Annotated in this window: 55 protein-coding genes, 1 pseudogene and 1 riboswitch (2 of these 57 running past the window's edge); of the genes and pseudogenes, 26 read left to right on the forward strand and 30 right to left on the reverse strand. The window is 53.5% G+C overall.

What is annotated here, in order from left to right:
- The 5 genes from galK to modE form a co-directional block, all read right to left on the reverse strand.
- Positions 1-102, reverse strand: the start of a protein-coding gene (gene galK / locus HV346_RS06520; RefSeq protein ID WP_181622717.1) for a galactokinase. It extends 1,047 nt beyond the left edge of the window; the window shows 102 of its 1,149 coding nt (coding positions 1-102); the start codon lies at positions 100-102; the stop codon falls past the left edge of the window.
- Positions 103-105: 3 nt separating this feature from the next.
- Complete coding sequence (galT, locus tag HV346_RS06525; protein ID WP_181622718.1) at positions 106-1,152, reverse strand: galactose-1-phosphate uridylyltransferase; 1,047 nt, start codon at positions 1,150-1,152, stop codon at positions 106-108.
- A 9-nt stretch (positions 1,153-1,161) separates the two neighbouring features.
- Complete coding sequence (gene galE / locus HV346_RS06530) at positions 1,162-2,178, reverse strand: UDP-glucose 4-epimerase GalE (protein ID WP_181622719.1); 1,017 nt, start codon at positions 2,176-2,178, stop codon at positions 1,162-1,164.
- 199 nt (positions 2,179-2,377) lie between these two features.
- Positions 2,378-3,850, reverse strand: a complete 1,473-nt coding sequence (gene modF, locus HV346_RS06535; protein ID WP_181622720.1) for a molybdate ABC transporter ATP-binding protein ModF — start codon at positions 3,848-3,850, stop codon at positions 2,378-2,380.
- A gap of 67 nt (positions 3,851-3,917) precedes the next feature.
- Entirely contained in the window at positions 3,918-4,706 is a 789-nt protein-coding gene (gene modE, locus HV346_RS06540; protein ID WP_181622721.1) for a molybdenum-dependent transcriptional regulator, read from the reverse strand.
- 127 nt (positions 4,707-4,833) lie between these two features.
- Here modE and HV346_RS06545 point away from each other — a divergent pair, with 127 nt between their 5' ends.
- From HV346_RS06545 to modC, 4 genes are all read left to right on the forward strand, one after another.
- The gene (locus tag HV346_RS06545) at positions 4,834-4,983 is read left to right on the forward strand and encodes an AcrZ family multidrug efflux pump-associated protein (protein ID WP_181622722.1); all 150 of its coding nucleotides are present in this window, start codon (positions 4,834-4,836) and stop codon (positions 4,981-4,983) included.
- Between the two features lie 178 nt (positions 4,984-5,161).
- Positions 5,162-5,935, forward strand: coding sequence for a molybdate ABC transporter substrate-binding protein (gene modA, locus HV346_RS06550; RefSeq protein ID WP_181622723.1), 774 nt, complete (start codon positions 5,162-5,164; stop codon positions 5,933-5,935).
- The gene (modB, locus tag HV346_RS06555) at positions 5,935-6,624 is read left to right on the forward strand and encodes a molybdate ABC transporter permease subunit (RefSeq protein WP_181622724.1); all 690 of its coding nucleotides are present in this window, start codon (positions 5,935-5,937) and stop codon (positions 6,622-6,624) included. The genes modA and modB overlap by 1 nt, the downstream gene beginning before the upstream one ends.
- 2 nt (positions 6,625-6,626) lie before the next feature.
- Complete coding sequence (modC, locus tag HV346_RS06560; RefSeq protein ID WP_181622725.1) at positions 6,627-7,685, forward strand: molybdenum ABC transporter ATP-binding protein ModC; 1,059 nt, start codon at positions 6,627-6,629, stop codon at positions 7,683-7,685.
- Here modC and HV346_RS06565 read toward each other — a convergent pair whose 3' ends face one another.
- Positions 7,686-8,504 carry a pyridoxal phosphatase gene (locus tag HV346_RS06565; RefSeq protein WP_181622726.1) on the reverse strand — a complete coding sequence of 273 codons (819 nt, stop codon included), beginning with the start codon at positions 8,502-8,504 and terminating at the stop codon, positions 7,686-7,688. It lies immediately after the preceding gene.
- Between the two features lie 140 nt (positions 8,505-8,644).
- On the opposite strand from HV346_RS06565, the gene pgl reads away from it, so the two are divergent.
- A complete protein-coding gene (gene pgl, locus HV346_RS06570) occupies positions 8,645-9,640 on the forward strand; it encodes a 6-phosphogluconolactonase (RefSeq protein WP_181622727.1) in 996 nt (331 codons plus the stop codon).
- A gap of 57 nt (positions 9,641-9,697) precedes the next feature.
- On the opposite strand, the gene HV346_RS06575 is transcribed toward pgl, so the two are convergent.
- Positions 9,698-10,981, reverse strand: a complete 1,284-nt coding sequence (locus HV346_RS06575; RefSeq protein WP_181622728.1) for a putative acyl-CoA thioester hydrolase — start codon at positions 10,979-10,981, stop codon at positions 9,698-9,700.
- Positions 10,982-11,205: 224 nt separating this feature from the next.
- Between HV346_RS06575 and hutI the strand changes: the two genes are divergently transcribed.
- The 5 genes from hutI to hutH all read left to right on the forward strand — a co-directional run bounded on the left by hutI (position 11,206) and on the right by hutH (position 17,452).
- The gene (hutI, locus tag HV346_RS06580; RefSeq protein ID WP_181623710.1) at positions 11,206-12,429 is read left to right on the forward strand and encodes an imidazolonepropionase; all 1,224 of its coding nucleotides are present in this window, start codon (positions 11,206-11,208) and stop codon (positions 12,427-12,429) included.
- Complete coding sequence (gene hutG / locus HV346_RS06585; protein WP_181622729.1) at positions 12,426-13,364, forward strand: formimidoylglutamase; 939 nt, start codon at positions 12,426-12,428, stop codon at positions 13,362-13,364. Before hutI ends, hutG begins: the two co-directional genes overlap by 4 nt.
- Positions 13,365-13,385: 21 nt before the next feature.
- Positions 13,386-14,120, forward strand: a complete 735-nt coding sequence (locus HV346_RS06590) for a histidine utilization repressor (RefSeq protein ID WP_181622730.1) — start codon at positions 13,386-13,388, stop codon at positions 14,118-14,120.
- A 126-nt stretch (positions 14,121-14,246) separates the two neighbouring features.
- Complete coding sequence (gene hutU / locus HV346_RS06595) at positions 14,247-15,932, forward strand: urocanate hydratase (RefSeq protein WP_181622731.1); 1,686 nt, start codon at positions 14,247-14,249, stop codon at positions 15,930-15,932.
- Positions 15,932-17,452, forward strand: coding sequence for a histidine ammonia-lyase (hutH, locus tag HV346_RS06600; protein ID WP_181622732.1), 1,521 nt, complete (start codon positions 15,932-15,934; stop codon positions 17,450-17,452). The genes hutU and hutH overlap by 1 nt, the downstream gene beginning before the upstream one ends.
- Positions 17,453-17,506: 54 nt before the next feature.
- Here hutH and HV346_RS06605 read toward each other — a convergent pair whose 3' ends face one another.
- Positions 17,507-17,983 (reverse strand): kinase inhibitor, encoded by a 477-nt coding sequence (locus HV346_RS06605; RefSeq protein ID WP_181622733.1) that lies wholly within the window; start codon positions 17,981-17,983, stop codon positions 17,507-17,509.
- A 70-nt stretch (positions 17,984-18,053) separates the two neighbouring features.
- A pseudogene (gene bioA, locus HV346_RS06610) lies at positions 18,054-19,362 on the reverse strand (adenosylmethionine--8-amino-7-oxononanoate transaminase).
- A 68-nt stretch (positions 19,363-19,430) separates the two neighbouring features.
- Here bioA and bioB point away from each other — a divergent pair.
- The 4 genes from bioB to bioD are packed head-to-tail and all read left to right on the forward strand — an operon-like array spanning position 19,431 to position 23,058.
- Positions 19,431-20,471 carry a biotin synthase BioB gene (bioB, locus tag HV346_RS06615; protein ID WP_181622735.1) on the forward strand — a complete coding sequence of 347 codons (1,041 nt, stop codon included), beginning with the start codon at positions 19,431-19,433 and terminating at the stop codon, positions 20,469-20,471.
- On the forward strand, positions 20,468-21,625 hold the full coding sequence (gene bioF / locus HV346_RS06620; RefSeq protein ID WP_181622736.1) for an 8-amino-7-oxononanoate synthase: 1,158 nt from the start codon (positions 20,468-20,470) through the stop codon (positions 21,623-21,625). Before bioB ends, bioF begins: the two co-directional genes overlap by 4 nt.
- Positions 21,609-22,364, forward strand: a complete 756-nt coding sequence (bioC, locus tag HV346_RS06625; protein ID WP_181622737.1) for a malonyl-ACP O-methyltransferase BioC — start codon at positions 21,609-21,611, stop codon at positions 22,362-22,364. The genes bioF and bioC overlap by 17 nt, the downstream gene beginning before the upstream one ends.
- A complete protein-coding gene (bioD, locus tag HV346_RS06630; protein ID WP_181622738.1) occupies positions 22,357-23,058 on the forward strand; it encodes a dethiobiotin synthase in 702 nt (233 codons plus the stop codon). Before bioC ends, bioD begins: the two co-directional genes overlap by 8 nt.
- Here bioD and HV346_RS06635 read toward each other — a convergent pair.
- Positions 23,021-23,743: an ATP-binding cassette domain-containing protein gene (locus HV346_RS06635; protein WP_181622739.1), complete on the reverse strand. Its 723-nt coding sequence runs from the start codon at positions 23,741-23,743 to the stop codon at positions 23,021-23,023. The two genes, bioD and HV346_RS06635, sit on opposite strands and share 38 nt — an antisense overlap.
- Before the next feature lie 752 nt (positions 23,744-24,495).
- Here HV346_RS06635 and uvrB point away from each other — a divergent pair.
- Positions 24,496-26,511 carry an excinuclease ABC subunit UvrB gene (uvrB, locus tag HV346_RS06640; RefSeq protein ID WP_181622740.1) on the forward strand — a complete coding sequence of 672 codons (2,016 nt, stop codon included), beginning with the start codon at positions 24,496-24,498 and terminating at the stop codon, positions 26,509-26,511.
- Between the two features lie 86 nt (positions 26,512-26,597).
- Here uvrB and yvcK read toward each other — a convergent pair whose 3' ends face one another.
- On the reverse strand, positions 26,598-27,506 hold the full coding sequence (gene yvcK / locus HV346_RS06645; RefSeq protein ID WP_181622741.1) for a uridine diphosphate-N-acetylglucosamine-binding protein YvcK: 909 nt from the start codon (positions 27,504-27,506) through the stop codon (positions 26,598-26,600).
- A 226-nt stretch (positions 27,507-27,732) separates the two neighbouring features.
- Positions 27,733-27,867, forward strand: a riboswitch (molybdenum cofactor riboswitch).
- Here yvcK and moaA point away from each other — a divergent pair.
- The 6 genes from moaA (at position 27,855) to HV346_RS06675 (ending at position 31,328) form a co-directional block, all read left to right on the forward strand.
- The gene (gene moaA / locus HV346_RS06650) at positions 27,855-28,844 is read left to right on the forward strand and encodes a GTP 3',8-cyclase MoaA (RefSeq protein ID WP_181622742.1); all 990 of its coding nucleotides are present in this window, start codon (positions 27,855-27,857) and stop codon (positions 28,842-28,844) included. (Overlaps the previous riboswitch by 13 nt.)
- A gap of 24 nt (positions 28,845-28,868) precedes the next feature.
- Positions 28,869-29,381 (forward strand): molybdenum cofactor biosynthesis protein B, encoded by a 513-nt coding sequence (moaB, locus tag HV346_RS06655; protein ID WP_181622743.1) that lies wholly within the window; start codon positions 28,869-28,871, stop codon positions 29,379-29,381.
- 3 nt (positions 29,382-29,384) lie between these two features.
- Entirely contained in the window at positions 29,385-29,870 is a 486-nt protein-coding gene (moaC, locus tag HV346_RS06660) for a cyclic pyranopterin monophosphate synthase MoaC (RefSeq protein ID WP_181622744.1), read from the forward strand.
- A complete protein-coding gene (moaD, locus tag HV346_RS06665; protein WP_181622745.1) occupies positions 29,863-30,108 on the forward strand; it encodes a molybdopterin synthase sulfur carrier subunit in 246 nt (81 codons plus the stop codon). The genes moaC and moaD overlap by 8 nt, the downstream gene beginning before the upstream one ends.
- A 1-nt stretch (position 30,109) precedes the next feature.
- Complete coding sequence (moaE, locus tag HV346_RS06670) at positions 30,110-30,562, forward strand: molybdopterin synthase catalytic subunit MoaE (RefSeq protein WP_181622746.1); 453 nt, start codon at positions 30,110-30,112, stop codon at positions 30,560-30,562.
- A gap of 58 nt (positions 30,563-30,620) precedes the next feature.
- A complete protein-coding gene (locus tag HV346_RS06675) occupies positions 30,621-31,328 on the forward strand; it encodes a Bax inhibitor-1/YccA family protein (protein WP_181622747.1) in 708 nt (235 codons plus the stop codon).
- Positions 31,329-31,385: 57 nt separating this feature from the next.
- On the opposite strand, the gene HV346_RS06680 is transcribed toward HV346_RS06675, so the two are convergent.
- From HV346_RS06680 to HV346_RS06690, 3 genes are read right to left on the reverse strand one after another with little or no spacing between them, the layout of a single operon-like run.
- Complete coding sequence (locus HV346_RS06680) at positions 31,386-32,348, reverse strand: YbhN family protein (RefSeq protein ID WP_181622748.1); 963 nt, start codon at positions 32,346-32,348, stop codon at positions 31,386-31,388.
- Positions 32,348-33,589: a cardiolipin synthase ClsB gene (clsB, locus tag HV346_RS06685; RefSeq protein WP_181622749.1), complete on the reverse strand. Its 1,242-nt coding sequence runs from the start codon at positions 33,587-33,589 to the stop codon at positions 32,348-32,350. Before clsB ends, HV346_RS06680 begins: the two co-directional genes overlap by 1 nt.
- Complete coding sequence (locus HV346_RS06690; protein WP_181622750.1) at positions 33,586-34,347, reverse strand: endonuclease/exonuclease/phosphatase family protein; 762 nt, start codon at positions 34,345-34,347, stop codon at positions 33,586-33,588. The genes clsB and HV346_RS06690 overlap by 4 nt, the downstream gene beginning before the upstream one ends.
- A 133-nt stretch (positions 34,348-34,480) precedes the next feature.
- On the opposite strand from HV346_RS06690, the gene HV346_RS06695 reads away from it, so the two are divergent.
- Positions 34,481-34,891, forward strand: a complete 411-nt coding sequence (locus HV346_RS06695; protein ID WP_181622751.1) for a YbhQ family protein — start codon at positions 34,481-34,483, stop codon at positions 34,889-34,891.
- Here HV346_RS06695 and HV346_RS06700 read toward each other — a convergent pair.
- Genes HV346_RS06700 through cecR form a run of 5 tightly spaced genes read right to left on the reverse strand, consistent with a single transcriptional unit; the run spans position 34,853 to position 40,493 of the window.
- Positions 34,853-35,959, reverse strand: coding sequence for an ABC transporter permease (locus HV346_RS06700; RefSeq protein WP_181622752.1), 1,107 nt, complete (start codon positions 35,957-35,959; stop codon positions 34,853-34,855). The genes HV346_RS06695 and HV346_RS06700 overlap by 39 nt on opposite strands.
- Before the next feature lie 9 nt (positions 35,960-35,968).
- Positions 35,969-37,102: an ABC transporter permease gene (locus HV346_RS06705; protein WP_181622753.1), complete on the reverse strand. Its 1,134-nt coding sequence runs from the start codon at positions 37,100-37,102 to the stop codon at positions 35,969-35,971.
- Positions 37,092-38,831, reverse strand: coding sequence for an ATP-binding cassette domain-containing protein (locus tag HV346_RS06710; protein ID WP_181622754.1), 1,740 nt, complete (start codon positions 38,829-38,831; stop codon positions 37,092-37,094). Before HV346_RS06710 ends, HV346_RS06705 begins: the two co-directional genes overlap by 11 nt.
- The gene (gene hlyD, locus HV346_RS06715) at positions 38,824-39,819 is read right to left on the reverse strand and encodes a secretion protein HlyD (RefSeq protein ID WP_181622755.1); all 996 of its coding nucleotides are present in this window, start codon (positions 39,817-39,819) and stop codon (positions 38,824-38,826) included. Before hlyD ends, HV346_RS06710 begins: the two co-directional genes overlap by 8 nt.
- On the reverse strand, positions 39,816-40,493 hold the full coding sequence (cecR, locus tag HV346_RS06720; protein WP_181622756.1) for a transcriptional regulator CecR: 678 nt from the start codon (positions 40,491-40,493) through the stop codon (positions 39,816-39,818). The genes hlyD and cecR overlap by 4 nt, the downstream gene beginning before the upstream one ends.
- Positions 40,494-40,742: 249 nt before the next feature.
- Between cecR and rhlE the strand changes: the two genes are divergently transcribed.
- A complete protein-coding gene (gene rhlE, locus HV346_RS06725; RefSeq protein WP_181622757.1) occupies positions 40,743-42,140 on the forward strand; it encodes an ATP-dependent RNA helicase RhlE in 1,398 nt (465 codons plus the stop codon).
- A 95-nt stretch (positions 42,141-42,235) separates the two neighbouring features.
- Positions 42,236-44,413, forward strand: a complete 2,178-nt coding sequence (gene dinG, locus HV346_RS06730; protein WP_181622758.1) for an ATP-dependent DNA helicase DinG — start codon at positions 42,236-42,238, stop codon at positions 44,411-44,413.
- Here the strand turns inward: dinG and HV346_RS06735 are convergent.
- The 5 genes from HV346_RS06735 to HV346_RS06755 all read right to left on the reverse strand — a co-directional run bounded on the left by HV346_RS06735 (position 44,400) and on the right by HV346_RS06755 (position 49,760).
- Entirely contained in the window at positions 44,400-44,900 is a 501-nt protein-coding gene (locus HV346_RS06735; protein WP_181622759.1) for a fimbrial protein, read from the reverse strand. The genes dinG and HV346_RS06735 overlap by 14 nt on opposite strands.
- A complete protein-coding gene (locus HV346_RS06740; protein ID WP_181622760.1) occupies positions 44,897-45,883 on the reverse strand; it encodes a fimbrial protein in 987 nt (328 codons plus the stop codon). The genes HV346_RS06735 and HV346_RS06740 overlap by 4 nt, the downstream gene beginning before the upstream one ends.
- A gap of 22 nt (positions 45,884-45,905) precedes the next feature.
- A complete protein-coding gene (locus tag HV346_RS06745) occupies positions 45,906-48,449 on the reverse strand; it encodes a fimbria/pilus outer membrane usher protein (protein ID WP_181622761.1) in 2,544 nt (847 codons plus the stop codon).
- Between the two features lie 30 nt (positions 48,450-48,479).
- Positions 48,480-49,154: a molecular chaperone gene (locus HV346_RS06750; RefSeq protein ID WP_181622762.1), complete on the reverse strand. Its 675-nt coding sequence runs from the start codon at positions 49,152-49,154 to the stop codon at positions 48,480-48,482.
- Positions 49,155-49,223: 69 nt separating this feature from the next.
- A complete protein-coding gene (locus HV346_RS06755; RefSeq protein WP_181622763.1) occupies positions 49,224-49,760 on the reverse strand; it encodes a fimbrial protein in 537 nt (178 codons plus the stop codon).
- A 274-nt stretch (positions 49,761-50,034) separates the two neighbouring features.
- Between HV346_RS06755 and ybiB the strand changes: the two genes are divergently transcribed.
- Positions 50,035-50,997, forward strand: a complete 963-nt coding sequence (ybiB, locus tag HV346_RS06760) for a DNA-binding protein YbiB (protein WP_181622764.1) — start codon at positions 50,035-50,037, stop codon at positions 50,995-50,997.
- A gap of 117 nt (positions 50,998-51,114) precedes the next feature.
- Here ybiB and ybiJ read toward each other — a convergent pair whose 3' ends face one another.
- From ybiJ to mcbA, 3 genes are all read right to left on the reverse strand, one after another.
- Positions 51,115-51,375, reverse strand: a complete 261-nt coding sequence (gene ybiJ, locus HV346_RS06765) for a DUF1471 family protein YbiJ (protein WP_181622765.1) — start codon at positions 51,373-51,375, stop codon at positions 51,115-51,117.
- Positions 51,376-51,660: 285 nt separating this feature from the next.
- On the reverse strand, positions 51,661-51,927 hold the full coding sequence (locus HV346_RS06770; protein ID WP_181622766.1) for a DksA/TraR family C4-type zinc finger protein: 267 nt from the start codon (positions 51,925-51,927) through the stop codon (positions 51,661-51,663).
- 130 nt (positions 51,928-52,057) lie between these two features.
- Positions 52,058-52,324, reverse strand: a complete 267-nt coding sequence (gene mcbA / locus HV346_RS06775) for a DUF1471 family periplasmic protein McbA (RefSeq protein WP_181622767.1) — start codon at positions 52,322-52,324, stop codon at positions 52,058-52,060.
- Between the two features lie 243 nt (positions 52,325-52,567).
- Between mcbA and rlmF the strand changes: the two genes are divergently transcribed.
- Positions 52,568-53,485 carry a 23S rRNA (adenine(1618)-N(6))-methyltransferase RlmF gene (rlmF, locus tag HV346_RS06780; protein WP_181622768.1) on the forward strand — a complete coding sequence of 306 codons (918 nt, stop codon included), beginning with the start codon at positions 52,568-52,570 and terminating at the stop codon, positions 53,483-53,485.
- 33 nt (positions 53,486-53,518) lie between these two features.
- On the opposite strand, the gene ybiO is transcribed toward rlmF, so the two are convergent.
- The 3 genes from ybiO to glnP all read right to left on the reverse strand — a co-directional run.
- Positions 53,519-55,732, reverse strand: a complete 2,214-nt coding sequence (gene ybiO / locus HV346_RS06785; protein WP_181622769.1) for a mechanosensitive channel protein — start codon at positions 55,730-55,732, stop codon at positions 53,519-53,521.
- A gap of 135 nt (positions 55,733-55,867) precedes the next feature.
- Positions 55,868-56,590 carry a glutamine ABC transporter ATP-binding protein GlnQ gene (gene glnQ, locus HV346_RS06790; protein ID WP_181622770.1) on the reverse strand — a complete coding sequence of 241 codons (723 nt, stop codon included), beginning with the start codon at positions 56,588-56,590 and terminating at the stop codon, positions 55,868-55,870.
- Positions 56,587-56,960: the 3' portion of a glutamine ABC transporter permease GlnP gene (gene glnP, locus HV346_RS06795; protein WP_181622771.1), read on the reverse strand. 286 nt of this gene lie beyond the right edge of the window; 374 of the gene's 660 nt are visible here — the last part of the coding sequence; its start codon lies beyond the right edge, outside the window; the stop codon is at positions 56,587-56,589. Before glnP ends, glnQ begins: the two co-directional genes overlap by 4 nt.

Consider the following 56,960-nt stretch of genomic DNA (forward strand, 5'->3'; position numbering starts at 1 on the left):
CTCGCCAATCAGATTAACGCGACCAGGCGCCTGAATAACGTGGGTGGCAGGGTAGCCGAATTTTTCAGCAAACAGGGATTGTGTTTTATCTTTCAGACTCATTTTTTAGACTCCTGATTCGCGGTAATGGACGTCGCTCACTGCGCGCAGACGCTCTGCCGCTTGTTCTGCCGTCAGATCACGCTGGGTTTCTGCCAGCATTTCATAGCCCACCATAAATTTACGCACCGTCGCGGAACGCAGCAGCGGCGGATAGAAATGGGCATGCAACTGCCAGTGTTGATTCTCTTCACCGTTGAACGGTGCACCATGCCAGCCCATCGAATACGGGAAAGAGCACTGGAACAGATTATCGTAGCGGCTGGTCAGTTTTTTCAGCGCCAGGGCAAGGTCATCCCGTTGCGCATCGCTGAGATCGGTAATGCGTTGTACGTGTGCCTTTGGCAACAGCAGCGTTTCGAACGGCCAGGCGGCCCAGTAAGGTACAACGGCCAGCCAGTGTTCAGTTTCGACCACAGTACGGCTGCCATCTGCCTGTTCACGCTGAACGTAGTCCACCAGCATTGGCGTGTGATTTTCCGCGTAATAGGCTTTTTGCAGGCGATCTTCACGCTCGGCCTCGTTCGGCAGGAAGCTGTTTGCCCACACCTGGCCATGCGGATGCGGGTTGGAACAGCCCATTGCTGCGCCTTTATTTTCAAACACCTGCACCCAGGGATAAGTTTGGCCTAACTCAGCGGTCTGTTCCTGCCAGGTACTGACGACTTCTTTTAGCGCATCCACGCTCAGCTCTGGCAGCGTCTTGCTGTGATCCGGAGAGAAGCAGATAACACGGCTTGTACCGCGTGCGCTTTCACAACGCATCAGCGGATCCTGGCTTTCAGGCGCGGCAGGGGTGTCCGTCATCAGGGCGGCAAAATCGTTCGTAAAAACGTAAGTTCCTGTGTAATCAGGGTTTTTATCCCCTGTCACACGAGTGTTGCCTGGACACAAAAAACAGTCAGGATCATGCTGTGGCAGCGTCTGTTTTGCAGGCGTTTCTTGCGCCCCCTGCCAGGGGCGCTTAGCGCGGTGCGGAGAAACCAAAATCCATTGCCCGGTTAACGGGTTAAAGCGACGATGCGGGTGATCGACGGGATTGAATTGTGTCATGACGGATCCTTAGTCCGGATAACCTTGCGGATGGCGTGACTGCCAGTGCCAGGTATCTTGTGCCATTTCGTCAAGCGTGCGGGTGACACGCCAGTTCAGCTCTTTATCAGCTTTTGTTGCATCTGCCCAGTAAGCGGGAAGATCGCCGTCACGGCGCGGTGCGAAGTGATAGCTCACCGCTTTACCACAGGCTTTACTGAAGGCATTAACCACATCCAGCACACTGCTGCCGACGCCTGCACCGAGGTTATAAATATGCACACCTTGCTTGTTTGCCAGCTGTTGCATGGCGGCAACGTGACCATCGGCCAGGTCCATGACGTGGATATAATCGCGCACGCCCGTACCGTCTTCGGTTGGATAGTCGTTACCAAAAATAGCCAGTGAGTCGCGACGGCCTACCGCGACCTGTGCAATGTACGGCATCAGGTTATTGGGAATACCTTGCGGATCTTCACCCATATCTCCTGATGGATGTGCGCCAACCGGGTTGAAATAGCGCAGCAGGGCGATGCTCCACTCTGGTTGTGCTTTTTGCAGGTCAGTCAGAATCTGTTCCACCATCAGTTTGCTTTTGCCGTAAGGGCTTTGCGGCGTACCGGTCGGGAAACTTTCTACATAAGGGATTTTGGGCTGATCGCCGTAGACGGTGGCGGAAGAGCTGAAGATGACGTTTTTCACGTTCGCCGCACGCATGGCGGAGATCAAACGCAGCGTGCCGTTGACGTTATTGTCGTAGTACTCAAGCGGTTTCGCGACGGATTCACCGACCGCTTTCAGACCCGCAAAATGGATCACGGTTTCAATGGCGTGGTCGTGAAGAATTTCAGTCATCAACGCTTCGTTACGAATGTCACCTTCCACGAAGGTTGGCTGTTTGCCGCCAAGACGCTCAATCACGGGCAGCACGCTGCGCTTACTATTGCACAGGTTGTCGAGGATGATGACATCATGACCGCTTTGTAGCAGTTGTACGCAGGTGTGACTGCCTATGTAACCGCTACCACCTGTTACCAGAACTCGCATATTTCGCTCCATTGGGCTTATGGTATGTATTAACCATAGCATAACAGAGACGCGAAAAGTGTGACATGGGATAAATTAGTGGAATCGTTTACACTGATTATCAAACCTGATTTTTACATGGCTTTGGGCATTCTAGATCAAAGAGATAGCGTTGTAATGATGCAGCTTATCCGAAAAGAGGGGGCAGCCCCCCTGCAGGTTAATCTATTTTGCTCAAAAGGTAGCGATAGCCTGTCCCATCAGGGATAAACTCCAGGCGATGAGTGATGCAGGAAGGGGCGTCTTCGGCATGGTGTGAAACAAACAGCAACTGAGTTTCACCTTCACCAATCAACACATCAACAAATCGGCGGATCAACTGGCGGTTTAACGGGTCCAGCCCCTGAAGCGGTTCGTCCAGAATCAACAGCGTAGGGTGTTTGACCAGCGCGCGGGCAATCAATGCCAGGCGCTGTTGTCCCCACGAGAGGCTGTGGAACGGCGAATCAGCAACGCGGTTGTCCATTCCCAGGATTTCCAGCCACTGCTGCGCGAGTTTGTGCTGTTTATCAGACACGGCCTGATAAATGCCAATGGAGTCGAAGTAGCCGGACAGAATCACATTACGCACCGTGGTGCTGACCCGGTAGTCCAGATGCAGGCTACTGCTGACGTAACCAATATGCTTCTTAATGTCCCAGATGGTTTCACCGCTGCCACGACGACGCCCAAACAGCGTCAGATCGTTACTGTAGCCCTGAGGGTGATCGCCGGTGATCAGGCTGAGCAGGGTCGATTTTCCCGCGCCGTTTGGGCCAGTGATTTGCCAGTGATCGCCAGGATTCACCGTCCAGCTCAGTTGATTAAGGATAGGGCGATCGTCGTAAGACACAACGCCATTATGCAGGACGATCCTTGGCTGATGAGGATCTAAACCGTGTCGAGCCGAAGGGGCATCGGGTTCCGGGAGGGTAATACCATCGAGTTTCTCGCTGTGCGCCAGTTGGGCGATAAGCGCTTGCCGGAGCAGCGCCTCTTTTGGTCCTGTTTCCATCAGGCTGCAATCCGCTAACACTCCCGCGTATTGCACAAAATCCGGGATTTCATCAAACCGGTTGAGTACCAGCACGAGGGTGTAACCCTGCTGATTGAGCGTTTCCAGAAGTGCCGCCAGTTGGGCGCGTGATTGCACATCGAGCCCATCGAAGGGTTCATCCAGAATCAGCAAGTCCGGTTCGCTCATCAGCGCCTGACACAGCAGCGTTTTGCGCGTCTCGCCGGTCGAAAGATATTTGAAGCGCCGATCCAACAGGGCGGCTATGCCAAACTGCTCTGCCAGTTGCTGGCAACGTGCGCAGTCTTTGATCTCGTCCTGGATTATCTGTGCTGTGGTACGGCCCGTATCTTCTTCACCGGGGCTGAGCAAATCGGTGTTGTTACGCTGCCACTCATCGCTCACCAGCTTTTGTAATTGCTCAAACGAGAGACGGGTCACACGCGTAAAGCGGTTCCGGCGTTCACCTTTAAGTTGGGTAAGCTCTCCCGCCAGGGCACGCGCCAGTGCGGATTTACCGCTTCCGTTTGTGCCGACAAAGGCCCAGCTTTCGCCGGCCTGCAGTGTTAAATCAGGAAGCGTCAGCGTCCGGGTATCGCTAAGACGAAACGTGCCTTGCGAAATATGCAATGATGACATGATGTATCCCATTTTTTGCAGCAACAGATGTCAGGGATACTCACAGTTGGCGCGAATGTCAACGCGCTTAGCATAACGTGGCAATAATCACCCGGTCTGCATTGAAATATGCCGTCACCTCAGCACCTTCTTCCAGATTAATGGCATCGGCGACCGGCACTGTCGCGCAGAGGATTTGTCCATCCGGCAGGCTCATCAGTACTTCGCACTGTTCCTCACCGCGTTCGATATGGCTGATTGCACCGTGTAACTGGTTGTCCGCCTCTTTTGCAAGCTCAGGATCGCGCGTCACGCTTACCCACGGTGCTTTCAGCAGGATTAATACCTCTTTGCCTTCATCCAGCCCAAGACGTTGCCCGCTTTGTGCTGTGATCGCGGCTTTCAGGCGAGTGGAGCCATCGGCGAGTAAGATCTCAATGTGCTGTTGCACCTGCGAATTGTCGCGGGCTGTCACTGTACCAAACCACTGGTTACGGGCACTGGTTTGTAATGAGAAGCGTGAGATGGCGGCCAGCAGACTGTCCAGCGGCACATTATCGTCATCGCTGAGCACATCAAAGGCTTTTTGCTGAATTTGCGCCAGCAGATCGTAAAGCTGGATCAGGCGCTGACCGTAGCGAGTCAGCACCGCGCCACCGCCGCCTTTGCCGCCTGTCGCCCGGTCGACCAGCGCCTGTTCGCTCAGGGTATTCATTTCATTGATTGCATCCCACGCACTTTTGTAGCTGATGCCTGCGTTTTTAGCTCCCTGGCTAATTGAACCTGTATGATCTATTTGTTTAAGCAGGGCGATACGTCGCGGATCGGCGAAAAGCTTCTGCTGAAGTCGTAGGGTGAGGAGAATTTCGGCCTGCATAACAGTGTCCTGGCAAAAAGTGTATTGTGACCCAAATGCCCCTGAGCGCAAAGCGCACCGCACAAAAGGGGATGTTTTTCTTACTTTTCAGGGTAGAATAAGCCGTCCACAATATCTGGAGAAAACCATGTTAGAGTTGTTGAAAAGTCTGGTATTCGCCGTGATCATGGTCCCAGTGGTGATGGCCATCATCCTCGGTGCCATCTACGGCCTGGGTGAAGTGTTCAACGTCTTTTCGAACATCGGCCATAAAGGCCAGCCTAAAAAGCAGCATTAATTCCCTTCAAAACGCCCGGCCAGTCCGGGCGTTTTGCTCTCAAGTTTCCTCTCTTTTCGCCGATAGTATCCACAGCATCGGGTTTATTTACTCATTAATCGGTACGATTTAACGCTAGGATATCCCTACAGTTGTCGTTATATTTACGCATATATAACGACACTCAAAGGAGTTACAGATGGCACGTACATGGGTACGCCTTTTCGCAGGGGCAACACTGACACTTTCTCTCACCGGGCATGCGCTGGCAGACGAAGGTAAAATCACGGTTTTTGCAGCGGCATCACTGACTAACGCGATGCAGGATATTGCAGCAGAATATAAGAAAGAGAAAAACGTCGACGTGGTCTCCTCTTTTGCGTCGTCGTCAACCCTGGCGCGTCAGATTGAAGCCGGTGCACCTGCTGATTTATTCATTTCTGCCGACCAGAAGTGGATGGATTACGCGGTTGAGAAAAAATCAATCGATACGGCCACCCGCGAAACGTTGCTGGGGAACAGCCTTGTCGTGGTTGCACCAAAATCCAGTGCGCAGGGTGATATCACTATTAATAAAGAGACCAACTGGGCCAGCCTGTTGAAAGATGGCCGTCTGGCGGTTGGCGATCCTGAGCACGTCCCGGCCGGGATTTATGCCAAAGAAGCTCTGCAAAAACTGGGTGCGTGGGAGACCTTGTCTCCGAAACTGGCCCCAGCAGAAGATGTACGCGGCGCACTGGCACTGGTTGAGCGTAGCGAAGCACCTCTGGGGATTGTCTACGGCTCTGATGCTGTTGCCAGCAAAGGCGTAAAAGTGGTTGGCACGTTCCCGGAAGACTCCCACAAGAAAGTGGAATATCCTGTGGCGATTGTTGATGGACATAAAAATGCGACAGTCAGCGCCTTCTACGATTATCTGAAGGGGCCGCAGGCGTCTGCAATCTTTAAACGTTACGGATTTACGACTCACTAATGATATTGACCGATCCCGAATGGCAGGCCGTGCTGCTGAGCCTTAAAGTCTCTTCCCTGGCAGTTGCACTCAGTTTGCCCTTCGGGATCTTTTTTGCCTGGTTACTGGTTCGTTGTAAGTTTCCAGGCAAAGCCCTGCTCGACAGTGTGCTTCATCTTCCCCTCGTATTACCGCCGGTTGTGGTCGGCTATTTATTATTGATCGCCATGGGGCGACGCGGATTTATCGGCCAGTGGTTGTATGACTGGTTTGGTTTGACCTTTGCCTTTAGCTGGCGTGGTGCTGTGCTGGCTGCGGCAGTCATGTCATTCCCGCTGATGGTCCGGGCGATCCGCCTGGCGCTGGAAGGGGTTGACCTCAAACTTGAGCAAGCGGCACGCACATTAGGTGCAGGACGCTGGCGCGTGTTTTTCACCATCACACTTCCGCTTACGTTACCCGGTATTATTGTTGGCACGGTGCTGGCTTTTGCCCGCTCGCTCGGTGAGTTTGGCGCGACGATAACCTTCGTGTCGAACATCCCTGGTGAGACGCGTACCATCCCTTCGGCAATGTATACCCTGATTCAAACGCCAGGCGGCGAAAGTGCGGCCGCGCGGTTGTGCATTATTTCTATTGTGCTGGCGCTGGTTTCATTGCTGGTCTCAGAATGGCTGGCACGTATTAGCCGCGAGCGGATGGGGAAATAATCATGCTGGAACTGAATTTCACCCAAACGCTGGGAAGCCACTGCCTGACGCTTAACGAAACCCTGCCTGCAAACGGTATCACGGCGATATTCGGTGTCTCGGGGGCGGGGAAAACCTCGTTGATTAATGCCATCAGCGGGCTGACGCGTCCACAATCAGGCCGAATTGTGCTGAACGAGCGGGTGCTGAACGATGTGGAGAAGGGGGTTTATCTTTCACCGGATAAGCGCCGGATTGGTTATGTTTTTCAGGATGCGCGGCTCTTCCCGCATTACAGCGTGCGGGGAAACCTGCGTTACGGTATGGCGAAGAGCATGTCTGCACAGTTTGACAAGCTGGTGGCATTGCTGGGTATTGAACCACTGCTTGAACGGCTTCCTTCATCATTATCGGGTGGCGAAAAACAGCGTGTTGCGATTGGTCGTGCGTTGCTGACCGCACCGGAGCTTCTGCTGCTGGATGAGCCGCTGGCCTCGCTCGACATTCCTCGTAAACGTGAACTTCTGCCGTATCTGCAACGCCTGGCGCGTGAGATCAATATCCCCATGCTCTATGTCAGCCACTCGCTGGACGAAATTCTGCATCTGGCGGACAAAGTGCTGGTGCTGGAAGAGGGCAGCGTAAAAGCGTTTGGCAATCTTGAGGAGGTCTGGGGCAGCAGTGTGATGCATCCGTGGCTGCCAACAGAACAGCAAAGCAGCATTCTGAAAGTCAGCGTACTGGAACATCATCCGCATTATGCGATGACTGCCCTGGCGCTGGGCGACCAGCATCTGTGGGTGAATAAAGTCGATAAGCCGCTGCAGTCGGCGCTGCGGATCCGCATTCAGGCGTCTGATGTGTCTCTTGTGCTGCAACCACCACTACAAACCAGTATTCGTAATATTCTGCGTGCCAAAGTGGCGCAATGCTTTGACGATAATGGGCAGGTCGAAGTTCAGCTTGAGGTCGGGAGCAAGACGCTCTGGGCGCGTATCAGCCCGTGGGCCAGGGATGAGTTAGGGATTAAGCCTGGCCTGTGGCTTTACGCGCAAATTAAGAGCGTCTCTATCACCACCTGATCAGAGCAGGTGGGTATAAATGTACTGCGCGACGCTGTCGGTGGTGTTATCGCCAATGACGACGTTAGCGCGGGCTTTGACGGCATCATCAGCATTTCCCATTGCCACGCCTGTACCTGCGGCTTCCAGCATGCTGATGTCGTTATAGTTATCGCCAAACGCAATCACATTCTGCATCGACCAGCCCTGTGACTCGACGAACTGCGTCAGACGTTTACCTTTGCTGTTGCCTTTACGGGCAATATCGACCTGATCATGCCAGGACCATTCGCACTCAAGACCCAGCGTCTGCTCAACGTGCTTCGCAAAGTCATTCAGCTTGTGAGTGTCTTCGTCTGTCAGGGCGAACTTCCAGATAGCGTCTACATCCTGAGCAGCCTGACGCAGGGAAGCGACCTGGGTAAAGACAGGACGTTGCGCTTCAGGCAGTGACAGTGCCCACTTGCTGGTGCGGATAACGTGGCCAGTTGGGCGCTCGTACACCATCGCGTTATCGACATACATCAAGCCATGAATCGCGTGTTCATCCAGCAGGTCAATAAGTTGCAGAGCCTGGTCAACAGGGAGGGGATCGGACTCCAGAACCTTTTTTGCTTGATAATCATACAAATAAGTGCCATTACAACAAATTGCAGGTGTATCTAACGCCAGTGCCTGATAAAAAGGATGAATGGCAACGTGATGTCGACCCGTTACGATGAGGAGTTGATACCCCGCTTCTTTTGCACGCTTAAGGGCATCAAGAGAAGAGGGAAGCAGGGTTTTTTGAGGGGTAAGCAGTGTACCGTCTAAATCCAGTGCAATCACACGCGAGGTCATTTGTTCTTCCGGGTTAATATTGAATTTAAGGTCTTATGGGATGGTACACCGAGAGCATATCGCTGCAAAATTCCTGACTACAATTCAGCATTCGCCGTTAAAAATAATTACTTTCACGCGCAGTGAGGAAAGGAGTATTCATGAAACAGACCGTTTATACCGCCAGTCCTGAAAGTCAGCAGATCCATGTCTGGCGTTTGAATGCGGAAGGCTCGCTCACGCTGGTTCAGGTAGTTGATGTTCCGGGGCAGGTTCAGCCGATGATTGTCAGCCCGGATAAACGTTTTCTTTATGTTGGCGTGCGCCCGGAGTTTCGCGTGCTGGCGTATCGCATCTCCCCTGATGATGGTGCACTGACCTATGCCGCAGAAGCGCCATTACCAGGAAGCCCAACCCATATCTCGACTGACCACAAGGGGCAGTTCGTCTTCAGCGCTTCCTATAATTCAGGCTGCGTCAGCGTCACCCGTCTGGACGAGGGGATTCCGACAGAAACCGTGGATATCGTAGAAGGTCTGGAAGGTTGCCACTCGGCAAATATCAGCCCGGATAACCGGACGCTGTGGGTTCCTGCCCTGAAGCAGGATCGTATCTGCCTGTTTACGCTGAGTGATGATGGTCATCTGGTGGCGCAAGATCCGGCAGAAGTGACCACCGTTGAGGGGGCGGGTCCGCGTCACATGGTCTTCCATCCGAACCAGCAATATGGATACGTTGTGAATGAGCTGAATGGCTCTGTCGATGTGTGGGAGCTGAAAGATCCAAACGGTGAAATTGAATGTGTTCAGACTCTGGATATGATGCCGTCTGACTTCTCCGACACTCGCTGGGCCGCAGATATTCATATCACCCCGGATGGTCGTCATCTTTATACCTGCGACCGTACCTCCAGCCTGATTACCGTCTTTAGCGTCTCGGAAGATGGCAGTGTGCTGGCGATTGAAGGCTTCCAGCCAACGGAAACCCAGCCGCGTGGTTTTAATATCGATCACAGCGGGAAATACCTGATTGCGGCCGGGCAGAAATCTCACCATATCGCACTGTACGAAATCAAAGGCGAACAGGGCTTGCTGGAAGAGAAAGGGCGTTACGCTGTAGGCCAGGGGCCAATGTGGGTTGTGGTCAACGCACACTAATCCGCTGATAATAAAAAACCTCGCCATGGCGAGGTTTTTTTATGCCTGAAACCAGACTTATTGTTTCGGTTCAGCAACCACTTTGCTACCCAGACCGCGGTTGTTGTATTCCCACATGCGATTGAAGTTAGCGTCGTTCAGGTTGCGCTGCACGTTGCCTTTGTCATCCACGACTCCGGTGTTGCCGGAATAAGGACGTTTGGAAATGGCAGCATCAGCCCATGGTTTCGCCATGTTGAAGCCTTCGTTGATGACGCTGTCACGGATCACAACCTGCCCGTTTGTTGTGGAATCAACGTCCAGCGAGCGGCCCAACTGTGCAACACCGTCGCCGGAAGCGGTAAAGCGGCTGTTCACGGCCAGGAAGCCATAATAGAGGTTAGACTGTGTGGCTGGCGCAAACACGTAGCCTTCCTGCTGGGTGCGGGAATTCACTACGCGGAAATCGGTGTTATCAAAGACCACTGCGCCACGGCCGGACACGAGATCCACATCCCCTTCAATATAGCTATTGGTGACCTGGGTACGCGTCAGACGGTTGTTTTGCAGGGTGTTCTGCACGCCGCTGTTGGTCACGAAGAAGGTATTCTGGCGACCCAGAATGTTCACGTTATTAATCTGTACCTGATCGCCATCGCTACGCAGGGCTACGGCCTGGTGGTTTCCGGCATCGACGCTGTCACCCAGGGTGTTTTGGATAGTCAGATTCTGCAACTGCAGACCGTTGTTCTGTGACCAGAACACGGCAGAGCACAGTACACCGACGGTCGCGCTGCGTTTGCTCTGGCAGTTATCAAACATATACCAGGCTGGTTTGCCCGGCATGTATTTACCGGCTGGATTTACCAGGCGACGCCAGGTATTGCTGTCGATTTCAGAATCGATCGCCAGACCAATTTTTACGTCGAGCGCTTTTTCGCCCATGCCGTACAACGTAATGCTGCCAGGGGCCGCTGGAACGTAAACCGTACCTTCGTATTCACCAGGCAGGATAGCGATGTACTGACGTGACGCGCTGTGTTTGGTAATCGCTGCGTCAACTGCGGCCTGGATAGTGGTATGTGTCACGCCCTGCGTACCCGCTGGCCCAACAACGAAATCAGGCTGCTTAGGCAGACGAATAGAGGATGGTGTCCACGGGGCGGCATTTGGGTCCATCGCCGAGAAGTAGTGTGCCTGATTGAAGTTCTTTGCTTCGTCAGCAGACAGGATCGGGCGAGATGCTGTGCCTGGTGCAACCTGCTCAGATGGCTTCTGATCCGGTGGCGTAGAGCTGCATGCAGACAACGTCACGCCAAAGGCGAGGGCCAGCGCCAGACGGGAAATCCTGGAAATGTTCAAGGTAAAGCTCCTGGGTATGCAAGTCTTAACGGGATAATCGAAATAGCCTGCTTTTTTATACTAAGTTGAGCGAAACAGGAAGATGAAAAGGTAAAAAGTTCTATTTTTCACCTGTCTGATGCGGGAAAGTCATCACAAATAAATAACATTTTCCGTAAAGGCAGTTGACAGAGGCAAGCAGATGAAAATAAATGTCTATACAACCCATGACAAGTGAAAACCCCATGCAGCAGCTTCATCCCGACGATGTGATATGGCGTAATGCGCGACTGGCGACAATGGATCCTGGTCATCCTGCGCCTTATGGTTTGATGGAACATGCTGCGCTCGTGGTGCGAGGCAACAGGATACAGGCCGTGCTGGCTGAGTCTGATATTCCGTCCTGGCATGGCAAGTCTGTTGATTTGCAGGGACGTCTGGTGACGCCCGGGCTTATCGACTGTCACACCCACCTGGTCTTTGGCGGTGATCGTGCGGCGGAATGGGAACAGCGTTTAAATGGTGTCTCCTATCAAACGATTAGCGCTCAGGGCGGTGGGATCAATGCCACGGTAACGGCGACCCGCAACAGCGCACCAGAAACCTTACTCCAGCTGGCACAGCAGCGTCTGCAACGTCTGATGGCTGAAGGCGTAACGACGGTTGAAATCAAGTCGGGATATGGCCTGAACGCCGAAACGGAAGAGAAAATGCTTCAGGTGGCGCGTCAGCTTGCGGTGAACAACCCTGTCGAGATTAGCCCAACCCTGCTTGCGGCCCATGCCGTACCGAAAGAATACCGCCACGATCCGGATGCCTACCTCACGCGGGTTTGCGAACAGATCATGCCCGCGTTGTGGGAAAAAGGGTTGTTCGACGCGGTGGATGTGTTCTGCGAAAACGTAGGGTTCACGCTGTTGCAGACTGAGAGGGTCTTTAAGGCCGCCTCGGCTCTGGGCATTCCCGTAAAGGGACATGTGGAGCAACTCTCTAATCTGGGGGGCGCGGCCCTCGTCAGCCGCTATCACGGGCTGTCAGCCGATCATATTGAATATCTTGATGATGCCGGTGTTCAGGCGATGGCGCATAGCGGCACGGTCGCAGTGTTATTACCAGGAGCGTTCTATTTTCTGCAGGAGCGACAGCGCCCGCCGGTTGAACAGCTCAGAAAAGCGGGGGTTTCCATTGCCGTCGCGACGGATTACAACCCCGGAACCAGCCCGTTTGCCAGCCTCCATCTGGCGATGAATATGGCCTGTGTCCAGTTTGGCCTGACGCCGGAAGAGGCGTGGGCTGGCGTGACCCGTCATGCGGCGCATGCTCTGGGCCGAAGTGAAACGCATGGGCAGCTAAAAGCCGGATATGTTGCTGATTTTAGCGTCTGGGATGCACACCATCCGGTGGAAATGGTGTACGAGCCGGGACGCAACCCGCTGTACCAACGCATTTTTCGGGGAGAAGGGATATGACGTTATGGCAGCCCGTTTCAGCATCAGTCTGGCAGGGGCGCGATGACCGCGCGGAGGCCAGCAATGCGCTGCGCCTTTTCCAGACGGTGCGTCAGTGTGAACACTTTACGCCAGGTGCGTCAGGCATCGCGCTGATAGGGTTTGCGTGTGATGAGGGCGTAAGACGCAACCACGGCAGACCCGGCGCTGCACTCGCGCCGGATGTTCTGCGTAGCGCACTGGCAAATATGGCAAGTCACCAGGGGCACGATCGCCTGTGGGATATGGGATCGATTTATGTTGAAGGCGAAGCGCTTGAAGCTGCTCAGCAGGCGCTAAGTGATGCAGTCCTGGCTTGCCAGAAGTCAGGTATGCGCACGCTGGTGCTGGGCGGTGGACATGAGACTGCCTGGGCGCATGGTCGTGGCGTGCTGGATGCCTTTGCGAATGAACGTGTGGCAATCGTTAACCTGGATGCTCATCTGGATCTACGTAATGCTGACAGGTCGACCTCCGGGACACCGTTTCGCCAGCTTGCGCGCTATTGTGCCGCGCAGTCGCGTGAATTTCAGTATGCTTGCCTGGGTGTCAGCCGTGCGGCAAATACCGAAGCGCTTTGGGACGAAGCGGCTCGTCTGAATGTGACGCTGGTTGAAGATCTTCGTTTCAGTCGGGATGCGTTATCCTCGCTGGAAAAGGTTCTGGTGCAGGCGGATCGCATCTATCTGACGATTGATCTGGATGTATTACCGGCAGGAGAGATGCCTGCGGTCTCGGCGCCCGCGGCATTAGGTATTTCTGCCCGTGAATTGTTGCCCGTAATAGAGTGCATCTGCCGCAGTGGAAAATTGCAGGCAGCCGATTTAGTCGAATTTAATCCGCAGTATGACCGGGATGGTCAGGGAGCCAGACTGGCTGCCCGACTGGCCTGGCAAATCGCTCACTGGTGGGCATAAAAATAACATTAAGGAGTTACGATGTTTTCACGCTCACCTGAGCCACAATCCAGCCCGCCCGCCCCCTTTTATGAAAAGGTGAAGCAGGCGATAAGCGAAAAGATCGCGACGGGCGTCTGGCGTCCTCATGACCGTATTCCCTCAGAAGCTGAGCTGGTGGCACAGTTTGGTTTTAGCCGGATGACCATTAACCGGGCGCTGCGTGAACTGACCGATGAAGGGTTGCTGGTTCGTCTGCAAGGGGTCGGAACCTTTGTGGCAGAGCCGAAAGGGCAGTCGGCTCTGTTTGAAATCCGTAGCATCGCAGATGAGATTGCCGCCCGGCATCACCAGCATCATTGTGAGGTGCGGGTGCTGGAAGAGACACAGGCCAGCGCGGAGCAGGCGGTGGAGTTGAATGTCAAAGAGGGCACGCGGATCTTTCATTCGGTGATGGTGCACTTTGAAAATGATATTCCGGTACAGATTGAAGATCGTTGCGTGAACGCGGAGCGCGTGCCGGAGTATCTTGCTCAGGATTACACACAGACCACGCCGCATGCTTACCTGTCGCGGGTTGCACCGCTGACGGAAGGGGAACACATTGTTGAGGCGGTGCGGGCGACGCCGCAAGAGTGCGAACTTTTGCGCATTAAAGAGCACGATCCTTGCCTGCTAATCCGCCGTCGTACCTGGTCATCTTCACAGATTGTGTCACATGCGAAACTGCTGTTTCCGGGCAACCGTTACCGGCTACAGGGCCACTTTATGTCATAAGCATTAAAAGCGTGATAGCTGACGCAATATAATAAAATTGTATCTTTTTTGTTAAAAACGATCTTGTGTGTGCTTGTCTATACAAGTATATCTGTTTGTATCTTCTATCCCTGTGAGGAGCACACAATGTCGTCAGGTAAATACCGCCAGCAGGAGATCCGCGCCCCGCGTGGAACAACGCTTACTGCGAAAAGCTGGCTCACCGAAGCACCACTGCGCATGTTGATGAACAACCTTGATCCCGACGTCGCCGAAAATCCTCATGAGCTGGTGGTTTATGGCGGGATTGGTCGTGCCGCGCGTAACTGGGAGTGCTATGACGCCATTGTCGAATCCCTTACCAACCTTGAACATGACGAAACTCTGCTGGTGCAATCAGGTAAACCGGTAGGCGTCTTTAAAACCCATAAAAATGCACCACGGGTGTTGATTGCCAACTCAAACCTCGTCCCGCACTGGGCAACCTGGGAACACTTTAACGAGCTTGATGCGAAAGGGCTGGCGATGTATGGCCAGATGACGGCGGGAAGCTGGATCTATATTGGTAGCCAGGGGATTGTGCAGGGCACATACGAAACCTTTGTTGAAGCGGGTCGTCAGCACTATAACGGTTCGCTGAAAGGACGCTGGGTGCTAACGGCCGGACTCGGCGGTATGGGCGGCGCGCAGCCGCTGGCCGCAACGCTTGCCGGAGCCTGTTCACTGAATATCGAGTGCCAGCAAAGCCGTATTGATTTCCGTCTGCGTACCCGTTACGTGGATGAGCAGGCCGAAAACGTTGATGACGCGCTGGCGCGTATTCAAAAATATACGGCCGAAGGTAAAGCTGTCTCCATTGCCCTGTGCGGCAATGCCGCTGATGTGGTCCCGGAACTGGTTGCGAGAGGTGTTCGCCCGGATTTAGTGACCGACCAGACCAGCGCGCACGACCCGTTACATGGCTATTTGCCAAAAGGCTGGTCCTGGGAAACCTACCAGCAGCAATCAGAACGCGACCCGGAAGGAACGGTACTTGCCGCCAAACGCTCAATGGCAGAACACGTCAGTGCAATGCTGGCTTTCAGTCAAATGGGCATTCCCACCTTCGACTATGGCAACAACATCCGCCAGATGGCGAAAGAGATGGGCGTGGCCAACGCGTTTGATTTCCCCGGTTTTGTTCCGGCCTATATTCGCCCGCTGTTCTGTCGCGGCATTGGCCCGTTCCGCTGGGTTGCGCTCTCCGGCGACCCGAACGATATCTACAAAACAGACGCGAAAGTGAAAGAGATTGTCGCTGACGATGAACACCTTCATCACTGGCTGGATATGGCTCGTGAACGCATCAACTTCCAGGGCTTACCAGCCCGGATCTGCTGGGTCGGACTAGAGTGGCGTCAGAAACTGGGTCTCGCCTTTAACGAGATGGTGCGGAGCGGTGAAGTGTCTGCCCCGATTGTGATCGGGCGTGACCACCTGGATTCTGGCTCTGTTGCCAGCCCGAACCGTGAAACCGAAGCCATGCGTGACGGTTCTGACGCAGTGTCTGACTGGCCGCTCCTTAATGCCTTACTGAATACCGCCAGCGGCGCTACCTGGGTCTCCTTGCATCACGGCGGCGGGGTTGGGATGGGCTTCTCGCAACATTCGGGAATGGTCATTGTCTGTGACGGTACGGATGAAGCCGCTGCACGTATCGCTCGCGTGCTGCATAACGACCCAGCCACTGGCGTAATGCGCCATGCGGATGCGGGTTACGAGATTGCTATTGATTGTGCGAAAGAGCAGGGACTTAACCTGCCGATGATCCCTGCCACACAAGGAAAGCATTGATGAACACGTTAACACTCACCCCCGGTTCACTGTCGCTGAAACAGCTGCGTAGCGCATGGCGCCAGCCTGTCACACTTACGCTTGATGAACGCGCGCACGCGGCGATTAACGCTAGCGTTGCCTGCGTTGAGGCCATTGTTGCCGAGGGGCGCACGGCATACGGGATCAACACCGGTTTTGGCCTGCTGGCGCAGACCCGCATTGCGACCCACGATCTGGAGAATTTACAACGCTCACTGGTGCTGTCACATGCCGCGGGCGTGGGCCAGCCTCTGGATGATGAGATTGTGCGCCTGATGATGGTACTCAAAATCAACAGTCTGGCGCGCGGTTTCTCCGGCATTCGCCTGAGTGTGATTCAGGCGTTGATGGCACTGGTGAATGCGCAGGTTTATCCGTGGATCCCGGCGAAAGGTTCTGTCGGCGCATCGGGTGATTTAGCCCCGCTGGCGCATATGTCTTTACTTCTGCTTGGTGAAGGTCAAGCACGCTGGCAAGGGGAATGGCTGCCTGCAAAAGAGGCGCTGAAAAAAGCCGGGTTATCGCCGATTACGCTGGCTGCGAAAGAGGGGCTGGCGTTGCTTAACGGCACGCAGGCGTCTACGGCGTTTGCGCTGCGTGGTCTTTTTGAAGCTGAAGATCTGTTCGCCTCTGCAGTGGTCTGCGGCGCGCTGACCACGGAAGCGGTGCTGGGTTCGCGTCGTCCGTTTGATGCGCGCATTCATGAAGTGCGCGGCCAGCGTGGGCAAATTGATGCCGCCGCAATGTATCGCCATCTGCTGACTGACAGCAGTGATATAGCCGACTCTCACCATAACTGCGATAAGGTGCAAGATCCGTATTCGCTGCGTTGTCAGCCGCAAGTGATGGGCGCTTGCCTGACGCAGTTGCGCCAGGCGGCAGAAGTGCTGCTGGTGGAAGCGAACGCGGTGTCTGATAACCCACTGGTGTTTGCACAAGAAAACGAAGTGGTTTCCGGCGGAAACTTCCACGCGGAGCCGGTCGCCATGGCGGCGGACAATATCGCCCTGGCGATTGCGGAAGTGGGGGCGCTATCTGAACGTCGTATCGCACTGATGATGGATAAACATATGTCCCAGTTGCCGCCTTTCCTGGTGCGCAACGGTGGAGTGAACTCGGGCTTTATGATTGCCCAGGTCACAGCCGCAGCACTGGCAAGTGAAAACAAAGCGCTGTCTCATCCGCACAGTGTGGATAGCCTGCCTACGTCGGCAAACCAGGAAGATCATGTCTCCATGGCGCCTGCTGCCGGGCGTCGTCTGTGGGAAATGGCGTCAAATACGCGCGGTGTCCTGGCCGTTGAATGGCTGGCGGCGAGTCAGGGGGTTGATCTGCGTGAAGGACTGAAGTCCAGTCCACTGCTGGAACAGGCACGTCATACGCTTCGCGAGCAGGTGTCACATTATGATGACGATCGCTTCTTCGCACCGGATATTGATAAGGCGATGGCTCTCCTTGAGAAGGGGAGCCTGGTTGGGTTGTTGCCTTCAGTGCTGTGATATGTTGCCCTCATCCCGCGCAAGAGGGCGGGGTGAGGGCGTCAGGCTGTCCGGTTATGAATACATCGCCGTTATCGACGCGCTACCCAGCGAATGGAAGTGCACGTTAAAGCCCACCATTGCGCCACTCGCCCCGTCATCCACCTCAATCTTGTCCACATCCAGGGCATGCACCGTGAAGATATAACGGTGTGTTTCCCCTTTCGGCGGCGCTGCGCCGCCGTAGCCCGCGTTCCCAAAATCGGTACGCGTCTGGATAGCGCCATCAGGCAAAGCAACCAGACCGGAGCCTGAACCCTGTGGCAGTTCGCGGGTCTCTGCAGGCAGATTCGCCACAAGCCAGTGCCACCAGCCGGAGCCTGTTGGGGCATCCGGATCATAGACGGTCACGACAAAGCTTTTGGTTCCCGCAGGGATATCATCCCATGCCAGATGAGGGGAGAGATTATCCCCGTGATACCCCATCCCGTTAAATACGTGGCGCTCCGGCAATTTCTCGCCGTCACGCAGATCCTGACTGGTGAGTTTCATTCGTTTTCTCCGTACTGAGTCGTGCAAAAAGTGTAATGCATAAACAGAGTACCGAAGCTAACGCATTGGGTTAAATCGCAAAATGTGCGGGAATGTTAACGGCTGCAACAACGGCAGTGGTCAGCTTGCGTAACTGTGCCTCTGTGATGACGTATGGCGGCATCAGATAAATCAGTTTGCCAAACGGGCGAACCCACACACCGTGTTCAACAAAGAAACGTTGCAGCACCGCCATATTCACCGGATGTGTTGTCTCTATCACGCCAATAGCGCCCAGCACGCGCACGTCCGCCACAAACTGAGCGCCTGCAGCGGCGCTCAGTTCTTGCCTGAGCTGCGTTTCAATGGCGGTGACCTGGTGTTGCCATTCGCCACTTTCCAGAATCGCAAGGCTTTCATTTGCCACTGCGCAAGCCAGCGGGTTGCCCATAAACGTCGGGCCATGCATGAAGCAACCGGCTTCGCCATCGCTGATGGTATCGGCAACATGTCGCGTGGTCAGCGTGGCAGAGAGCGTCATCGTGCCACCCGTCAGCGCTTTGCCGAGGCACAAAATATCCGGCGCAATACCCGCATGTTCGCAGGCGAACAGCTTTCCGGTACGGCCAAAACCGGTCGCGATCTCATCGGCAATCAGCAAAATGCCCTCGCGATCGCACATTTTGCGGATACGTTTGAGCCATTCCGGGTGATACATCCGCATTCCCCCTGCACCCTGGACAACAGGCTCCAGGATCACTGCGGCAATCTCATGGCGATGGGCTGCCATCAGGCGAGCGAAGCCAACCATGTCTGACTCGTCCCATTCTCCGTCGAAACGGCTTTGCGGCGCGGGGGCAAACAGGTTTTCCGGCAGATAGCCTTTCCACAGGCTGTGCATGGAGTTTTCAGGATCGCAGACCGACATCGCGCCGAAGGTGTCACCGTGATACCCGTTGCGGAAGGTGAGAAAACGCTGGCGCGATTCGCCTTTTGCATGCCAGTACTGCAGCGCCATTTTCATCGCCACTTCCACAGCCACTGAACCGGAGTCAGCAAGGAAAACACATTCCAGCGATGCTGGCGTCATGGCGACCAGACGACGACAAAGGTCAATGGCTGGCTGGTGTGTGATCCCGCCAAACATCACATGCGACATCTGGTCAATTTGCGTTTTCATCGCCGCATTGAGACGCGGGTGGTTGTAGCCGTGGATCGCTGCCCACCAGGAAGACATGCCATCTACCAGCGGCTCACCACTGGCAAGGTGTAGCTCGCACCCATGGGCTGATGCCACCGGGTAAACGGGCAGGGGAGTTGTCGTTGACGTGTAAGGATGCCAGATATGCAGTTTGTCGAAGGCGAGATCGTCCTGGGTCATAATCAGACTTGTAAACCATTTTGAAAAGTTTTAGGTTTACGAGTATAAACCGAACCGAAAATTAACAAAACCCTTTGGAGAAGCCCAATGGCTCACCACGCACGCTGGACGATGTCGCAAGTTACTGAATTATTCAATAAACCGTTCCTGGAACTGATGTTTGAAGCGCAACAGGTACACCGCCAGCACTTTGACCCTCGCCATGTTCAGGTCAGTACGTTGCTGTCGATTAAAACCGGCGCTTGCCCGGAGGATTGCAAATATTGCCCGCAAAGCGCGCGCTATAAAACCGGGCTGGAGTCTGAACGCCTGATGGAAGTTGAGCAAGTGCTCGACTCTGCGCGTAAGGCAAAAAATGCCGGGTCCACCCGTTTTTGCATGGGGGCGGCGTGGAAAAACCCTCACGATCGCGATATGCCGTATCTGGAGCAGATGGTCCAGGGCGTGAAAGCGATGGGGCTGGAAGCCTGCATGACGCTGGGTACGCTGAATGAAAACCAGGCGCAGCGACTGTCTGCCGCAGGACTGGATTATTACAACCACAACCTCGACACGTCGCCTGAGTTTTACGGCAACATTATTACCACCCGTACCTACCAGGAGCGTCTGGATACGCTGGATAAAGTGCGTGATGCGGGGATCAAAGTCTGTTCTGGTGGCATCGTAGGTTTAGGGGAAACGGTGAAAGATCGTGCCGGTCTGCTGTTACAGCTGGCGAACCTGCCGACTCCGCCGGAAAGCGTGCCTATTAACATGCTGGTAAAAGTGAAAGGCACGCCAATGGCGGATAACGACGATGTGGATGCGTTTGATTTTATCCGCACCATTGCCGTGGCGCGTATCATGATGCCGACCTCTTTCGTTCGCCTCTCGGCGGGCCGTGAACAGATGAGCGAACAAACTCAGGCCATGTGCTTTATGGCGGGAGCAAACTCCATTTTCTACGGCTGCAAACTGCTGACCACACCAAACCCGGAAGAGGACAAAGATGTTCAGCTGTTCCGCAAACTGGGCTTAAACCCGCACCAGACCGACGTTCTGACGGGGGATAACGAGCAACAGCAGCAACTGGAACAGCAGATTTTCAACGCTGATACCGAACAGTTCTATAACGCGGCAGCCGTATGACCTGGCACGAAAGGATAAACATCGCCCTGGAGGGGCGTCGGGCGGCCGAGGCTTTTCGCGTGCGAAAGGTAGTGGAAAACGGCGCAGGCCGTTTTCTCTCCCGTGAAGGCCTGCGTTTCTGCAATTTTTCCAGTAACGATTACCTCGGCCTGAGCCAGCACCCACAGATTGTTCGCGCCTGGCAGGATGGGGCGGCGCGGTATGGTGTGGGAAGTGGCGGTTCGGGGCATGTTAGCGGCTATACAACGGCTCATCAGGCGCTGGAAGAACAGCTTGCTGACTGGCTAGGCTACCCGCGCGCGTTGTTGTTCATCTCTGGCTTTGCGGCCAATCAGGCGGTCATCACGGCTCTGATGGGAAAAGACGACCGGATTGTGGCGGACCGCTTAAGCCACGCCTCACTGCTGGAAGCTGCGAATCTTAGCCCGGCGCAGTTGCGTCGCTTTGCGCATAACGATGCACCGCAGTTGTCTGCCTTGCTGGACAAGCCCTGTACCGGACAGCAACTCATGGTGACAGAGGGGGTGTTTAGCATGGATGGCGACAGTGCTCCTCTGGGGGAATTGCACGCCATTGCACAGAAGAAAAATTGCTGGATGCTGGTGGATGATGCCCACGGTATTGGCGTGATGGGTGATGAAGGGCGCGGGAGCGCTCATCATCAGGGCGTGAAACCGGAGCTGCTGGTCGTCACCTTTGGCAAAGGATTCGGCATCAGCGGTGCTGCCGTGTTGTGCAGTGAAGCAGTGGCCGATTATCTGCTGCAGTTCGCGCGACATCTGATTTACAGCACCAGCATGCCCCCCGCGCAGGCTGTTGCACTTTCGGCTTCGCTGAAGGTGATCCGCAGCGAAGAAGGGACGGCTCGCCGGGAGAAATTAACCTCGTATATTCAGCGATTCCGTCAGGGGCTGACTACGTTGCCGTTTCAGCGAACCGATTCCCTGAGCGCTATCCAGCCAGTCATTGTGGGTGATAACCGTCGGGCATTGCGGCTGGCGCAGTCGCTACGCGAGAAAGGCATGTGGGTGACGGCGATACGGCCGCCAACCGTACCTGAGGGGACTGCGCGTTTGCGTCTGACGCTTGCCGCATCGCACGAACCCGAAGATATCGATGCATTGCTGGAGGCGCTTCATGTCGCCAGTCAATAAGCAGGCTATCGCCGCGGCGTTTGGCCGGGCAGCGCAGAGCTATTCCCGGCACGATGAACTTCAGCGGCAAAGTGCGCAGGGGTTACTTACCGCGCTGGGAGAGGGGCATTTCCCGTACGTGCTGGATGCAGGTTGCGGACCGGGAGCGAACAGCCGCTATTGGCGCGATACGGGAAGCCACGTCACGGCCCTGGATCTCTCTGAGAAGATGCTCGATGAGGCGCGTGAACAGCAATCTGCCGAAAGCTATCTGGTTGCCGATATTGAGGCGATTCCATTACCCGATGCGCAGTTTGACCTGGTCTGGAGCCACCTTGCCGTTCAGTGGTGCAGTAGCCTGCCGCAGGCGCTGCATGAATTGTATCGGGTGGCGAGACCCGGCGGAAAAGTGGCCTTTACGACGTTACTCGAAAGCGCGTTACCGGAATTAAATCAGGCCTGGAAAACGGTGGATGAACAGCCGCATGCGAACCGGTTTCTCTCGCATCACGAGGTGGTGCAGACGCTGGCTGGCTGGCGTTATCGCAGTAGGGTACAGACCATTACGCTTAACTTCAGCGATGCACTCACCGCGATGCGTTCCCTGAAGGGCATTGGTGCAACGCATCTGCATGCCGGGCGCGAGCGAAAGGCGCTCACTCGTGGGCAGTTACGCCTGCTGGAGTTGGCCTGGCCGCAACAGCGGGGTCAGTTCCCGCTCTCTTATCAATTATTTCATGGGATTATCGAACGTGACTGAACGTTATTTTGTCACCGGAACAGATACAGAAGTGGGCAAAACGGTTGCCAGTTCCGCGTTGCTACAGGCGGCTCGCCTGGCAGGACATATCACTGCGGGGTATAAACCGGTGGCCTCTGGCAGTGAGATGACACCAGAAGGTTTGCGAAATACCGACGCGCTGGCATTGCAACGTAACAGCAGCGTCCCTCTTTCCTACGAAGCCGTAAACCCCTATACCTTTGAAGAACCTACCTCACCGCACATCGTGAGCGCTGACGAACAACGCCCCATCAATTTCGCTGTATTATCTGCTGGGTTAAAGTCGCTGGAAAATCAGGCGGATTGGGTACTGGTGGAAGGGGCTGGCGGCTGGTTTACTCCGCTTTCAGAAACGCAGACGTTCGCCGACTGGGTGCGCACCGAGCAGCTTCCGGTTATCCTGGTCGTTGGCGTAAAGCTGGGTTGTATCAACCACGCCATGCTGACGGCACAGGCCGTTCAGCATGCGGGGTTGCGTCTGGCTGGCTGGATTGCCAACGATGTCGTTGCCCCTGGCAAACGTCATCAGGCATATCTGACCACCCTTAAACGGGTTCTTCCCGCACCGTTCCTCGGAGAGATTCCGTGGCTTGCGGACGGTGCTGACCATGCTGAAACCGGACGTTATCTGGAGCTCAGCGTCTTGCATCCCGCGTCATCCAGTGCGCAATAAGCGCATCATCCAGCTCGTTAACGTGGCCCTGAGCCACGTTACGCCCACGATAGAGCACGCAAAAGCGATCTGCGACCCGGCGGATAAACGATAGCTGCTGTTCTGCTAACAACACGGTCATCCCCAACTCCCGATTTAACCGCACCAGCAAGTGCCCGAGCTTTTGCGCAAAACTGTGTCCCGCACCCAGCATGGGTTCATCGAGGATCAAGACGCGTGGGCGGCTCACCAGCGCATTGGCGAGTGCGAGCTGGTACTGGTCGTCAGGGGCGAGTCCTGTTGCACGGGTTTGTCGCAACGCGTATAGCTGCGGAAACAAGTCATAGACCTCACTTTTGGCGACAGGATCAGGCTTTCCGGTTGCCCGCATGGCGATATGCAGATTTTCCTCAATGGTCAGTTGTGAAAAAATCCGCCGATCCTGCGGGACGTAGCCAATTCCGACCATGTTGCGCTGCTCGGGGGCTGGGCCGAGCAGGTCACGCGGCGGAGCACCCGCTTCATGCCAGATGATAGTGCCGCTTTCAACCGGTACATTCCCTGTAATGCAGTTCATCAGGGTGGTTTTGCCCATACCCGGCAGGCCAATCACCCCTGTACACAGGCCTGGCGGGAGATCTAAATCAACATTCCATAGCGTATGTTGGTTTCCGTAAAACTGATTGACTGCACGCAGACTCAACATGTTTCTCTCCTTAATTATCGCGGTGGGTGGGGCTCATACGGGAATGTGCAAAACCCCTGCCAGATCCGGCAAGTTGATTAAAAAAGAGACTTTTTTAGGAATACATCACAGCGATGAGCGGAGATTGTGGCCGTCTTGCACAGTCGCAGTGCCTGGCTGTTGGGTTGTGGTGCAGGCATCAGAATGGCGAAATTGTGAGTAAGATCTCACCAGTTCGTTATGATTAACTCAACTGATTATCATCAAAAAATAGCGATAAAAATTTTTTGTCACCCCACCTATGGGAAAAACCGGGAATTTGCTGAGTGGCGGTCTGTACGGGCTGGAAGCAGTTATCCACTATTCCTGTGGATAACCATGTGTATTAGAGTTAGAAAACACGCGATAAGCGAGAGAATACGCGGCCTACGCCTGAATTGGTGCGAAACACGGCTTTAGGAAATATCGCTTATTAATTAATTGGTTAGATAAAAGCAATTGCCGTAATGAAACTGTCACTCGTTGCCACAAAACTTTCATTACATGGCTTGACAAATGTTAAAAAAGGAAAAGTTCTGGGGATAACCGGTGGTCGCTGGTGTTTTATTTTGTCACAGTCTACATTTCAGCCGGGTTTACGCTAATCACCCGGATGCTAATCTAAATATTCTGATACGCTACTGGTTTTTCATCCAGTCTTTTTTGCTGGCAATCCTGGCAACAGCGAGTAAAATTACTCACCTGCCGCTTATTAGGTCATCAGGTTGTCGCCCATGAGTAAACCGTTCAAATTGAATTCTGTTTTTCGTCCTTCTGGCGATCAGCCGGACGCCATTCGTCGTCTGAAAGAGGGGCTGGAAGATGGGCTTGCACATCAAACGCTGTTGGGCGTGACCGGTTCGGGTAAAACCTTCACCATCGCCAACGTGATTGCCGATTTGCAGCGCCCCACAATGGTGCTGGCGCCCAATAAAACGCTGGCGGCGCAGTTGTACGGCGAGATGAAAGAGTTCTTCCCTGAGAACGCGGTAGAGTATTTCGTCTCGTACTATGACTATTACCAGCCAGAAGCCTATGTCCCAAGCTCTGACACGTTTATCGAGAAAGATGCGTCGGTGAACGAACACATTGAGCAGATGCGCCTCTCGGCAACCAAGGCGCTTCTCGAACGGCGTGATGTCATCGTTGTGGCCTCCGTCTCCGCTATTTACGGTCTGGGCGACCCGGACCTCTATCTGAAGATGATGTTGCATCTTACGCAGGGGATGATTATCGATCAGCGCGCGATTGTACGCCGCCTGACGGAACTGCAATACGCCCGCAACGATCAGGCGTTCCAGCGCGGGACGTTCCGCGTGCGCGGTGAAGTGATCGACATTTTCCCGGCAGAATCTGATGATCTCGCGCTGCGCGTTGAGCTGTTCGATGAAGAGGTCGAGCGTTTGTCGCTCTTTGATCCGCTGACTGGCCATGTTGAATCGGTTATTCAGCGTTTTACCATTTACCCGAAAACGCACTACGTCACACCGCGTGAACGTATTTTGCAGGCCATGGAAGAGATCAAAGTGGAGCTGGCCGAGCGTCGTAAAGTGCTGCTGGCAAACAATAAGCTGGTTGAAGAGCAACGTCTGAGTCAACGTACCCAGTTCGACCTTGAGATGATGAATGAGCTGGGATACTGCTCTGGTATCGAAAACTATTCCCGTTATCTTTCGGGGCGTGGTCCAGGCGAAGCTCCGCCAACACTGTTTGATTACCTGCCGGCTGATGGCTTGCTGGTTGTTGACGAATCGCACGTGACCATTCCGCAAATTGGCGGCATGTACAGGGGTGACCGCGCCCGTAAAGAGACGCTGGTGGAGTACGGTTTCCGCCTGCCGTCGGCGCTTGATAACCGTCCAATGAAGTTTGAAGAGTTTGAAGCGCTTGCACCGCAAACTATCTATGTCTCGGCAACACCAGGCAACTATGAGCTGGAAAAATCCGGCGATGAAGTGGTTGACCAGGTGGTGCGTCCAACCGGTCTGCTTGATCCTGTGATCGAAGTGCGCCCGGTCGCCACGCAGGTGGACGATCTTTTGTCTGAAATCCGTGCGCGCGCGGTCATCAATGAACGTGTTCTGGTGACAACGTTAACCAAACGTATGGCTGAAGATCTTACTGAGTATCTCGAGGAACACGGCGAGCGCGTGCGGTATCTTCACTCGGACATCGATACGGTCGAACGTATGGAGATCATCCGCGATTTGCGTCTGGGCGAATTTGACGTGCTGGTCGGGATTAACCTTCTGCGAGAAGGCCTGGACATGCCAGAAGTGTCGCTGGTGGCAATACTGGATGCCGACAAAGAGGGATTCCTGCGCTCTGAACGTTCGCTTATTCAGACCATTGGTCGTGCTGCGCGTAATATCAACGGTAAAGCCATTCTTTACGGCGATAAGATCACGGCATCAATGGCAAAAGCCATCAGTGAGACCGAGCGCCGTCGCGAGAAGCAACAGCAGTACAACGAAGCAAATGGCATTGTTCCGCAAGGGTTGAACAAGAAGGTCGTGGATATTCTGGCGCTGGGCCAGGGTCTTGCCAGAACCAAAGCGAAAGGTCGTGGCAAGTCTCGCTCAGTGGTTGAGGAAGATACCGTGGTGCTGACACCAAAAGCTCTGCAGCAGAAAATTCACGAACTGGAAGGGCAGATGATGCAGCACGCTCAGAATCTGGAATTCGAAGAAGCCGCGCAGATCCGCGACCAGCTCCATCAATTGCGGGATCTGTTTATTGCCGCATCCTAGGTGAAAGTAAAATGGCAGCCAGTGGCTGCCATTCATCCTGCCTGCCCTCTCATCTGTGGGCAACTAACAGCAACTTGCTGAAACCGCTAACCCAGCGCCTGAATGGCCTTCTCCAGCGCCTCACGCAGCAGGTGGCGGTCATGGCGATATTTAATGTCGTCCGCTTCCAGAGGCTCCTGAACCACCACGCGCCCCTGAATACCAGAGACATCCGTCTTCGGCCCAACGACAACGGCGTCGATAATCTTTTTCCCGACATACTGCTCCATCAGGCTGAGCTTATCCTCTAGTTTCAGGCTGGCGGCGGCGGGGCTGAGTTCGCGACCCAAATTGCCAATGTACACGACGGGAGCAGGCGTTCTGCGCAGGGCCTGCGCCAGCTCTTTCACCAGCAGGCCCGGCATCAGGCTGGTGTAGAAACTGCCTGGGCCAATCAGAATCAAATCCGCCTCGGCAATGGCCTCCACAGCTTCGCGCGTGGCGGGTACACTGGGATAGGTCATCAGCTCTTTGGGCGGGAGAGTAAGCTGGTCAATATTCACTTCACCATAAACTTCATGACCTTCTGTATCGATTGCCATCAAATCAACCGGATACTCTGACATTGGTATCAGGAAAGCGTCTACTTTAAGCAGGTTACGTATTAAATTGATGGCTTCAAGTGGGCGCACGCTCAGGTGATCGAGTGCCTTTAACATCAGATTTCCGAGGTTATGGCCGGAAAGCTCTCCGTTACCGCCAAAACGGTACTCAAACATCGCAGAAGCGACGCTGGGTTCCGTAATTAACTGGTTCAGGCAATTACGCATATCACCCCAGGCGATACCGCCTTCAGAGCGACGGATCCGCCCTGTAGAGCCTCCGTTATCGGTCGTTGTCACAATCCCTGTCAGCCTGGAACCCAGCGAGGATAATGATGACATTACTCGCCCCAGGCCGTGCCCTCCGCCGAGAGCGACCACACGATCAAGATCCGCAAAAGTGCGATTGCGCATACCTATTCCTTATCACGTTCGAACCGCGTAACAGTAACCTAACTACCCCTAAAAGACGATGCCTCACCCGATGCAAAATGACGTATATCAATGCGAAAGTGCTGTTTTTGCGTATTCTGTAGCGAAAGTGCACGATCATGCCGCTATATATATAATTATATAGCGAATAGCGGGAATGGCGAAGAGCTAATTTCCGCGCTACTATCGGCATAACCACGTTTTCAAATTTGAAAACATACACTCTAGCCTTTGTGCCTGTGTCGAAAGATATGGCGCTCTGGCCGTGGCGGTTTCGCCACCAGGGTACAGAAAGAAATGACTGTGCCTCCCGTATCTGGAAAGGTGTACATGGCTTCACAACTCACTGATGCTTTCGCGCGTAAGTTCTTCTATTTACGTCTGTCGATTACCGATGTGTGCAACTTCCGTTGCACCTATTGCCTGCCTGACGGCTATAAACCGGGCAGCGTCACCAATAACGGCTTTCTCTCCGTGGATGAAGTGCGCCGCGTGACGCGCGCGTTTTCTGAACTCGGTACTGAAAAGGTGCGCCTGACCGGTGGAGAGCCGTCGCTACGCCGGGACTTTACCGATATCATCGCCGCCGTCCGCGAAAATGCTGCTATTCGTCAAATTGCGGTAACCACCAATGGTTATCGTCTGGCGCGTGACGCTGAAAAATGGCGCGATGCTGGTCTGACGGCCATTAACGTCAGCGTCGACAGCCTCGATGCCCGCCAGTTTCAGGCCATTACCGGACAAGACAAGTTTCAACAGGTGATGGACGGTATTGACGCTGCCTTTGCTGCAGGTTTTGACAAGGTGAAAGTCAATACGGTTTTGATGCGCGATGTTAACCATCATCAACTGGACACCTTTCTGGCGTGGATTAAACCACGCCGTATTCAATTGCGTTTTATTGAGCTGATGGAAACCGGCGAGGGCAGCGATCTGTTCCGTCGCCACCATATCTCCGGCATGGTGCTTCGCGACGCGTTGCTAAAACGCGGCTGGATCCATCAGATCCGCCAGCGCAGCGATGGACCGGCGCAGGTCTTTTGTCACCCGGATTACGAAGGTGAAATTGGCCTTATCATGCCGTATGAGAAAGATTTCTGTGCCACCTGCAATCGTCTTCGCGTCTCGTCTGTGGGCAAGCTGCATCTCTGCTTGTTCGGTGATGGCGGTGTCGATTTACGCGATTTGCTGGAAGACGATGCTCAACAAGCCGCACTTGAAGCGCGCATTTCCGCTGCCCTGACGCATAAAAAACAGACCCACTTCCTGCACCAGGGCAACACCGGAATTACTCAGAACCTGTCATACATTGGCGGGTAATCAGGCTTAAGAAGGAACCAGAAAATGAGTCAGGTAAGCGCAGAATTTATCCCGACACGCATTGCTATTCTTACCGTTTCTGAACGCCGTGGCGAAGAGGATGACACCTCCGGCCACTGGCTGCGCGATGCCGCTCTCGAAGCCGGGCATCACATCGCGGATAAAGCGATTGTCAAAGAGAACCGCTACGCGATTCGCGCTCAGGTCTCTCAGTGGATCGCAAGCGATGACGTTCAGGTTGTATTGATCACCGGCGGAACCGGATTCACCGCCGGAGATCAGACACCAGAAGCGTTATTACCGTTGTTTGACCGCGAAGTTGAAGGTTTTGGCGAAGTGTTTCGTATGCTCTCCTTTGAAGAGATCGGCACATCCACACTGCAGTCGCGCGCGGTTGCCGGTGTGGCGAACAAAACGTTGATTTTCGCGATGCCTGGCTCAACCAAAGCGTGTCGTACTGCCTGGGAAAACATTATTGCCCCGCAGCTCGATGCGCGAACCCGTCCGTGTAATTTTCATCCTCATCTAAAGAAATAAGTTATGTCGCAACTGACCCATATTAATGCTGCTGGCGAAGCCCACATGGTTGATGTCTCTGCCAAGGCTGAAACGGTACGCGAAGCACGCGCTGAAGCGTTCATTACGATGCTACCTGAAACGCTGGCGATGATTATCGAGGGCAGTCACCACAAAGGTGATGTGTTTGCTACTGCCCGTATCGCCGGGATCCAGGCGGCGAAACGCACCTGGGATTTAATCCCACTGTGTCATCCGCTGATGCTCAGCAAAGTGGAGGTGAACCTGCAGGCCCAGCCTGAGCACCACCGTGTACGCATTGAGTCATTATGCCGTCTAACCGGAAAAACGGGCGTCGAGATGGAAGCCTTGACGGCGGCGTCCGTGGCTGCACTGACTATTTACGATATGTGCAAAGCCGTACAAAAAGACATGGTGATTGGACCGATCCGTTTGTTAGCGAAAAGCGGCGGCAAATCCGGTGATTTTAGGGTGGACAGCAATGATTAAAGTGCTCTTTTTTGCACAGGTGCGCGAGTTAGTCAGCACCGACAGCCTGATGCTGGAGACCCCATTTGATAACGTGGCCGCGTTGCGTGCGCATCTCGCACAACAAGACGAACGCTGGGCGCTGGCGCTGGATGAGGGCAAACTGCTGGCCGCAGTTAACCAGACGCTGGTGGACTTTAATCATCCGCTGAAAGCGGGCGATGAGGTTGCCTTCTTCCCACCGGTTACCGGAGGCTGATATGGCAGAAACGCGAATTCTGGTAGGTCACGATCGCTTTGACGTTGGCGCAGAATATGGCTGGCTGGCGGAGCGTGATGAAGATGGCGCAGTGGTAACATTCACCGGCAAAGTGCGCAACCACAATCTGGGTGACAGCGTGAAAGCACTGACGCTGGAACACTATCCTGGTATGACGGAAAAATCGCTGGTTGAAATCGTCGACGAAGCGCGTGGCCGCTGGCCGCTCGGACGGGTGACGGTTATCCACCGTATCGGTGAAATGTGGCCTGGTGAGGAGATCGTCTTTGTCGGCGTCACCAGTGCACATCGTAGCAGCGCTTTTGCTGCCGGGGAGTTCATCATGGATTACCTCAAAACCAAAGCACCGTTCTGGAAACGTGAAGCGACGCCAGAGGGTGACCGCTGGGTTGAATCGCGAGAAAGTGATAAACAAGCCGCTGGCCGTTGGTAGCTGGTTTATGTGGATGTGTTAGTCTTAACGTGTGTGTCTACTTAATCAGGAGTGAATCATGGACCGATTTCCGCGTTCCGATTCTATTGTTCAGCAGTCCCGAACCGGGCTGCAAACGTATATGGCTCAGGTCTACGGCTGGATGACAGTCGGTTTGCTGCTCACCGCGTTTATCGCGTGGTATGCCGCAAATACGCCTGAGTTGATGATGTTTATCTTCTCCAGCAAAATCACCTTCTTTGGTCTGATTATTGCACAACTCGCGCTGGTGTTTGTGCTCTCTGGTCTGGTGCAAAAGCTCAGTGCGGGGATGGCAACCACATTGTTCATGCTGTACTCGGCACTGACAGGGCTGACGCTTTCCAGCATTTTCGTGGTCTATACCTACTCCTCCATCGCCAGTACCTTTGTGGTTACCGGTGGGATGTTTGGCGCGATGAGTCTTTACGGCTACACCACGAAACGTGACCTGAGCGGTTTCGGCAGCATGCTGTTTATGGGGCTGATTGGGATTGTGCTGGCCTCGCTGGTCAACCTGTGGCTTAAGAGCGAAGCATTGATGTGGGCGGTGACCTATATCGGGGTGGTTGTTTTTGTCGGATTAACCGCGTACGACACGCAGAAACTGAAAAATATTGGTGAGCAGATCGATGTACGCGACAGTTCAACGCTGCGCAAATACTCCATTCTGGGCGCGTTGACCCTGTATCTCGACTTTATAAACCTGTTCCTGATGTTGCTGCGTATTTTGGGCAACCGTCGCTAAACATTCCTTCTCACCCTAACCCTTTCCCCAATGGGAGAGGGCCGGGGTGAGGGGAAATCACTTCGCTAACGCCTTCTGATTTTTTGCCCGCAACGTCTTCGCCCGACTCTCCAGAATCAAATAACACACCGTCGCCAGCGCCAGGGGCAGAAAGTAATAGAGCACACGGTAAGCGAGCAGGGCGGCAATAATGGTTCCATGGGAGATCTCCTCTCCGGCGAGAAGGGCAATAAACACCGCTTCCAGCACACCTATCCCGGCCGGGATATGCACGATAACACCGGCGATACTGCTCACCAGTAGCACGCCGAGCACAAAGAAATAGTTCACCTCTTCGCCCATCAATAACCAGATGATGACGCCCATCACCATCCAGTTGGCACTGGAAACGACCATCTGTATAACGGCGAATCGCCACGACGGCAGCACCAGTTTTTGCCCCTTAATCGTCATATGGCGGCGTCTGGCAAACGCGCTGGCCCACAGATATGCTGCAATCACCAACAGTAGAACTGTGCCCGCGATTCGCAATGTGGCTTCATCGATATACCAGTGCTTTGGCAGTTGAACTATCCCTGCGGTGAAAATCACGCCGCCGAGCAGAATATAGCCCAGCCAGTTGGTGGTAATGCTCAGCGAGAAAATGCGCGTGATCGTGCTGCCGGGCAGTCCAAGACGTGAATAGAGACGATAGCGCATGCCAATGCCGCCAACCCAGGTACTCAGCGTCAGGTTAAAGGCATAACAAATAAAGGACACCAGCATGACCTGGCGTTTTGCAAGTTTATGACCGCAGTAAGCGCGTCCCAGCAGGTCATAGCAGCCGTAAATAAGATAACTTAGCACCGTCAACCCAACAGCACTCAGGAGGGTCAGGCGGTTATAATTGCGGATAACCTTCCAGACCTCTTCCCAGCTAATTTTCTGCGCGTAAATCACCAGTAATACTGCGACCGCCAGAAAGAATAATCCGGTGAGGATTTTTTTTGCCAGCCTCCAGCGAGGATGGGATTTTGACATCAGGTTTTCCCTCCGCTTTCTTCCGCTTCAATACGATCCTGTGTTTCCATTTCGGGCTGAGCCGGGGGATCGACCAGCGCAAGCTCAGGCGTATGGGCTGGCAGCCATCCCACCATCGCCGGGAAATGGCGCAGAAAGTGGAACACCACCACCCCAATACCCAGATTCCACCAGGTGCGTTTTGGAACCATCGATTCATCCACCCGTACGCAGTCATTGGCGATCAGCCCCTGAAGGTTATCGCGTAGCGTCTGGTTGAACTGGCGATCGTGAACGATCAGGTTTGCTTCCAGATTGAGTGACAGGCTCAGTGGGTCAAGGTTACTTGAGCCGACGGTCGCCCAGTGATCGTCCATCAGGGCGACCTTGCCATGCAGCGGCCGGCGGCGATATTCGTATATCTGCACGCCGCCTTTTACCAGATAGTTATAGAGCAGGCGCGCGCCCACTTTGACAATCGGCATATCCGGCTCGCCCTGGACAATCAGCTTTACACGCACACCGCGCCTGGCGGCATTGCGCATGGCGTGCAGCAGACGATAACCGGGGAAGAAGTAGGCGTTGGCGATAATCACCTCGCGCTTCGCGTTCGCCAGCATTTTAAGGTAATGGCGTTCGATATCGTCCCTGTGTTCTCCGTTATCGCGCCAGACAAAGAGCGCCTGTGCCTCACCAGGATGCCGGTTCTCTTCGGGGCGATGACGGCGTTTCCACCAGCGGCGAACCGCTTCTTTACCCGGCAGATTTTCCAGCTCAAACAGTAAAATATCCTGAACCACGGGCCCTTCGATCCGAATGGCGTAATCCTGTTTGGCCTCCGGCCCGTAACCAGACATATGTTCGGCGGAATAGTTAATACCACCGACAAACGCCACGACCTCATCAACCACCACGATTTTGCGGTGCATTCGACGGAAGAGGTTGGTGCGCATCCCGAAAAGGCGCGGGGCGGGATCATAGTAGCGGAACACCACGCCAGCAGACGTGAGTGCGTTGACGAAGTCATCGCTGAGATCCGGCGAGCCATAGCCGTCGAGTAAGACGTCGATTTTGATACCGCGCAGGGCGGCGCGTAGCAGCACGCTGTGCAGCTGTTTACCCACCTCGTCTTCAAACCAGATAAAGGTTTCAAGGATCACTTTCTGTTGTGCGCGGTGAATGGCGTCAAACACTGCCGGATAATACTCATCGCCATTTTCCAGCAGCGTGATGCTGTTACCTTCCCGCCATGAGCTGTTCATAAATGGATCTCCGCACTGAGAGGCGCGTGGTCGGAGAGATGACGCCAGTTGAGTAACGTCAGTGCCCTTGGGACGCTGGCATGGGCGTTTTTCACGTAGATTCGGTCGAGACGCAGCAGGGGGTAGCGGACCGGAAAGGTGCGCGCCGGTCGGCCATGTGCACGGGTGAAAATCTCCTCCAGCCCGGCATTCACTTTCAGCGGGTGGTTGGCACGCTGCCGCCAGTCGTTAAAATCCCCCGCGATAACCACAGGCTCTCCCTCTGGCAGGGTATTGGTCCAGTTCGCCAGCATCTGCAGTTGCGCTTTGCGATGGGCTTCCCGCAGGCCGAGATGAACGCAGCCAACATGAACGGGAAACGCGAGATCCGGTGGCGCGATGCGGCAGTAAAGCAGCCCGCGCTTTTCACTCTCCCCGATCGATACATCCCGGTTTTCGTAATGTTCAATGGGAAAACGTGACAGCACCGCATTGCCATGATGCCCTTCTGGGTAGACCGCGTTGCGTCCGTAGGCATAATCGTGCCACAGGGAATCAGCCAGAAATTCGTAATGCGGAACGCTGGGCCAGTTGTTGATTTGCTGCGAGTAGGTGTCATGCGATCCCATCACTTCCTGCAGGCAGACAATGTCCGCGCTGACGGTTCGAATCGCGTCGCGTAGCTCGGGTAACATGAAACGACGGTTAAATGCCGAGAAACCTTTATGGGTGTTAATCGTCAGCACATTCAGCGAGAAATGCCGGTTTTTTTGGATCATAAACTCCTGCCAACGTCACTATCCTGATGAAAATAAAGTGTAGTCGGCGTCACAAAAAGATGCGGTGTTACGGAATTTTCCGTAAAGTGCGGTAGTCTGATTGAGCAGAGAGATATTCTTCAGGAGAGAAGCCATGAAGTGGCAACAACGTGTTCGTGTGGCAACTGGCCTAAGTTGCTGGCAGATAATGTTGCATTTACTGGTCGTGGCCGTACTGGTGATGGGCTGGATGAGCGGTACGCTGGTGCGTGTCGGCTTAGGTTTATGCGTCCTGTATGGCGTAACTGTGTTGTCGATGCTGTTTTTACAGCGACATCACGAAGCGCGCTGGCGCGAGGTGGGTGATGTGCTCGAAGAGCTCACCACCACCTGGTATTTTGGTGCAGCAATGATCGTTTTATGGCTGTTATCACGAGTCTTGCAAAACAACTACCTGCTGGCCCTTGCGGGGCTGGTGATCCTTGCAGGGCCTGCGGTTGTATCATTACTGACCAAAGAGAAAAAGCTACGCAATGTTTCGTCTAAACATCGCGTACGCCACTGAACCTGTCGTGGCCGCTATGACCAGTAGCGGCCACAAACTTCCCCAGACAATATCCAGACTCGCATCCTTCAGATAAATTTGCTTCGTGATATCCGTAAAGTGACGGATTGGGTTAATCCACGTCAGATCCTGTAACCACACCGGCATGTTCTCTACCGGAGAGACATACCCCGACAGCAAAATAGCGGGCATCATAAAGACGAATACGCCGATAAACGCCTGCTGTTGTGTAGAGCAGAGCGCTGAAATCAGCAGACCAAATCCCACCAGTGACAAGCCATAAACCAGCATGGTGAAATAAAACAGTGCCAGCGATCCGGCAAACGGAATTTGATAAGCCCAGATCCCCACGCCCAGTACAATCGATGCCTGGAAGGTCGCCACAATCAGCGCCGGAACGGCTTTGCCAACGAATATTTGCCAGGTTGCCAGAGGGGAAACCAGAAGCTGATCCAGCGTACCTTGCTCGCGTTCACGGGCCACAGAGAGTGACGTTACGATCATCACGCCGATGGTGGTGATCATGGCGATCAGCGACGGCACGACAAACCATTTGTAATCCAGATTCGGGTTATACCAGTTACGCACCACCAGCTTGCTGTTGTTGGGTTTGGTTTTTCCCTGAAGTAACTCCTGCTGGTAGTCCTTCACGACCTGTTGCAGATAGTTTGCAGCGATCTGGGCGCTGTTCGAGTTACGTCCATCCAGGATCAACTGCATCGGCGCGGTCTGAAACGTATCCAGGTTGCGGGAAAAATCAGCCGGAAAACGTACCAGCAGCAACGCTTTTTGCGTATCAATCGTGGGTTGGATCTCCTGCGGGCTTTTAAGTAACAGGATATGCGTAAAGGCTTTTGCACGTGCAAACCGTTGCGTCAGCTCGACAGAGTGCTTGCCGCTGTCTTCGTTGTAGATCGCAATTGTGGCATTGGTGACTTCAAGTGTCGCGGCAAACGGGAACAGAAAAACCTGAATAAGCACAGGCAAAACCAAAATTGCGCGAGTCTGCGGCTCGCGCAGCAGGGATTGCAGCTCTTTGCGTATCAATGTCCATAAACGGTGAAACATGTTCGCTCCTTAATCCAGCCGCCGTTTGGTTTTTATCCACGTCAGGCCGATAAACATCACCGCTGACGCCATCAAAAACAGAATGTTGATCACCAGCACCACCGGGATATTGCCGGCCAGGAACAGGCTTTGCAGCGTACTCACGAAGTAGCGCGCAGGAATGATATAGGTCACCGCGCGGATCACCGCAGGCATACTGTCTATCTGGAAAATAAAACCCGACAGCATAATTGAGGGTAAAAAAGCGGCGTTAAGCGCGACCTGCGCCGCGTTGAACTGATTACGGGTCACGGTGGAGATCAGCAGCCCCATGCCCAATGTGCTGAGTAAAAACAGACTGGTGATAAAAAATAGCAGGACCAGCGAGCCGCGGTACGGTACGCCGAGGATAAACACCGAGACCAGCATACAGAGCAGCATGGCCAGCATGCCGAGGAAGTAATAGGGGATCAGTTTACAGAGCAAGAGCTCGACACGCGTGACTTCCGTGGAGAGCAGGGCTTCCATCGTGCCGCGTTCCCACTCGCGGGCAATCACCAGTGAGGTCAGAATCGCCCCAATCACCGTCATGATGATGGTGACCGCTCCGGGAATGATAAAATGCTGGCTGATAGCGGCAGGGTTAAACCAGTAGCGGGTTTGTACGTCGATGAGTGGTTCAAACTCTTCACCTCTGTCCTCTGCCCGCTGCATTTGCCACAACTGCCAGATGCCTTCTACGTAGCCCTGAACAAAGTTGGCCGTGTTCGGCTCGCTACCATCGGTAATCACCTGGACAGGCGCGTCAGTATTGGCGCGTGCCATGTTGGCGTCGAAATCCACGGGAATAACCACCAGACCGCGAATCCGCCCGGCCTGCATTTTCTGAATCAACGCCTGGCGATTGTCGCTGATGGTGGCGTCAATGTAAGGCGAGCCGGTCATGGCGTGAGTAAAGCTCAGGGCCTCTTCGCTATGCTGCTCCAGCAAAATACCGACCCGCAGCTTGCTGGAGTCGAGATTAATCCCATAACCAAAAATGAACAGCAGCAACAGCGGGATCACCACGGCTATCAGCCAGCTACTGGGATCGCGCACGATCTGGCGCGTCTCTTTGATGCATAACGCGCGGACTCTGCGCCACGAAATAGCGTTAATGCTCATTGGCGTGCTCCTTATCCCAGTCATGGATCAGCGTAATAAACGCTTGCTCCATTGTCGGGTCCGGCTGTGTTTCATCAGCCGCCTGACTTTTAAGATCATCCGGCGTGCCGTGGGCGATAAGCTTACCGCGGTAGACCAGCCCGATACGGTCGCAATACTCCGCCTCATCCATAAAGTGAGTCGTGACCATCACGGTTACACCTTTTTCCACCATGCTGTTGATGTGCAGCCAAAATTCGCGACGGGTGAGGGGGTCAACGCCTGACGTGGGTTCGTCAAGAAACAAAATATCGGGTTCGTGCATCAGGGAACAGGCCAGCGCAAGACGCTGCTTAAAGCCGAGTGGCAGGTCGTCCGTGGCATGGGAGGCAATGGTGGTCAAGCCAAATGCATCGCTCATGCGGGATATTTTCTCGCTTTGTGCCCGCCCGCGCAGGCCATAGACACCGGAGAAGAACCGTAAATTCTGCTCCACGGTGAGGTTGCCGTATAACGAGAATTTTTGCGCCATGTAGCCCAGGTGTTGACGTGCTTTACCTGAGCTGACCTTAAGGTCCATATCCAGCACCAGTGCTTTACCCGCTGTCGGAACCAGCAATCCACACATCATCTTGAAGGTGGTCGATTTACCCGCGCCATTAGGCCCCAGCAGGCCGAAAATCTCTCCGCGTTTGACGGCAAAATTGACGTTATCCGTGGCGGCAAAATCCCCAAATTTCTTGGTGAGGGATTTGGCTTCAATCACCGTTTCGCCCGTTGTACCTTCCACGGTATGCAGGATAGCGCCTAACGGTGACTCCGATGTCCCTGCACCGCCCAACAGGTCGATAAATGCATCTTCAAAGCGCGGTGCTGTCTCTTCAATCTCAATTTCCGGCATGCCTTGCGCGCCGCGAATATCGTCCGCTGTGGCCGCTTTTTTGAGGATAATGCGAACAGAACGTCCCTGAATCATACCGTCGCTGACGTGAGGTAATTTCAGCACCCGCTGAAGCAGCTTGCGGTTTGACTCCTTATGGCTGTGCAGCAAAAAGCTTCGTCCGGCCATGCTTTGCGTCAGTTTCGTTGGTTCACCCTGATAAAGCAGTTCACCTTCATTCATCAGCAACACATCACGACACTGCTCTGCCTCATCAAGATAAGAGGTACTCCAGAGAATGAGCATTCCATCACCCGCCAGTTCATGCACCATTTGCCATAGCTCGCGACGTGAAATGGGATCGACGCCGACGCCGGGTTCATCCAGCAGTAAGACTTTCGGCTCACCGACCAGCGTGCAGGCCAGCCCCAGTTTCTGTTTCATCCCGCCAGAGAGTTTCCCGGCCAGTCGGTCGGTAAACGGCCCCAGCGAGGTAAATTCCAGCAAACGGGCAAAGGTTTTCTGCCGCGTTTCACCGGTGACACTGCGCAGGTCAGCGTACAGATTCAGGTTTTCCATCACCGTCAGATCTTCATACAGGCCAAACTTCTGTGGCATGTAACCCATCATGGCGTGCAAGGCGCTGTCGTCTTTGATCGGATCGAGGCCGAGTACGCTGGCACGGCCTTCATCGGGCTTCAGCAAGCCTGCCAGCATACGCATCAGTGTGGTTTTACCTGCGCCATCAGGGCCAACCAGCCCGGTCACATAGCCTTTTTGCAACGTACAGTTGAGCGGGGCAACGGCGGGTTTGTTCATCCCTGCAAAACGCTTGACCAACCCCTCTAGCTGGATAACCGCATCATTCATGTTTTCCCCCGTCACTGAATTTCACGGTGACAGGCATACCCTGACGGAGTGCATCGTCAGCATCGGTCACAATAATACGCAAACGGTAGACCAGGTCAGTACGCAGATCCGGTGTTTCAACGGTTTTCGGGGTGAACTCGGCAGTTGGTGAAACAAAACCCACTTTGCCGTGATAAGGCTTATCTGGTCGGCCATCGGTATACAGCAACAGCTCGCGCCCCGGCTGTACCTGGTCGAGATTCGGTTCATCAATATAGGCACGTACCCATACCGGACGCGTCAGGGAGAGGGTTAAGACGGTACTTCCCGCGCTTAACATGCTGCCTGGTTCTACGGCCCGGGTCATCAGCGTGCCATCGGATGGGGCGACCAGCGTGGTGTCGTGCAGATCCAGCTCGGCCTGAGCGAGTTGCGCCTGAGCCTGTTCAAGGCTGGCTTTGGCCTGGGCAATATCCTGCGGGCGATTACCCGTATGGTACTGGCTCAATTTATCCTGCGCAGATCTCAGCGTAGCCTGTGCCTGGTCACGTGATGAGCGGGCATTTTCAAGGTCGTTAGCAGAAACCGTGCGGCTTTTCCACAACCCCTGCTGACGGTTATAGAAGTTCTGCGCATAGTCGAAGGCGGCCTGCGCTTGTTTGACTGCGGCTGCCGCCTGAGCGATCTCTTCGTCACGATAGCCCGCCAGCATCAGGTCATACTGCGCCTGTGCAACTGAAACCCCGGCTTTGGCCTGCATTAATGCATTTTCATACGGCGCTTTATCCAGCATACCCAGGGTCTGTCCGGTTTTAATGGCGTCCCCTTCATCAACGGTGAGTGATGCCAGACGTCCGCCCACGCGGAAGCTCATGTTCACCGTTCGGATATCGACGTTACCATACAGCGTAAGGGCGCGATCTTGTTGGCTTTGATACCACAGCCAGCCACCAACGCCCGCAACAAGCAGAACAGCAACCGCCAGGATAATGGCGACAGGTTTTTTCATGACTTCAGGCTCCTTAGTGTTAAACCTTGCAGGATCAGATCGAGGTGACAGGTGATGACCTGACTAATCTGCGCAGCTTTATCCTCATCAAATTGTGTCCAGCCAGTGCGTAATAAAATGGTTTCCCGGCCCAGACGGAAAGCGAGTATCTCGCCCAGTAGTGCGTGAGTATGCAAAATGGTTTCGGTATCGTTCGCCTCGCGCCCGGTATAGGCCGCGATGAGTTTCGTCAGGTGGCCATGCATGGGGGCGATGACCTGGTCATGAACGAGTTGGTAGGCGGCAGAAGGCGAGAGTTGCTCGCGTGAGATAAACTTACTCAGGTTCAGCGTATCGTCGTGCGTAAGAAGCCGAATCATATTATGGCAGGCATTGAGGATCAGCTGACGGATTGCGCCACGATCCGGTGATGGCTGGCTGAACAGCGTGGTTGCCTCTTCAACGTGCGGGCGAAAATTTGTACCAATAAAATCGGCAATCCACTGCGCACAGGCGAGGTACAAATCTTCTTTTGAGCCAAAATAGTAGGTGATCGCGGCGATGTTTTGCCCGGCCTGGGCGGCAATATCGCGTGTCGTGGCATGCAATCCATACTCGCCAAACTGCGCCAGCGCGGCGGCGATGAGCTGGCTTTTGGCTTGCTCGCCTTTTGTTGTCGTTGGGGTCGTATTCATGGTGGCACTAAAAATTAATCAATCGATTGATTAAGATTATGACTGTTTTTCCAGCTTGTCCAGTCGAATACAATTTGAGCGGCGGCGGGGAAATATTTCGCAGATGAATCTCAGAGGGATATTTTATGCGCCACGTCACAAAAGCTGCTACACTCCGCTGCTTCGCGACATTGTGGTTTTTGTCCTCTCATATTCGTTATATCTCCCTGAAAACTACACCTGTGATGGTCGGGGCGGTTCGGAGTTTTTATGTCTTTTGATTCCCTTGGCCTGAACCCGGAAATTCTGCGTGCTGTTGCAGAGCAGGGCTACCTTGAGCCAACCCCAATTCAGCAACAGGCGATCCCTGCTGTGCTGGAAGGGCGCGATCTGATGGCCAGTGCGCAGACCGGCACAGGCAAAACAGCGGGCTTTACGCTGCCGCTGCTACAGCTTCTGGTACAAAACCAGCCCCATGCGAAAGGCCGTCGTCCAGTACGTGCTCTGATCCTCACGCCAACGCGTGAACTGGCGGCACAGATTGGTGAGAACGTGCGTGAGTACAGCCGCTATCTCAACATCCGTTCGCTGGTGGTCTTTGGTGGTGTCAGCATTAATCCGCAGATGATGAAACTGCGCGGCGGTGTGGACGTGCTGGTGGCAACACCGGGCCGTCTGCTCGATCTGGAACATCAGAACGCTGTTAAGCTTGATGGCATTGAAATTCTGGTGCTGGATGAAGCTGACCGTATGCTGGATATGGGCTTTATCCACGATATCCGCCGTGTACTGGCTAAACTGCCGGCACGTCGTCAGAACCTGCTGTTCTCCGCAACCTTCTCTGATGAGATCAAAGCGCTTGCGGAAAAGCTGCTGCACAACCCGCTGGAAATCGAAGTGGCGCGTCGCAACACGGCGTCTGAGCAGGTCACCCAGCATGTCCACTTTGTGGACAAAAAACGCAAGCGGGAACTGCTCTCTCAGATGATCGGCCAGGGCAACTGGCAGCAAGTGCTGGTCTTTACCCGCACCAAGCACGGTGCTAACCACCTTGCGGAACAGCTGAATAAAGACGGTATTCGCAGTGCAGCGATCCATGGCAATAAGAGCCAGGGGGCGCGTACACGTGCGTTGGCTGATTTTAAATCCGGCGATATTCGTGTGCTGGTGGCAACGGATATCGCTGCTCGCGGGCTGGATATTGAAGAATTGCCGCACGTAGTGAACTACGAGCTGCCAAACGTTCCGGAAGACTATGTCCACCGCATTGGCCGTACTGGCCGTGCTGCGGCAACGGGTGAAGCGCTCTCTCTGGTCTGTGTCGATGAACACAAGCTTCTGCGGGATATCGAACGCCTGCTGAAGAAAGAGATCCCACGCATCGCCGTTGAAGGTTATGAGGTCGACCCGTCTATCCAGGCTGAGCCGATTCAGAATGGCCGTCAGTCACGGGGTGGCGGTGGTGGTCGTGGACAGGGTGGCGGTGGTCGCGGTCAACAGCAGCCACGTCGCACTGAAGGCGGTGCGCCTAAAGCGTCAGGGAAGCCTCCGCGTCGTACGGGTGATGCCAAACCTGCGGGTGAAAATCCGTGGCGCAGCGGTGAAGCGAAACCTGCCGGTGAAGGGCAACGTCGACGTCGCCCACGCAAGCCTGCAAGCGCACAGTAATCAGGAAGCCCGGCCGTAAAGCCGGGCTTTTTTTTGCGACAAGGAACAGAAAGTGCCACAATAGTGGCTGTTTATACAGTATTTCAGGTTTCCCGATGGCTTTAACCGCTGCGCTAAAAGCGCAAATTGCCGCCTGGTATAAGGCGCTGCAACAGCAGATCCCCGACTTTATCCCCCGAGCGCCGCAGCGTCAGATGATCGCTGATGTGGCAAAAACGCTTGCCGGGGATGATGGCCGGCATCTGGCAATTGAAGCGCCGACAGGCGTTGGGAAAACCCTTTCGTATCTGATCCCCGGTATCGCCATCGCCCGTGAAGAGCAGAAAACGCTGGTGGTCAGTACCGCCAACGTGGCCCTACAGGATCAAATCTACAGCAAAGATTTGCCGTTATTGCGAAAACTCATTCCTGACCTGCGCTTTACCGCGGCCTTTGGGCGTGGGCGCTACGTATGTCCCCGCAATCTCGCGGCGCTCTCCAGCAGTGAACCCACACAACAGGATCTGCTGGCATTTCTGGATGATGACTTAACACCGAATAACAAAGCCGAGCAGGATCTTTGCGCGAAGCTGAAAACCGATCTCGACAGCTACAAATGGGATGGCCTGCGTGACCATACGGACAAGGCCATCAGCGATGAGTTATGGCGCAGGCTCAGCACCGATAAAGCGAGTTGTCTGAACCGTAACTGCCATTACTATCGCGAGTGCCCCTTCTTTGTTGCGCGGCGTGAAATTCAGGAGGCGGAAGTGGTTGTCGCCAACCATGCGCTGGTGATGGCGGCGCTGGAAAGTGAGTCTGTCCTGCCGGAGCCAAAACACTTACTGCTGGTGCTGGATGAAGGACATCATTTGCCGGATGTCGCGCGTGATGCGCTGGAAATGAGTGCCGAGATCACCGCGCCGTGGTTTCGACTGCAACTGGATCTGTTTTGCAAACTGGTGGCGACCTGCATGGATCAATTTCGCCCTAAAACCACACCGCCGCTGGCGAATCCTGAACGGCTGAGTGAGCATTGTGAAGAGGTATACAGCCTCATCGCATCCCTGAACAACATCCTGAACCTTTATCTTCCCGCGACGCAGGAGGCCGAACACCGTTTTGCGATGGGGGAACTTCCGGATGAGGTTATGGAGATTTGCCAGCAACTGGCGAAGCATCTCGAAAAATTGCGCGGGCTGGCCGATCTCTTCTTAAGCGATCTGAGTGAGAAAACAGGCTCGCATGATGTGGTGCGCTTGCATCGTATCTTGTTACAGATGAACCGCGCGCTGGGCATGTTTGAGTCTCAGAGTAAGCTGTGGCGACTGGCGTCGATGGCGCAGGCATCTGGTGCGCCAGTGACCAAATGGGCGACCCGTGAAACGAAAGACGGGCAGATGCATCTCTTTTTCCACTGTGTCGGTATTCGTGTGAGCGACCAACTGGAAAAGCTGATCTGGCGTCGCGTGCCGCATGTGGTGGTGACATCGGCCACGTTGCGTTCATTGAACAGCTTTTCCCGTTTGCAGGAAATGAGCGGATTAAAAGAGAAGGCGGGCGATCGGTTTGTCTCTCTCGACTCACCGTTTAACCATTGCGAGCAGGGTAAGCTGGTGATCCCGCGCATGACGTATGAGCCACTTATGGAAAACGAAGAGCGACACATTGCTGAGATGGCGGCGTACTTCCGTGAACAACTGGAAAGCAAAAAATACCCCGGCATGCTGGTGCTGTTTGCCAGCCAGCGCGCAATGCAGCTGTTTTTAACCTTTGTGACCGACCTGCGTTTGCTGCTGTTGGTTCAGGGCGATCAGCCGCGCTATCGGCTGGTAGAACTGCACCGCCAGCGTATTGATAACGGAGAACGCAGCGTGCTGGTGGGGCTGCAATCTTTTGCCGAAGGTCTGGATCTGAAAGGGGATTACCTGACTCAGGTACATATCCATAAAATCGCGTTTCCGCCTATCGACAGCCCGGTGGTGATCACCGAAGGCGAATGGCTGAAAAGTCTCAATCGTTACCCGTTTGAAGTGCAAAGCCTGCCCGCCGCGTCGTTTAATTTAATTCAGCAAGTCGGGCGCTTGATCCGTAGCCACGGTTGTTGGGGGGAGATTGTTATCTATGATAAACGCCTTCTGACCAAAAACTACGGTCAGCGGTTGCTGAATGCGCTGCCTGTGTTCCCGATCGAACAACCTGATGTTCCTGCGGTAAAAAAACGCCCGGTAAACATGCTTGCCGGGCGTAAAAAAAACGTCCGTGCGAAGGGGCGTGGTCCTACTGGTAAATAAACGTCACTTGTACCACGCTGTTGAACGTCCCTGCCGTAACGGGCAGGGACGTGGCGTAGTAACGTGCCGCCAGAGGGAAATCTGCCGTGTGATCACTCTGATTGACGAGTACGCTGAAACTTGCCTGGGGGGCAATCGTAATCCGATCCTGGCGATCGGCTAGCTCCAGTGCCAGACCGCCGGCAGAGCCAGTATTGGCAAATTTGGTGGGGTGAACGCTATCCGCCTGTCCTCTGAAGGTCGCCGTGGCGAGCGTGGTCGTGGGCGGGCATTTCGAAAGTGTCAGTTCAACGTTCTTCCATTCTCCGGTGTCCCCCACGTCCCTGAAATCGCTCGATGCCGCCTGCCCTAAATCAACGGTCATATTCTGGCTAGTGCTATCTACCGAGCAGGTATTTGCCAGGATATTGCCTTGCATGTTGAGCAGGATTGCATCTGCATGTGCCTGACCCATCAGCATGAGCAGAAGTAGAATATATTTCCTCATTTGTACCCCAGTGTGATGGTGGCAATGCTGTTGGCTGTGCCTGGCGTGACATCCGGCGAGATTTGTTCATAGGCAACTTCGAAAGGGATCGCCAGCGTCTGATTTGCTTGCGCCACGGCAGCCGTGTCCCTGTAGGTTCCAAACTCCGGGGCCTCACCGTCAAACAGCATGCGAATTCCTACCCCGGTTGCAACACCGCTTTCCGGCGTCAGTTTAATCACGCCGGCAAAGCTGCTTTCATAGCCATTGGCGCTGGTTATCATGACCTGAGGCTGGACGGTATCTGTACACGTCACGTTGACGTCGAAAAGATTCTCGCGCGTTAACGTGCCTGTTCCTGTGAAATCACTCACCGGAAAGTCGCCCAAAACGATAGTGAGATTTTTGGGTGAAACTGAGCAGGTCACTTCGTTGAAATTAATGTTCCCGGCGTACGAGATATTATTGGGATTACCTATCCCCTCATGACCAAACACACCAATACCAAACCGGGTTTGCGCCTGTACCAGCGTGCCGGATGTGACATCGCTGCTGGTCTTCACCAGCTCCAGTGTGACATCAAAGCTGAACGATAACTGACCGTCATCAGAAACATAGCCTATGGGATAATTGCGTGAGTCACACTGTGTGCCACCGGCCCCGCTGATGCGCTGCCCCTTATCATTTTTCAGCGCAACGCCAATGCCGGGTACACCGGAATCATAAACTCCCCTGAGTCCAGAGACTTCTGAACCTGTTCCGTAGTAACAGGAGACGATCTCCAGGCCGCTGTCTCCACTCTGATCACAATTTCCAGCCACATGCACGGTTTGTTCTGAGCCGGGTATGGTGGCGCCAATGGGCAGTGTACTGGAGACGGAAACCGAGGCCACGTTAATCATCGCGGGCATATTCGGGCTGGTACAGGTCGCTTTTGCATGTGGCATAAACAGTGCAGTAACGGCCAGAACAAGAAAGAAAAAACATGGTTTTGCTATCTGCATAATGTTGAACCTGAAGGGTGAATCAATGGCACTGCGCAGCAGTGTTAATGATGTTGGTTTTATCGGTCTCATCCGCCAGGGCGTAACGTACCGTGCAGTGTTCATCGGCTTCCTGGCCCCAGGAGACGGTCAGCTGACCACGTTGCGCCAGGCCGGAGAGATAGGTCTGCCCATCATTACCCACGATGAATTCACTGTCTTTATCATCGGTGGTGACCGTTGCGCCAAAAGGCAGTGGTTTGCCGTTTCGCGTGAGCGTCATTAAGGCACGTCGTCCTGTTCGGGTGTTAAAGCTGGCGCGGACCACTGCACCACGGGTTGGCGTAACGACCTGTGCCGCATGGGTGATATCGGCGTCATCGGGCAGGGTTTCGGTATCCAGTGAGAGGGTGTTGTGCCGGTACGCAGTGACGAAGGGAACGACAGTGTACCCACGAAAATCCGTTTCCACGCCGGTCTGGTTAGTGATATGCGTTCCGTGTGTCCCCGGTGCTTTGACCAGTGCAATGGTTTCGCCCAGTGGCTGGCTGAGTGTGATGCCATTAGCGTGAGCAACCACGCCCCCCTGGAGGCCGAGGTTTACTGACTGCTGATAGCTGTCCTGGCTGAGTCCACCGCTGACTTCACCGTATGTGGATTTATAATCAGCATTCATGCTGGTTGAATGGCTGCTCCCCGTGGTACTGAGCCCTTCCTGAACATTCCAGTTCAGATTGTCATCCTCTAGTGCAGTACCGTTGAGCCCGATATTTTGCGTTGTCCCGTCCTGGTTGTTGTTCAGGTTGTAGGTTGCCCAGGTGTTATGCATCCAGTGATCCAGCGGAACAGAAACGCTCAGGGCAAACAGATTGTCGTTACTGACGGCGTTGCCGTCCTCATCACTGTCATTGGTATTCTTATTCATGCTGTAGCTCAGGCTGTAGCTGATACTGTGCCAGCTATTGTTGTAGCTCACACTCATGGAGGTCATATTCTGGCTTTGACTCCAGTAGCGTTCTTTAACCAGGCTGAGTGTGAAAGAGCCCCAACCTTCACCGAGCGTCTGGTCGATAGAGGCTTCGGTGCGCACACGGCGTTGCTGCGGGGCTGACCAGTCGCTGGAGTGGGTGTAAGACTCCATGGTGTCTTCGAGTGTGTAAAAACCTTTGCTGTTATAGCGATAGCCTGCCAGCGAGAAATTCGTCCCTGTTTGCGCAAAATCTTTGCTGTAGCGCGCACGCCAGGACTGACCTTTGCTGGCTTTTTGTTTTTTGAGCTGTGCTTTTGCCCGGGTCACATCAATCGAAAAAGCCCCAAGGCTGCCGATGTTTTTTCCTGTTCCGATCGCGTACGACTGGTAATGGGGGCTTTGCTGCATACCGTCATAAGCAGTAAGACCATAGGGTAAGCCATAGATCGCACTCCCCTGAGCAAAGGGCGTTTTTTCGACATCACTGTCGTAAGAGCGGTAGTGTCCTGCGGTTACGCTGTACTTAAGGTGTTTTTCGCGTTGCAGGACCGGAACGGAAGCATAGGGAACGGTAAAATGGCGCTCGCTTCCGTCAGTCTCTTTAACCGTGACCTGAAGATCGCCGCTGCTACCCGTAGGATAAAGATCGTTAATCTCAAATGCCCCAGGTGCGACCGTATTCTGGTAAATGACGTAACCATTCTGACGGACAACAACCAGTGCATTGCTGTGCGCTGTGCCACGGATAATAGGGGCATATCCTTTTTCGCTGTCTGGCAGCATATCGCTGTCGGAATGAAGCTCTACGCCAGTATAAGGAACGCTATCGAAGACGTCGGCAGGGGAACTGCTTTGCCCGACCGTCAGGCTACTTTTCATGGCGATAATATCGCGCTGGGCATAGGTATAAACGGAAGAGAATTTATGCTGCTCAGTATGGCCTGTTGTGCTGCGATTCCAGGTGGAATAATTGCGCAAGCGCCATGCACCTATATTCAGGCCCGGACGCAGGTTCACATACTGGCTACTGGTATCTTCCGTCCCTTGCTGGCGAGCGTGGTTCTGGCTGGCTGTTGCACTGTAGTTGAGCAAACCAGCAGTGATCCCTTCATCATATTCTTTCGCATCAATGTAGCCGCGAGGAACCTGGCCCAGAGCGGACTGTGGAATACTCAATAATAGCTGCTGGTTTCTGACGCGAAAGGTGGCCGATGCTGCAGGTATAACACTTAAATCTGCACATTTCCCAGCCGATATGATCTGGGGGAATTTTTGCGTTTTAATGCCCAGGCTTTTTAAATTATCAAGACTAAAGCAGGGCTGGAGTGAATTATGACCGTGTGAATTCTGTTGTAACCTGAAGGTCACGTCACGGGTGTCAATTTTATTATTATTAATAAAAATAGTGACCTGATATGTCCCTGGTGCTTGCCCTGGTCCCGTTTCATAAATGCTAAGATCGGTTTTACTCTGCTGCGGGTTATCAACATCCAGTAATGCCGGGTTAAAATAATCATCAGCCCATACATGTTGCGCAAAAACCGCGATGACAAGGCCACATAATATAGCCAGAAAAGCGGGTAATGAGCAGGTGAAGGGCTTTTTATTACTGTACATGATGATATAAAACGCCTGCGCATCGCTTTTTTAATGAATGGATTTGGACCAGGTATGGCTGATGCTGCCGTAGTCAGTAATAATTGACCAAGTAACGGTTTTGCCACTGATGCTGGCAGGCAATGCAAAATGGGTTTCGGTTTCAGGTTCGGCCCAGGTCGCTTTATCCACTTTTTTGCCGTTTAACTGCACTGTCTGGAAATTCATGTAGAAAGGTGTAGGGTTATGAACAATCAGTTCATTACCTTCGCGATGCCATTCCAGTTTATCTGCCACCTCTTCTGGTTTTCCTTTTACTGTTGAAGGGCGATATAACAACTTAATGCGCGTATTAACGGCGATTTGTAACGTATTTGAGCCTTCGGTATGCAGTGAAGACGGAATGGCTTTGATATTTAACCAGAACAATGATTCACGATCTTCGGGTAAATTCCCACCCGTGCGCACAACACGCAAAACGTTATCTTCTTTACCGTCTAAGCGAAAGAGAGGCGGCGTAATCAGAAAGGGGGCTTTGGCCTGATTTTTTCCGCCAGCATCTACCCATGATTGCACCAGGTAGTCTGTTGTATCTGGGTTTGAAAGCCCGATAGAGGATTCTTTTTTTCCGCCCTGATAAACCAGACGAGTACCATTAATAATGACACCAGCGTGGGCTGTTGCTGCAATCAGAAAAAGAGCACTGAATAAATAACGATGGCGCATAGTGATGTCTCAACACAGAGAAGAGAGAGTCGCCATGATGAGATGGCGACTCTCTCCGGGTGAATATGATCAGTTATAGATGACAGTAAACGTTGATACGGAATTAGCAGGGCCAGCCGTTATTGTCGATTTTGTTTGAATATAGCGAGCACCAAATGTCAGATCGTTTACCGTAGTTCCTGACGTTAACGGGTACTGGCTGGAAGGGGTATACAAACTGACGGGTTGGTCCGCAGAGTCGAGCAACTGAATAGCCACACCTGTTGCTGCACCTGCATCGGGTGTTAATGCGAGTGTTGTATTATTGTCAGTATCTGGCGTACCACCAAAATTAATTGCAGCAGATGTCACGGTTTCCGGGCAGTCTTTTAATTGAATATCAAACTTAGTTAATGTGCTGGTGGAGCCTGCACCGGTAAACACAGTTTTGGATACCTTTCCTAATTCAACATTCAATGGACTACTCAAACCATTTACGACCTGGCAAGCGGAATCGATAATCTCTCCGGTGAAGTTAATCTGGCCTTCACCATTTGTTGCTGCAAATACGGATGCGGAGCATCCTATTGCGGCAGCGATAAATATACTTAACGCAACCTTATTCATAGTTAATCCTGTTGTTTTCCTTTCACTTAAGATTTTTCGCGATAACCGCAAATAACACACCACTCTTTTCCGTTTGTTATTTAATCAGAATTATCATCGGCAGAAACCTGTAGGGTGATGTACTAATAATTAAATAAAGACTTGTAAAAATTTTCTTTTTTCAAAACAGGGAATTGTAGATGTGGTCATTGAGAAGGTGAGGGTACACAAAAAACTATCGGCGGCGGCTTCTTCAGGGCTATATTGTTAACAAGATGTCGCAAGGAGAAATGTCGTGGATTATCGCAAAATTATCAAAGAGGTAGGGCGCGGGAAAAACCACGCGCGTGATCTTGACCATGAAACTGCACGCACGCTGTATACCCATATGCTGAATGGCGATGTACCAGAGCTGGAGATGGGCGGGATCCTGATTGCGCTGCGCATTAAAGGTGAAGGCGAAGCGGAGATGCGCGGGTTTTATGATGCCATGCAGGCGCAAACACTGCGCTTAACGCCGCCAGTGGCAAAGCCGATGCCGATTGTGATTCCAACTTACAATGGGGCGCGAAAACAGGCGAACCTGACGCCGCTGCTGGCCATTCTGTTGCATAAAATCGGATTTCCGGTTGTGGTGCATGGCGTAAGTGAAGATCCAACACGTGTCCTCACGGAAACAATTTTTGAGTTACTGGGTATCATGCCAACGTACCATGCGGGTCAGGCTCAGGCCAAACTGGATGGACATCAACCCGTCTATATTCCGGTCAGCGCGTTATGCCCGCCGCTTGAAAAACAACTGGATATGCGCTGGCGCATGGGGGTGCGGAACAGTGCTCATACGCTGGCAAAACTGGCGACACCTTTTGCTGAAGATGCTGCACTCCGCCTTTCCAGCGTTTCGCATCCTGAGTATGTCACCCGCGTGGCAAACTTCTTTGACAGTACGGGGGGCAGGGCGTTGCTGATGCATGGGACAGAAGGTGAGGTCTATGCCAACCCGCAACGATGTCCGCAACTCATGCTGATTGATTCGACTGGAACACGCGCCTTACTGGAACGTGGTGAAGAGAATATGAATGTGGCATTGCCGCTGGCAAAAGATCCACAAACAACTGCGCACTGGATTGAACAATGCCTTGCCGGAAGCCAGCCTGTTCCACATTCGATCAAACTTCAGATGGCTTGCTGCCTGGTGGCAACCGGTGAGGCTGATACGGTGGAAGCCGGGTTGCGCCGTGTGGAGCAGTCATTTTAGGCAAAAAAAAGCCCGTCCAGTGGCGGACGGGCAAGCAAGGGTAACAACAACAGGGTCAATGAGGGTTGGAGCATCTCGCCAGAGGGTATAGCGAGGGTGGAGCAGAATGTCGTTCGGTTATTTGTAGATAACCGCAGTACCGCTAAGTTTGTTGTTGGTGTTAGCGGAAGTGATGGTGTAGCCGCTAGCACCTGCAGCGGATGCTTTCTCTGCCAGTTTAGCTTCCAGGCCATCCAGCGTGGTTGCGCCTTCTGCGCTCACAACACCGATTTTATTGAGAGTCTGAGCCTGAGCATTAGTCACAGGTTCTGCAGCGAATGCGCCGAAAGACAGAGCAGACAGGGCAACAGCAGCAACAGCATATTTGATGGTTTTCATAGTTAATCTCTCGCAGGTTATTCTGTTAATGGGACGATGTTCCGTCGATGTGATAAGTATCACGTTTTTTTGCGAGAGATAAAATCGAAGAGAATTGACGTCGTTGCTCAAAAAAATTGAATGACAAATAAGTTATTGAATATTAATAAATTCAGGATATCGATTTACACTTCTTGTCGCTGCGCTTTACAGAGCCGTTGAGAAGGGCACATTTTGCTACGCGACTGGTATAAAATCGTGAGCGTAAAGGAAACCGCTTGCGCGGTTAACTTAGGTAAAGGAAAGTCAACGTAGCTGGCTATCTTTAGATCCTCTGCGATTATATCCTGCATGTGTTTTATTTTTTGAATCTTTATTCTGCTGGCATGCAATGCATAACCTGACACCAGGAATGGCTTTACGTCGTGCCTCGGGAATGGGCTCTCCACATTCTTCGCACTCATGCAAACTTTCACCGTGTGGTAATTCGCCACGCGCACGCGCAACAGCATCTTCAATCGTACTGTTGATCTGTTCATTTACAGCGTCGTCATTGGCCCAACCTGATGCCATTTTGTGCTCCTGAAAGACGTTTCGATCTCATAACAAGGATATGGGGTTAAAAATTGTACAGTCAAGGTGGGGGAGAAAAGAGAACTGCATCTGGTGAACAGATGCAGCGAGGTGACGGGGAAGAAGGGGGTTATTTGTAAATGGTTGCCGTGCCGTACATGTGGTTATCGCCGCTAGCGGAATTCACCACGAATCCTTTTGCGCCTTCCTGACGTGCTTTTTCAGCCAGTTTGGCCTGCAAATCGTCAAGGTTGCTCGCGCCACTGGCCGAGACAGTGCCAGCAGCGCGTAGCTGACTGGTATCGGTGTTATCTGTCAGTGACTGAACTGACCAGGCAGAAAATGACGCTGTGGCCAGTGCACCAGCGATGACAACAAGGGTCAGGTATTTCTTCATAATCACATCCTCATCGGGGAACAACGGGTGATTCCTTCTTAGTTTAGAAGCTGTGGGAGTGTGATTTGGCGCAAATATTTGATGATGATCTGCTTATTTTTTGAACGATATATACTTACAAAATATTGACAAATCATAGACATACAGGTTGTTGATTTTCGGTGGATTATTGCAGATGAAAGAGAGTTATTTACCGTAACAGCAGCAGAGGGTATCTTACGCCGCTGTTAAAAGGAGAATGCCATGACTGCCCAAAAGCCGGGATTGCACCCGCGTAACCGCCACCGTAGCCGCTACGACATGAATGCGTTGTGCGAAAGCTATCCTCAATTACAGGATTACATCGTACAGACGCCTGCTGGTGAGCCGTCGGTTAACTTTGCTGACCCGCTGGCGGTCAAAGCACTCAATAAAGCCCTGCTGGCCCATTTTTACGGTGTTGCGCACTGGGACATTCCCGAGGGCTTTCTGTGCCCGCCAGTGCCAGGGCGCGCTGACTACGTACACCATCTCGCCGATTTGCTGGCGGAAGATCATGCCGGTGTTATCCCACAGCAGGCGACCATCCTGGATATTGGGACCGGCGCGAACCTGATTTATCCTTTGATTGGCGTCCATGAGTACGGCTGGCGCTTCACCGGTAGTGAAATTGGGGCTGAGGCATTCTCCAGTGCACAGGCTATCATCAACGGTAATGCCGGATTGACGCGCGCGATCCGCCTGCGCAGACAAAAAGAGGCATCGGCGATTTTCACTGGCATCATTCATAAAAATGAATTCTATGACGCCACTCTGTGTAACCCACCGTTCCATGACTCAGCGGCAGCCGCGCGTGCAGGTAGCGAGCGCAAACGTCGTAATCTGGGTCAGGCGCAAGATGCCGCTCTGAACTTTGGTGGTCAGCAGCAAGAGCTGTGGTGCGAAGGTGGCGAAGTAGCGTTTATTGAGAAGATGATTGCTGAAAGTAAACAGTTTGGTCGTCAGGTTAAATGGTTCACCACGCTGGTGTCTCGTGGAGATAACCTGCCACCACTTTACCGCGCCTTAACCGAAGTCGGAGCAGTGAAGGTGGTGAAAAAAGAGATGGCGCAAGGGCAGAAACAGAGCCGCTTTATCGCCTGGTCATTCATGGATGATGCAAAACGCCGCAAACCGCTGTAACCGATAATCGGCCGGGCAGTGTTGCCCGGTCGCCTATATTGTCGGCTCTTGTGGCGGGAGCGGAGCGACAGGTGAAGGTAATACCTGGTACGTTTGCACAGGCATGCGTATCTGTGCCAGGTCAAAATGCTTTTTCACCATACTGTCGAGCGCAAACCGTACCGTCCATTGTTTAAGCGGTTGCGTGGTGAACGACACCCGCAAGGTAAAGGCGGTGTTGGTCAGCCCGACGATACCAGCGAATGACGGCTCACCAATCACCAGGCCGCGAATCTCTTCCATTTCCATTAACTCTTCTACCGCCGCCTTCAGGGCCTGCTTCGCTTTATCAGCGTCTTCATGTCGATCCACATCGTAATTCGCCACCACGGAGCCAATGCCACGTACAAAATTGGCAAAAGTGGTAATCGATGACCACGGAATGATGTGATACGCCCCGGTATCCTGCCGTACCCCGACAGAGCGGATGGACATCCGTTCCACTGTGCCGGTTAATGGCCCAATGGTGACCAGATCCCCTGTATTCATTCCGTTTTCAAACTGGATAAAAATACCGGTGATAATGTCTTTGACCAGGGTTTGTGAACCAAACGAGATTGCCAGCCCAAGTGCACCAGCCCCTGCCAGCAGAGGGGCGATATTCACCCCGATTTCGGATAACACAATCATGATCGTAATGGTGCTGATGATGACCGCCAACGCATTGCGAAACAGCGTCAGGAGTGTGCGTGCCCGCGCACTGGGAAGTGGCCTGCCATGGATATCCGATACCAGTCGGTTTTCTATCAGGCTTGCCAACACAGTCCAGCCGATGGCGGAGAAGAACAGGATCAGTGCGATACGAATCAGGATATCGACAGTCTTTTCACCTGCACCGTTATGCAGCCAGTTCCAGAAATCAAACAGTCCCCATGCATTCAGAAGCAGCATGACAGCGATACAAACGGTGAGAATACGGGCCACTTTCAGCGATACGGACACCCAGCCGTTGACCCGTTTTTGCAGTTCAGGATAGTTACGCTGAACCTGAGCTGACAGGGTAATGGTTTTTGAAATCCAGCGAGACAACAGACCAGAAATGAACGCTGCGATGCCAATAATAGCCAGGCTTTTAAACGTCGCCCCCATCATGAATTTCAGGCTATTGCCCGGATCAAACAGGGAGAAGAAGCACAGAACGATAAAGTAAGCGCTCGCCAGCCAGTGCCACACCAGCGCAAACGCGCGAATGAAAAGGCTAAAGAAGGAGAGTGAACGGTCGGCCAAATGTAGCAAGCTCTGGGTGATGGCCCTTTTATTATGAAAGATGAGGTACAGCGACCAGACGGTGATGCAAAGCATGATCAGAACATTGGCCAGCGCGCCAAACTGGACATTCACCTGGTTGGAGGTGATGGGGACGGCGACCAACAACCCATAGCCAATTAATCCACTTAATACGCTCAGGCGAACGGCCCAGTATTTGGCGCTTTCATCCTGGATGGCGAAGGGGCGTAGCTCTGGCACGCGCGGGCAAAAAATTAACCGCAGCAGCGCTTTGAAAAACTCAATCAGGGCAAAAGCATTCAGGAACAGCGCCTGCTGAAAGGCGATGGTTTTACTGCCCGCGTTAAGGCTGTCGCTGGCGATCTGCCCGACAAACAGAGTGAGTGCCAGCAGCAGTAAATCAATGATGAATGCCCCGGCAATCATGAGCGGTAAATGAAACCAGCTACTTCTCTCGCGATTTTTCTTGCGTCCCCACAGGCCCATTTTGCGATAAAGCGGCCATGCACACAGGCGTGCTAACCAGTAAAAGGCAAATACGATCGCGGCGAGCATCAAAAAATGGCTTACCGCAGTCATAAAGGTTTGCGAGTTAAAGGGCTTGTGGGGAGAGCCAATCAGGTTGCGGTAGAGTTGGGCGAATCGGGAGGAGAGGGCATCACCATAGTGACGGCTGACATCGGTAACATTCTCCAGAACCGTTTTTTGTTCTTGTACGAGAGGCGGCGTAATAACAGGAACGGGTTCCTGTGGCGGTGTGGCTGCGACTTTACGCAACTGTCCAATTAACTCCTGACGGGAGGTATCATTTTCCAGAACGTCTGCCAGCGCGCTATAGGCGGCTTTTTTTTGCTCAACATTTGGTTCCGGAGCCGGTGTGGTTTGCTGCGTAGCTGCAGTTCCGCTGGTGACGCCGGGGATCGTAACGGCGAGCGTAGAGGAGCAAAACAGGCTCAGTAACAGCAACAGGATCCACGGCACGGCGTCCTCCGGTAAAAATGTTGAGCAAAATGATAAGTATAGAGCTCAGGACGCGAAGGGAGATTTTTGGGAACAATCTGGCAAAAAAAACCGGGTAGCGCTCAACGCTGACCCGGCTTTGTTTTTGCGAATTTCTCAGGAGACGTGCTGCAGGAACTCCTGCAAACGCTGGCTCGGCGGATTGGCGATCAGTGCCTGAGGGTCGCCATCTTCAGCGATGCGGCCTTTATCAATGAAAATCAGGCGAGAAGCCACTTTCTCAGCAAAGCCGATTTCGTGGGTGACGATGACCATTGTCATCCCTTCTTCCGCCAGATCCTGCATGACTTTCAGCACCTCGTGGCGCAACTCGGGATCGAGTGCTGAGGTTGGTTCATCAAACAGCATCATTTTAGGTTTGACTGCGAGCGCACGGGCGATTGCCACACGTTGCTGTTGACCACCTGAAAGCTCTGAAGGGTAGTGATGCGCACGTTCTGCCAGACCGACTTTTGCCAGCAGATCTTTCGCCAGTGCTTCCGCCGCTGCTTTACTTGCGCCACGTACGCGCAGTGGCCCAAACATCACGTTTTCCAGCGCCGTGAGGTGCGGGAACAGATAAAACTGCTGGAACACCATGCCAGCTTCCTGACGAATCAGACGGTCATCAACTTTCGGGTCGTTCACTTTCAGGCCATCGACAATCAGATCGCCACTGGTGATCTCTTCCAGCTTGTTGATGCAGCGCAGCAGGGTAGATTTACCGGATCCGGATGGCCCGATAATAACCACGACTTCACCTTGCTTAATGTCTAAATCGATATTGTGCAGCACCTGGGTTGGTCCAAAGTGCTTGGAAACGTTTTTAAATTCAATCACAGGATTTTCATCCTTCTTTCAAGACGACGCAGAATAAAGCTCAGAACCAGAGTGATAATCAGGTAGACAACGGCTACCGCACTCCAGATTTCCAGTGCACGGAAGTTGCCTGCAATGATCTCCTGGCCCTGACGGGTCAGCTCAGCAACACCGATAACGATAAACAGCGACGTATCTTTAATACTGATGATCCATTGGTTACCCAGCGGCGGCAGCATACGGCGCAGCGCCAACGGCAGAATAACGTGGCGAATAGTTTCGCGGCGGGAAAGACCCAATGCCAGGCCTGCCTCACTGAAACCTTTATGAATCGACAACACTGCACCACGCGTGATTTCCGCAATGTATGCACCCGAGTTGATCATAATAG

The organism is Enterobacter sp. RHBSTW-00994, from assembly GCF_013782625.1.
Lineage (GTDB): Bacteria > Pseudomonadota > Gammaproteobacteria > Enterobacterales > Enterobacteriaceae > Enterobacter.

Coding starts and splice junctions, on each gene's coding strand:
- mcbA (WP_181622767.1), bottom strand. CDS start 52,324: ATGAAGAAATACCTGACCCTTGTTGTCATCGCTGGTGCACTGGCCACA.
- HV346_RS06690 (WP_181622750.1), bottom strand. CDS start 34,347: ATGATCCAAAAAAACCGGCATTTCTCGCTGAATGTGCTGACGATTAAC.
- bioB (WP_181622735.1), top strand. CDS start 19,431: ATGGCTCACCACGCACGCTGGACGATGTCGCAAGTTACTGAATTATTC.
- hutI (WP_181623710.1), top strand. CDS start 11,206: ATGCAGCAGCTTCATCCCGACGATGTGATATGGCGTAATGCGCGACTG.
- galE (WP_181622719.1), bottom strand. CDS start 2,178: ATGCGAGTTCTGGTAACAGGTGGTAGCGGTTACATAGGCAGTCACACC.
- HV346_RS06635 (WP_181622739.1), bottom strand. CDS start 23,743: ATGTTGAGTCTGCGTGCAGTCAATCAGTTTTACGGAAACCAACATACG.
- HV346_RS06755 (WP_181622763.1), bottom strand. CDS start 49,760: ATGAATAAGGTTGCGTTAAGTATATTTATCGCTGCCGCAATAGGATGC.
- moaB (WP_181622743.1), top strand. CDS start 28,869: ATGAGTCAGGTAAGCGCAGAATTTATCCCGACACGCATTGCTATTCTT.
- HV346_RS06705 (WP_181622753.1), bottom strand. CDS start 37,102: ATGAGCATTAACGCTATTTCGTGGCGCAGAGTCCGCGCGTTATGCATC.
- moaD (WP_181622745.1), top strand. CDS start 29,863: ATGATTAAAGTGCTCTTTTTTGCACAGGTGCGCGAGTTAGTCAGCACC.
- HV346_RS06605 (WP_181622733.1), bottom strand. CDS start 17,983: ATGAAACTCACCAGTCAGGATCTGCGTGACGGCGAGAAATTGCCGGAG.
- modC (WP_181622725.1), top strand. CDS start 6,627: ATGCTGGAACTGAATTTCACCCAAACGCTGGGAAGCCACTGCCTGACG.
- hutU (WP_181622731.1), top strand. CDS start 14,247: ATGTCGTCAGGTAAATACCGCCAGCAGGAGATCCGCGCCCCGCGTGGA.
- HV346_RS06740 (WP_181622760.1), bottom strand. CDS start 45,883: ATGCAGATAGCAAAACCATGTTTTTTCTTTCTTGTTCTGGCCGTTACT.
- moaA (WP_181622742.1), top strand. CDS start 27,855: ATGGCTTCACAACTCACTGATGCTTTCGCGCGTAAGTTCTTCTATTTA.
- HV346_RS06770 (WP_181622766.1), bottom strand. CDS start 51,927: ATGGCATCAGGTTGGGCCAATGACGACGCTGTAAATGAACAGATCAAC.
- HV346_RS06710 (WP_181622754.1), bottom strand. CDS start 38,831: ATGAATGATGCGGTTATCCAGCTAGAGGGGTTGGTCAAGCGTTTTGCA.
- HV346_RS06680 (WP_181622748.1), bottom strand. CDS start 32,348: ATGTCAAAATCCCATCCTCGCTGGAGGCTGGCAAAAAAAATCCTCACC.
- modA (WP_181622723.1), top strand. CDS start 5,162: ATGGCACGTACATGGGTACGCCTTTTCGCAGGGGCAACACTGACACTT.
- HV346_RS06590 (WP_181622730.1), top strand. CDS start 13,386: ATGTTTTCACGCTCACCTGAGCCACAATCCAGCCCGCCCGCCCCCTTT.
- HV346_RS06735 (WP_181622759.1), bottom strand. CDS start 44,900: ATGAGGAAATATATTCTACTTCTGCTCATGCTGATGGGTCAGGCACAT.
- HV346_RS06695 (WP_181622751.1), top strand. CDS start 34,481: ATGAAGTGGCAACAACGTGTTCGTGTGGCAACTGGCCTAAGTTGCTGG.
- dinG (WP_181622758.1), top strand. CDS start 42,236: ATGGCTTTAACCGCTGCGCTAAAAGCGCAAATTGCCGCCTGGTATAAG.
- hutG (WP_181622729.1), top strand. CDS start 12,426: ATGACGTTATGGCAGCCCGTTTCAGCATCAGTCTGGCAGGGGCGCGAT.
- HV346_RS06750 (WP_181622762.1), bottom strand. CDS start 49,154: ATGCGCCATCGTTATTTATTCAGTGCTCTTTTTCTGATTGCAGCAACA.
- hutH (WP_181622732.1), top strand. CDS start 15,932: ATGAACACGTTAACACTCACCCCCGGTTCACTGTCGCTGAAACAGCTG.
- pgl (WP_181622727.1), top strand. CDS start 8,645: ATGAAACAGACCGTTTATACCGCCAGTCCTGAAAGTCAGCAGATCCAT.
- HV346_RS06545 (WP_181622722.1), top strand. CDS start 4,834: ATGTTAGAGTTGTTGAAAAGTCTGGTATTCGCCGTGATCATGGTCCCA.
- hlyD (WP_181622755.1), bottom strand. CDS start 39,819: ATGAAAAAACCTGTCGCCATTATCCTGGCGGTTGCTGTTCTGCTTGTT.
- rhlE (WP_181622757.1), top strand. CDS start 40,743: ATGTCTTTTGATTCCCTTGGCCTGAACCCGGAAATTCTGCGTGCTGTT.
- modF (WP_181622720.1), bottom strand. CDS start 3,850: ATGTCATCATTGCATATTTCGCAAGGCACGTTTCGTCTTAGCGATACC.
- clsB (WP_181622749.1), bottom strand. CDS start 33,589: ATGAACAGCTCATGGCGGGAAGGTAACAGCATCACGCTGCTGGAAAAT.
- modB (WP_181622724.1), top strand. CDS start 5,935: ATGATATTGACCGATCCCGAATGGCAGGCCGTGCTGCTGAGCCTTAAA.
- cecR (WP_181622756.1), bottom strand. CDS start 40,493: ATGAATACGACCCCAACGACAACAAAAGGCGAGCAAGCCAAAAGCCAG.
- modE (WP_181622721.1), bottom strand. CDS start 4,706: ATGCAGGCCGAAATTCTCCTCACCCTACGACTTCAGCAGAAGCTTTTC.
- bioF (WP_181622736.1), top strand. CDS start 20,468: ATGACCTGGCACGAAAGGATAAACATCGCCCTGGAGGGGCGTCGGGCG.
- ybiJ (WP_181622765.1), bottom strand. CDS start 51,375: ATGAAAACCATCAAATATGCTGTTGCTGCTGTTGCCCTGTCTGCTCTG.
- rlmF (WP_181622768.1), top strand. CDS start 52,568: ATGACTGCCCAAAAGCCGGGATTGCACCCGCGTAACCGCCACCGTAGC.
- HV346_RS06565 (WP_181622726.1), bottom strand. CDS start 8,504: ATGACCTCGCGTGTGATTGCACTGGATTTAGACGGTACACTGCTTACC.
- bioC (WP_181622737.1), top strand. CDS start 21,609: ATGTCGCCAGTCAATAAGCAGGCTATCGCCGCGGCGTTTGGCCGGGCA.
- HV346_RS06700 (WP_181622752.1), bottom strand. CDS start 35,959: ATGTTTCACCGTTTATGGACATTGATACGCAAAGAGCTGCAATCCCTG.
- HV346_RS06745 (WP_181622761.1), bottom strand. CDS start 48,449: ATGTACAGTAATAAAAAGCCCTTCACCTGCTCATTACCCGCTTTTCTG.
- moaE (WP_181622746.1), top strand. CDS start 30,110: ATGGCAGAAACGCGAATTCTGGTAGGTCACGATCGCTTTGACGTTGGC.
- galT (WP_181622718.1), bottom strand. CDS start 1,152: ATGACACAATTCAATCCCGTCGATCACCCGCATCGTCGCTTTAACCCG.
- HV346_RS06675 (WP_181622747.1), top strand. CDS start 30,621: ATGGACCGATTTCCGCGTTCCGATTCTATTGTTCAGCAGTCCCGAACC.
- moaC (WP_181622744.1), top strand. CDS start 29,385: ATGTCGCAACTGACCCATATTAATGCTGCTGGCGAAGCCCACATGGTT.
- uvrB (WP_181622740.1), top strand. CDS start 24,496: ATGAGTAAACCGTTCAAATTGAATTCTGTTTTTCGTCCTTCTGGCGAT.
- yvcK (WP_181622741.1), bottom strand. CDS start 27,506: ATGCGCAATCGCACTTTTGCGGATCTTGATCGTGTGGTCGCTCTCGGC.